The following is a 57,059-nucleotide window of genomic DNA, read 5'->3' on the forward strand; positions in this document are numbered from 1 at the left end:
TCCGGTCCGCGTCGTGTGCGAGAAACGCCCAGTTGGAACATTGGCTTTCTTGGCCATCTCTTGGAGTTGCGAATCGGCGGCATTTTCTCGTTCGGCGCTGATATTTGGCGGCAGGAATATTTGAAAGCTGTGCGGAATTTCGGGAAGAACATGAATCATTCTAACCGCGCCATCGGTCAATGCCGCGAATTGCGCAGCGAGAAAGACGGCGAACTCAGCCACAGTGGTTTCGGCGGTGTCGATTGGAACAAGGATCTTCCTGAACATTTGCCTCCCCTTCTTAACTCAACCTAACCGGTGCCCGACGGCTTGTCGGTTTAAGCAAACGCATCATTTTGCCGATTATTCGTTGATGCGGATCAGTTGGCATGGAAGGCGCCGTCGCAACGCTGTAATTGAATACTGGACTGTTAGGCTGTTTGAAGAGACATTGCGATCTGATCTAGACTGCCATTGCCTTTCCATCGAAGGGACCGCTTATTGGCCGCGATTGGCAATCGTCGCCCAACTTTCGATGCTGTGACAAAGCAGGATCGCCGGTTGCACAACGAGATCAAGTTGATTGTAAAATCTTGAAAGTCAACAGTCATTCCTCAGAGCCATTTGAAAAATGGGGCCATTGTCAAATCGGGTCCGGAGGATGCATGCTGGGGAATGCCGCACGTCCAGCCGCTCATTGTCGCACAGCTTCTTGTACTCCTAGCCTTAGCTAACGGGACCCCGGTCATCGCCAAAAAGATTCTCGGAACCATTCTCGCGCATCCTCTCGATGGCGGGATGACTCTGGCAGATGAACAGCCTTTATTTGGCCACTCCAAAACCATTCGCGGCGGCGTGCTCTCGATCGTCGTGACCACCTTGTGCGCGCCCTGGATTGGACTGGACTGGACCGTTGGCCTCGTCGTCGCGGCAACAGCGATGATGGGCGATCTATTTTCAAGCTTCACCAAGCGCCGGATGAATATGGCCCCCGGTAGCATGGCGCTGGGCCTGGATCAGATCCCGGAGTCCCTTCTGCCAGCTATCGCTTGTCGATGGGTTTTGCCCATCACGGTGCTGGATGTCGTTTTAGTGACCGCCCTTTTCTTCGTCGGCGAACTTGTCGTTTCTCGCGCTCTCTATGCGTTCAAAATCCGCGATCGGCCCTATTGAGGTCGAGCCGTGCCCAGCTGAACGGAGACAATGAAGCGTGATCTCCGGCGGGCAATTAAAACGGACGGGCACCACGGACGCGCCGGCGCCGACCGAAGTGTAGCCGGCCATATCTCCATATTTCCAGGCGCCTGAACCGAGAGACCTCGGCAAGGCGGCATCGAGGGTGATGGGGATACCGCCGGGGAGGCAGATCTGCCCGCCGTGTGTGTGCCCGCTCAACAGCAGATCGAATCCCGCATGCGCAGCCTGCCGGTAAATTTCCGGCGTGTGGGACAAAAGGATCGAGAACTCTTCGTGCGGAATCGCGTCGGCGGCTTTCTCGATATTGTCCACTCTGAAAAAGTGGGCATCGTCGATTCCCGCCAGATGAATCCGTTGGCCGCCGCGTTCGATGACAATACATTCATTGAGCAGCATTCGTATCCCCATTCCTTCCAAGTCGGGGACCATGCGGATCGTATCGTGGTTGCCCAAAACGCCGTACACAGGCCCTTTCAGGGCCTCGCGCAGTCGCGCCATCCCGGCAAGGGATAGATTGAACGGTCCAAAAGTCTTCCCCCGATAGTCGCCGGTAAGGACGCAGAGCTCGTATTCCAGGCTCGGCAAGAGGTCTAGGAGGCGGGTCATCGCCGGCTGGCTCATATCCGTATGCAGATCGCTCAGATGTAAGATCCTAAAGCCATCGAAGGCCTTTGGAAGACGGTGCGAGACAATTTCGTTCCGCCTCAGCCGAACCTTGGCGGCGTTCCGCCGCCCCCGCCAGTAAAGTCCCGACAGCCGAAGGACTCGCTCAATGAGTGCGTGCGAAAAGAGCAGGTTCTCGATATGAAAGAAGTTCAGCCCCTGCCCAAATACTTGCGCCTCATGATCCATTTCGATCCCGAGGCGCTGACGGGTATGCAGACGGCCGAGGCGCTTCTCAAGCTTCTCCTCAATATCGTCCGGATCGAGAAACCTTACCGCGGCGGCAGATGGATGCTTCATACTGGGTTTTTCAAGATAGGATTGGCAACATACTCTTATTAGCCTCTTAGCATCTTCGGACCAATGGATAAGATTGATCTGCCGCAAGGCCTTTTCGCCGGCGGCAGTTCAATATCAGCCTTAGAATCGAGAGGCGGGAGCCAGCGCTGCGGTGAGAAGAGAGGGACCAGACTTGACGAAGAGATCCATACGCGAACTCGATGGCGCGTTGCGCGCGGCCACGGATTGGATTGACGATCTTATGCAACGGCTTGGCTGGCAGGATCGCGACAAAGTCTATTCGGCTCTGATCGCCGCATTGCATGCGCTGCGCGATTGGCTGCCTCGCGACGAGGCCATCTATATCGGGGCATGTTTCCCGCCGTTGCTGCGTGGACTCTACTACGAGGGCTGGCATGCGGCCGGACAGGTGACGGCCAAAAGCCGCCGCGCATTCTTGGAGCGCATTCATGATGGCGTGCATCGCGAACCGGGTATCGACGCCGAGCAGGTCGCCAAGGCCGTGTTGGCTCTTCTCGCGGCGCGTTTGCCGCCAGCCGAGCTCGAGAATGCAAAAGCTGCCACGCCAGAAGAACTGCATGGACTTTGGCCTAGCTAAAGCACTGGAGATCGGTTGAGAATATGAGCGCCTCTGCTCAGTTAAAACCGGATGTGCGCCAGATCATCCGGGTCTTTGTCTGCGGTGACGTGATGACGGGGCGCGGCATTGATCAGATCTTGCCGCATCCGTGCGACCCCCGTCTGCATGAGGGTTGGATGCAATCGGCAAGCGGCTATGTCCGGCTAGCTGAGCAGATAAATGGAAGGATTCCGACGCGTGTGGCGCCTTCCTATATCTGGGGCGCGGCTCTGGAACAATTGACTCGAGCGCCGCCTGATGCCTGCGTGATCAACCTCGAAACCAGCATTACGCGCAGCGACGCCTACATTCCCAAGGGCATCAATTATAGAATGAGCCCCGAAAACGCAGAATGCCTGCGCGCAGCCGGCATCGATTGCTGCGTGCTCGGCAATAATCATGTGCTCGACTGGGAACGCGCCGGTCTGCTTGAGACCTTGGCCACTCTCGAGCAATTGCGGATCAAGAGCACCGGAGCTGGTCGCGACCTGGCCCAAGCGCGGGCGCCCGCCGTCCTGGAGATAGAAGGCAAAGGACGAGTGGTCGTCTTTTCCTTTGCTTCATCGACAAGCGGCGTCCCACGCAGTTGGGCGGCAATGCAAGGGGCTGCCGGCGTGAACCTCTTGCCGGACCTCAGCGATGACACTGCCGCAGAGATCGCCGGCCAAGTCGCGCACGTACGACAACCAGGCGATGTGATCATCGCGTCCATCCATTGGGGAGGGAATTGGGGATACGAGATTCCGGAGGAGCAACAACGCTTCGCGCATGCCCTCATCGATCGGGCCAATGTTTCTCTCATCTACGGCCATTCCTCGCATCACGCGAAAGCCATCGAAATATATAAGAACCGGCTCATCCTTTATGGGTGCGGCGACTTCTTGAACGACTACGAAGGCATCAGGGGCTACGAGGAATTTCGTGGCGATCTCGTCTTGATGTATTTTGCCAGTTTCCATTCCTTAACTGGACACCTGACCGATCTCGAATTGGTGCCCCTTCAGATCCGGCGCTTTCAGCTCGTCCCTGCATCCCCGGCAGATATTCATTGGATACAGCGGACACTTAGCCGCGAGAGCGAGCAGTTTGACGCGCGCATCAGCATCGGGCTGAAGACCGATGGGAGACTGGCCCTGTTCTGGCCTGAGACCATCGAGCGTTCAAGTTCCTACCCTGGCGATCGTCAACACGGCTGATGAGATTGCGCCTCTCAACTCCATCAAGCCATTTCTTGACAAAATGCCAACGAAAGAGACGCGCATCATTCAATGTCCCGGCGAAGTTGGCGTTGGCTTTCAACATCTTGCCATGCTTGCCGGCCATCAGACGCATGCTCGCATTTGGCCTGAAATTTTCGCTTGGCTGAAGGCGCGGTATTGAACTCGCGGCATTCAAGGCGTTGTTCGAGACCTCTGTGAGGTCGCAATGGTCCGCGATAACAGTCCCATGTTGGATCAGGCAGGCGATGGCAAATTGCCCGGACCGATGCCGGCTTTCGGACGCTCATCCGGGAGCGCCCGCCCTTCCGCGATAAAATACACGGTCTCTGCAATATTAGCCGCGTGATCGCCCATGCGCTCAATATTTTTGGCGCAAAACGACATGTGCAGGCAGAAGGCGATATTGCGTGGATTCTCCAACATATAGGTCAGAAGCTCCCGAAACAGCGAGCTGTTCATGGCATTGACTTCGACGTCCCTGCGCCATACGGCGAGCGCTTCGGCGGCATCACGCTGTGCATAGCTGTCGAGCACGCGACTCAGCTGGTCGATAACCAGCTTCATCATCCGGTCCAGCTGGAGCATGACCGCGTTCGGACGAAACTCATCGGCGAGCGTCGCTGCCTCGATCGCGATGTTCTCGGCGAGATCGCCAATCCGCTCGAGATCATTGGAGATGCGTAGGTCCCCGATGATCTCCCGCAAATCGACCGCCATCGGCTGCCGGCGTGCAAGGGTGACCACCGCTTTTTCTTCGATTTCACGCTGGAGCGCATCAATTTGATCGTCGACTGTGACGACACTCTTGGCTAGAGTAATATTGCAGTTGGCCAGAGCGTCGATTGCGTCAGCCATCTGCCTCTTTGCAAGAAGCCCCATGGCAGCGATCTTCTGGGCGAGTTCCTGCAAATCGGCATCGAAAGCCCTGACGGTGTGCTCGTACATGGTCACTCCCCTTGGATCTAGCTCCGCGACTGCAATGTCAATTACGAGCGTCTCACTGGAAGCATGACCTTCGCGCACTCTTTCATGCGCAAAATGATCAAATTGGCATGCCCACACTTGGCCCAAGCCTGGCCGCTACAAATCACCGCGTGGCAGGCCAAAGCAAAATATCGAGTCCATCGGTCCGCTTATTGATACACGTCAATACCTACGTTTGCCCATCGATCATTTTTGAGTGTTAGAAATAGTGCTGAGACAAGCCTAATATGGAATATGAGCAAATCCGAAAATATCCTGAGGATTATGTCGACGCTAATCTTCAGAATTACGACAAATATACCAAGGCGTTCTCATGGACCGAGGCGCGGGCGCTGCTCGATGGATTGCCACGAGGCGGCCTTAATATCGCGCATGAGGCTGTCGACCGGCACGTATTGGCCGGCCGCGGCGGCAAGCTCGCACTGCGCTGGATCGGCCGTGACAATCGCATCCAGGACTTCTCCTACGCGAACCTCCTGGCCGCGACTAATCGATTCGCCAATGTCCTGGCGCAGCGCGGCGTTGGAAAAGGTCAGCGGGTCTTCTCGCTGCTCGGCAGGACACCCGAGCTCTATATCGCTGCCCTTGGTACGCTCAAGAATGGGAGCGTCTTCTCACCGCTGTTCTCGGCATTCGGTCCTGAACCAATCATGGCGCGCATGACGATCGGTGACGCTAAGGCCCTCATTACCTCAGAGGCGCTTTACCGGCGCAAGATCGAGCCCTGGCGCCACGAACTTATGTGCCTTGAGCATGTCTTTTTGACCGATTGCTCAGATAATCCGCCCGCGGGCACAACCAATCTTACGGCTGCCATAGCGGCAGCATCGGACTCTTTTGAAACCGTATGGACGGGCCCAGAGGACATGGCCCTTCTGCATTTCACCAGCGGAACGACCGGAAAGCCGAAGGGGGCGGTCCATGTGCATGAAGCAGTCGTTGCCCATCACGTCACAGGTCGGCTCGCTCTCGACCTTCATCAAGATGACATCTTCTGGTGCACCGCCGACCCTGGTTGGGTGACGGGCACCTCCTACGGCATCATTTCTCCGTTCACGAATGGTGCAACGCTCGTCGTAGACCAAGCCGAATTCGATGCCGAACGGTGGTATCGAATCCTCCAGGACCAGAGGATCAACGTCTGGTACACTGCCCCAACTGCAATCCGCATGCTGATGAAGCTTGGCGCCGACATCGCGAAGGGGTTCGATCTGTCGAGCCTGCGTTTCATGGCCAGTGTCGGCGAGCCCCTCAACCCGGAGGCTGTCGTCTGGGGCGTTAAGGCGTTCGGGATGCCGTTTCACGACAATTGGTGGCAGACCGAGACCGGTGGCATCATGATCGCCAACTACCCATCGATGGACGTGAAGCCAGGGTCGATGGGCAGACCGCTGCCGGGAGTAACGGCTTCCGTCGTCGAGCGGAACGGAAGCGGAGAAATCCATGAGATCACAGAACCGATGGTCATGGGAGAACTCGCGCTACGCCCTGGCTGGCCGTCGATGATGCGCGCCTATCTCAATGAGGAAGAACGCTACCGCAAATGCTTCGCCGGCGGCTGGTATTTAACCGGGGATCTCGCGATGCGGGACACAGAGGGCTATTATTGGTTTGTTGGCCGCGCTGACGATGTCATTAAGAGCGCCGGCCATCTCATCGGCCCCTTCGAGGTGGAGAGCGCCCTCATGGAGCACAACGCAGTCGCCGAGGCCGGGGTGATCGGTCTTCCGGATGACATTGCTGGGGAGGTGGTGAAAGCCTTCATTGCCCTCAAGGATGGGATCGAAGCGACGGAACAATTGCGCAAGGAGTTGCTGGGCCACGCGCGCAAGCGCTTGGGTCCGGCGATCGCCCCAAAGGATATCGCTTTTCGTAAAAACCTGCCAAAGACGCGCAGCGGCAAAATCATGCGCCGGCTTTTGAAAGCACGCGAACTCGGCCTGCCGCTGGGCGATCTCTCAACGCTCGAAAGCGAGGAGCAATGAGCGACAAACCCCATTTGTCGCGGGCGCATGAACTGGATCTCTTGAAGCAGATGATCCGCATCCGTCAATTCGAGGATAAATGCGCCGAACTTTATACGCAGGAGAAGATCAGGGGCTTTCTTCATCTTTACGACGGCGAGGAGGCCGTCGCCGTCGGCGTAATCCCCGTGCTGGAGAAGCGTGATCGAATCGTTGCGACCTATCGCGAGCATGGCCATGCGCTCGTGCGCGGAGTGCCGATGAAAACCGCGCTTGCCGAAATGTATGGCAAGCGGGAGGGCTGCAGCGGCGGCCGTGGCGGCTCCATGCACCTGTTCGACCGGGAGAGTAATTTTTATGGCGGCAACGCCATTGTCGGTGGCGGGCTTCCGCTGGCAGTCGGCCTCGCGCTTGCCGACCACATGCGCGGCGAAAATTGCGTCACCGCTTGCTTCTTTGGCGAAGGTGCCGTCGCCGAGGGTGAGTTCCATGAAAGCCTCAATCTTGCGGCTCTTTGGGCACTGCCGGTCCTATTCATATGCGAGAACAATCTTTATGCTATGGGGACGGCGCTGGCCCTCTCCGAATCGGAGACAGACATTCACCTCAAGGCGGCAAGCTATCGGCTCGCATCAGAGACCGTCGACGGTATGGACGTAATCGCGGTCGAGGCCGCTGCGCGGCGGGCCGTCCAGGCGGTGCGTGAAACCGGCAAGCCCTATTTCCTCGAATGTCGGACCTATCGATTCCGCGCTCACTCGATGTTTGATGCGCAACTCTACCGGGACAAAGCCGAGGTCGAGGCTTGGCGGCGAAAAGGCCCTATCGTGCGATTTCACGGATGGCTCGAGGCAAACAAGATGATTCACCCGGAGGACATGACGCGCATCGAAGCCGAGGTCGCCGCCGAAATCTCCGAAGCCGTTGCTTTCGCCGAGGCAGGAACATGGGAACCGGTCGAGCGCCTCACCCGCTTCACCTATGCGGAAAGGGCAGCCTAACAGGCGGGCAATGGGCATCATGCCGAACAATGCGGGCCAAGCGGAACCCTTGGAACTTAGCTACCGGGAAGCTGTGCGCGCGGCGATCCGGGACGCGCTTATCCGCGATCAGCGTGTCTTCCTCATGGGTGAGGACGTTGGCCGCTACGGCGGTTGCTACGCGGTGAGCAAGGGGCTGCAGGCGGAGTTCGGACCAGAAAGGATCCGAGACACACCGCTGTCGGAATCGGGTTTCACAGGCGCCGGCATTGGCGCCGCCATAGCAGGCATGCGCCCGATCGTCGAATTGATGACGGTGAATTTCAGTCTGCTCGCGCTCGACCAGATTCTCAACACCGCGGCCAGCATTCGTCACATGTCGGGCGGCCAATTCGGTGTGCCGGTGGTGATCAGGATGGCGACCGGCGCCGGCCGTCAGTTGGCCGCTCAGCACTCGCATAGTCTCGAAGGGTGGTACGCTCATGTTCCCGGGATCAAGGTGCTCGCCCCGGCGACGCTCGAGGACGCGCGGGGGATGCTGTGGACGGCTCTTCAAGACCCGGACCCGGTGCTGATCTTCGAAAATATCATGCTCTACAACATGACCGGAAAGCTTGCGGCCGACGCTGGGCCGGTCGAAATCGAAAAGGCCGCGGTGCGCCGCCACGGGCGGGATATTTCTCTCATCACCTATGGCGGTTCGCTGTGGAAAACACTCGAAGCGGCAAGCCAGCTCGCCAAGGAAAATATCGAGGCGGAGGTCATCGATCTACGCAGCCTGCGGCCGCTCGACGATGCGACGATCGTGGCGTCGGTGAGCAAGACCCGGCGCGCCGTCATTGTTGATGAAGGATGGCGCAGCGGCAGCATTTCGGCGGAAATTTGCACGCGTATCGTCGAACAGGCTTTTTGGGAACTCGACGCGCCGCTCGGGCGCGTATGCAGCGAAGAGGTGCCGATCCCCTACCCGCATCACCTTGAGCAAGCCGCGCTTCCCCAGCCATCGAAAATCGTTGCGGCGGTGAAATCAGCGCTCGGGCGCGACAGGTGACCCCCGTGGTAGAGTTTCGCATGCCCTCGCTTGGCGCCGATATGGAAGCTGGAACACTCGTCGAGTGGTTGGTCAAGCCGGGCGATCGGGTCAAGCGCGGCGACGTCGTCGCCGTGGTGGAAACACAGAAAGGGGCGATCGAAATTGAAATCTTCGAGACCGGCGAGATTGAACAAATTCTGGTCGATCTCGGCGCCAAAGTGCCTGTCGGCACGCCGCTAGCGGAAATTCGAACGGACAAAGAAGAGGTGAAAGCCGGGATGGTCGCGAGGCCGGCACGAGAGGCCCTCGAGGTTGCAGCATCGGTCCCTATCACTGCTCCTCCTGGGGCGGTTCCGCCCGCCGCGCCAGTCCCGTTGCCACTTTCCGCCGGCCGCGTACAGGCCTCGCCTGCGGCGCGACAGTTTGCGCAAATACATGACGTCGATCTCGCCTCGATCACAGGTACCGGTCCTGCCGGGGCCATTGTCAGAGAGGATGTGGAGCGCAAGCATGCCGCCGTTGTGCGCCCCATCGAAAAGAAGCGCGCCCTAGGCCTCGACCTCGATGCGATGCGCGGAGCGATCGCAGCCGCCATGGCACGTTCGAAGCGTGAAATTCCCCATTATTATCTCGAGCACCAGGTCGACGTGACGCCTTGCGAGGCCTGGCTTGCGCGGACGAATGCCACGCGTCCGCCGGAAAGCCGGCTGCTCATGGGCGCAGTTGCGATGAAGGCCGTTGCTTTGGCGGCCCATCGCTTCCCCGCCTTTAATGGATTTTATCTTGACGAGAAGTTCGAACCATCTTCCGCCGTCCATGTAGGCATGGCGATCGCCATTCGCGGCGGAGGTTTGGCTGCGCCCGCGATTCACGATGCGAACCGGCTTTCGTGCGATGCCCTCATGGCGTCGATGCGCGATCTGGTGGCACGCATGCGGTCCGGCCGCATCCGCAGCTCCGAGATCGCTGATGCGACCATCACCGTCTCAAGTCTCGGCGAACGCGGAGTCGAGGCGCTCTACGGCATCATTTATCCGCCCCAAGTGGCAATCGTCGGGGTCGGCAAGGTTGTGGCACGGCCTTGGATCGTCGATGATGCAATCGTCCCACGTTCCATCGTGACCATAACGCTTTCGGGCGATCACAGGGTCAGCGATGGCCATGCTGGCGCATTGTTCTTGGCCGAAATCGGCAAGCTTCTGCAGGAGCCGGATCAATTATGAGCGATCTCGACATTGGCGCGGTGCTGCGGGAGGAGCTCGGAAACATTGCGCCGGAAATCGATATGAATTCGGTCGATCCGTCGGCGGACCTGCGCGAAGCACTCGACATCGATTCCATGGACTTCCTAAACTTTATTACCGCCATCCACCAACGTCTGGGGGTAAGCATTCCGGAGATCGATTATCCAAAGCTCATGACCCTCGACGGAGCCGTCAGCTACCTTAAGACGAAACTCCGGTGATATACGCGGGGTGTAACCCCGGTTTTTGGATCTACCTGTGAATTCTCATCTCTCGTAAATTCCAACAATGCCTGCCTCGGCGAGCACATATTTGCGCGCCTCGCGTTCGACCTCGCGGCAGGATGGTTCTTTGCGCAGCGGCAAATGATCCAGCGAGAGCGCAAGCAGCTGAAATTGATAGTGGTGAGGCCCGTGACGGTGTGGCTGGCACGGACCGCCATAACCTAACCGATTGAAATCATTGATTGCCTGCTTGAGCCCCTCCTTTTCGCAGTTTCGATCGAACCCTTGCGCGAGACCCATTCGGTTGGCCGGAATGTCGTAAAGAGCCCAATGATGAAAAGTGCCCGACGGAGCATCGGGATCATCGCAGAGAAGCACGAAGCTGCGGGTCTCTGTTGGCGCCCCGCCCCATTGAAACGGCGGGGATAGATCCTCTCCGTCACAGGTGTAGCGAGAGGGAATTGTCCCGCCATTAAAAAAGGCGCTCGAGCTGAGCTGCAAAGCAGCCTCCATCACATCGCATTGTAAGCATTCTGCACTTCCGTCGTTTGAATAGTTTGACACGGGTCAATCTCCACATGCAGATTGAGGTATATGAAGACCATAATATGCTTTCAGTCCCCTATATGTTTCAGCACGGCAATGGCAGCACGTTTCAATCGGAAATGGTCACGGTGATGAGCGTGAAAGAAGAGGGAGCAGGCGCGTCCGCATGCGACACAAAGAGGATCGCCGCGACCCATGCCCCAAAGCGCTCGTGAGCGTGCCAGGATGGGAACATTTTCCGCATGATGCCGACCTCGGCCTGTGCGGCTGGGGCGCGACCGTAGCGGAAGCGTTCGAACAAGCCGGGCACGCGCTGACGGCGGCAATAACCGATGCAGCTGTCATACCCCGTACCTCGGTCGAAGTGCGTTGCGAAGCACCGGACATCGAACTTCTATTCGTCGAATGGCTCAATGCGATCATTTACGAAATGGCGGTCAGGCACATGCTGTTTGACAGTTTTGCTGTTCATATCGAGGGCGAACGGCTCGAAGGCAAGCTTCAGGGCGAGCCGATCGATGTCCGGCGGCACGCTCCCGCTTGCGAACCCAAAGGGGCAACCTATACGGCGCTGAAGGTCGCCAAATCGCCCAACGGCATATGGTCCGCAGCCTGCATCGTCGACGTCTAGAACAGGATTACCAATTTGAGTGGAGCATTCTTCATAGGCACGTCCACATAGGCACGTCCACGACTTAATGACCGCACATGATCCCGCTCGAAGCGGGACCTGCTTTAGCCGAGATAGCGATGGATCCTGCTCTTTTTACTCGTGTCGATCCGACGACATGGCGGGTTGAGCCAACCGGCCGGATGCGCGTGCCTGCGATCATCTATGCGGATGAGGACCTCATTCGTGGCATGGACGACAAAGTCTTTGCGCAGGCCACAAATGTCGCAATGCTTCCCGGCATTATCGGTGCCTCCTATGCCATGCCCGATGCGCACTGGGGGTATGGCTTTCCGATCGGCGGTGTAGCGGCATTCGATCCGGCGCAGGGCGGCATTGTTTCGGCAGGAGGGGTCGGATTCGATATCTCCTGTGGCGTGCGCACCATGCTGACCGGCCTTTCCGTATCGGACATCATGAATGTGCAGAAGTCGCTTGCCGACTCGCTGTTTCAAAACATTCCAGCAGGCGTTGGGAGCAAGAGCGCCATCCGCCTCGACCTGATCGAGATGGATCTGATGCTGGCTGGTGGCGCGCGCTGGGCGGTCGAACGGGGCTGGGGAGAATGGCGCGACCTCGAGCGGATCGAGGAAAGAGGCACAATGGCCGGCGCCAAGCCCGAAATGGTCTCCGAACGCGCCAAGGAAAGGCAGCGTCGGGAGATGGGCACGCTCGGCTCGGGCAACCATTACCTTGAAGTCCAAGCTGTCGCCGAGATCCTTGACGCCTCCGTCGCTGATGCCTTCGGCCTCCTGAAAGACCAGGTCGTCGTCACGATCCATTGCGGCTCGCGCGGGCTCGGGCACCAGATCGGCACTGAGTTCCTGAAAGAAATGGTGATGACCGCGAAAGAGTCAGGCATTGAGCTTCCAGATCGCGAACTCGCCTGCGCACCGATCCATTCGGAAGTTGGGCAGCGCTATCTCGGTGCCATGCGCGCGGCGATTAATTGCGCGCTTGCCAACCGCGAAATCCTCGGCCACAATGCGAGGCGCGTGTTCGGACATTTCTTCCCGGATTGCGCCTTGCGCCTGCTTTTCGACGTCTCGCACAATACGTGCAAGGTCGAGATGCATGTCGTAGACGGAAAGCGGCGCGAACTCTTTGTTCATCGCAAAGGTGCGACCCGGGCCTTTGGCCCCGGCCATGAAAGCCTTCCAAAGGCTCTGCGATCGATTGGTCAGCCCGTGCTCATTGGCGGCAGCATGGGGACGAGTTCATATATCCTGGTGGGCGAGGCGACGAGCGAAGCGAAGGCATTTTCATCCGCCTGCCATGGCGCTGGGCGTGCCCTCTCCCGGCACGAGGCGCTTAGACGTTGGAGCGGCCGCAAGATCGTCGATGATCTTGCTGCGAACGGCATTCTGATACGGAGTCCGTCGACCCGCGGCGTTGCGGAAGAAGCGCCTGGTGCCTACAAAGATGTCACTGCAGTCGTGGCCGCCGCCGAACAGGCAGGCCTCGCCCGAAGAGTGGCGCGCCTCAAGCCTCTCATTTGCATCAAAGGGTGATAAGTAAATTCGGTTTCAATCTCATATCAGTCGTGTAGGCGGTAGCGGACGTCTCGAGCGCTACTGCGGTGTGCCGGCGTCGGTCGGATGGATGCTCGCCAACGCCATGAGTTTCGTGAGGCCGCTTGCTTCTGACCCCACTTTTTACCGGCTTCAACCAAAGTGATCATCGGAAGCCGTAGCCGGACAGGTGATGAATTTTGGTGCCGGTCTGGTGCTCGCGTCCCTCAAGGCGTAATTTCCAATACGAAATCGAGCTGGAGGATGGCTCATGTCCTGGTCCCTGACGATCGGCCGCTTTGGTGCAACGACCGTGCGGGTTCATCTCACCTTTTTTCTCCTCCTTGCTTGGATCGGCGTCAGCGCCTGGCAGAAGGGAGGCCTTCCGGCGGCGCGCGATAGCGTGCTCTTCATTGCGCTCCTCTTTTCCTGTGTCGTCCTCCACGAATTCGGCCACATCCTCATGGCGCGGCGTTTCGGGATCGAGACGCCGGAGGTGATCTTGCTGCCGATCGGGGGAGTGGCGCTCATGCCACGCATGCCGCAGAAGCCTTCGCAGGAACTCGCGGTTGCGATCGCGGGACCGATGGTGAACATCGTTATCGCCTTTCTTCTCTTCCTCGTCCTCGGAACGATTCAACCCGATGATTTGACGCGGATTGATGATCCACGCGTCTCCTTTCTCGCGCGGCTCGCCGCCGCCAACGTCTTTCTGGTTCTCTTCAACATGATTCCCGCTTTCCCGATGGACGGCGGCCGTGTCCTACGCGCGCTCCTCGCCATGAAACTCGGGGGAGCCAGAGCAACACGTCTCGCCGCCTTCATTGGGCAGGCCTTCGCATTTGTGCTTGGCTTTCTTGGCCTCTTCGGTAATCCGCTCCTCGTCTTCATTGCGATCTTCGTTTATATCGCCGCAGCGGGAGAAGCGCAGATGACCGCCTTCAACGAGGCGGCACGCGGGCTTTCCGTGGGCGACGCAATGGAGACGCGTTTCAACGCGATCCCGGTCGAAGCGAACTTGGCCACGGCGATCGAAATGCTGCTCGCGACCGCGCAGCATGAATTTCCAGTGGTGGACGCTTTCGGAAAGCCGGTCGGCCTCCTCGTGCGCGAAGACATACTCTCGGCGCTGAAGGACCACGACCGTGAGGCGGCAATCACTGCTTTTATGCGCGCGCCAGTCGAGACTGTGGGGAGCGCATCCCCACTTGAAGAGGTGCTCGACCGGCTCCACGGATCGCAAGCCGCTTTGGCCGTCACCGATTCCAAAGGGATCCTCGTCGGTCTCCTCACGCGTCAGAACCTTGCTGAGATGATGATCATCAAGACCAAGCGGCCCAACTGGCGCTTCGATCGTGGCTGAGCAGTGATGGCGCTCCGCGCATTCGGAGTGGCTGCCGCGCTGTGCAAGCCAAGTCGTGATCATCCAAACGACTTCAACACCTCACGAAGGGGTAACTCCAATGGTATTGTCTTCTCCCCATGTCTGCTGGTTTGAAACGCTCCGGCTTGAAGATGTTCCCCTGGTCGGCGGCAAGAATGCCTCTCTGGGTGAGCTTTACCGTGAGTTGGGTGAGGCGGGTGTCAAGGTGCCGAATGGCTTCGCCCTAACGGTCGCAGCCTATGCCGACGCATTGTCATCGGCAAAGGCATGGGCTGGCCTGCATACGCTGCTGGACGATCTCGACATTGCTGACGTCGACTTGCTGGCGGAGCGAGCCGCGCAAGCGCGCAAGATTGTCTACGACGCCACCGGCAACGCCAAACTTCGTGCGAACATGGAGGCGGCCTATCGCCGGCTCGAGACGCAATATGGTACCGGCGTTGCAGTGGCTGTGCGCAGCTCGGCTACCGCCGAGGATCTGCCGACTGCGAGCTTTGCCGGACAGCATGAAAGTTATCTCAACATTCGCGGCGCGGATGATCTTTTCGAGGCCTGTCGCCTCTGCTTCGCCTCGGTGTTCACCGACCGCGCCATCGTCTACCGCGCGAACAATGGGTTTGACCATTTCAAGGTCGGGCTCTCGGTCGGCGTGATGAAAATGGTGCGCTCGGATCGCGCGAGTAGTGGCGTGATCTTCACGCTCGATACGGAGTCCGGCTTCCGCGATGTGGTGTTCATCACGGGCATCTATGGGCTCGGAGAGAACCTCGTACAGGGCAAGGTGGAGCCGGACGAGTTCCACGTGCACAAGCCGACCTTCCAGCAGGGATATCGCGCCGTGCTGCGCCGCTCGCTCGGACAAAAGCAGCTGCGCCTCATATATGCGGAAGGCCATACCGGATCGACCACCCGCAATGTTTCCACTACCGAGGCCGAGCGGGCCTGCTTCTGCATCGAGGATGGTGAGGTGCTGAAGCTCGCCGACTATGCTATCCGCGTCGAGGAGCACTACTCGCACCGCGCGGGCCATGCCGAGCCGATGGATATTGAATGGGCGAAGGACGCCGACGACGGCGGACTCTACATCGTGCAGGCGCGCCCGGAGACCGTGGCCTCCCAGCGCTCGACAAGCGTGTTTGAGACTTACACGCTGACAGGCAGCGGTAGGTTACTTCTGTCCGGCAGCGCCATCGGCGAGAAGATTGGTACCGGTATCGTGCGCGTCGTTAATGGGACCGCGGACCTACACAGCTTCCAGCCTGGAGAGGTTCTGGTTGCGAGCTCGACAAGTCCCGACTGGGAACCCGTGATGAAGACGGCCGGCGCGATCATCACTGATCACGGCGGACGCACCTGCCACGCGGCGATTGTCGCGCGCGAACTCGGCGTGCCCGCCGTGGTGGGAGCGAAGACTGCCACACGCGCGTTACACAATGGCGAACGCGTCACCGTCTCCTGCGCGGGTGGCGAGGTGGGCGCGGTCTATGAAGGCGAGATATCGTTCGAGGTCGCACGTCTGCCTGCTAGCGCCTTGGCGCTGCCGAAAACTGAGATCATGATAAACTTGGGCAATCCAGATCTTGCGTTTCGCAACGCCATGATGCCAAACGCCGGCGTTGGCCTGGCCCGCATGGAATTCATCATTAGTGAGCATATCGGTATCCACCCGATGGCGCTGGTGCATCCCGAGAAAGTCGCGGGGCCGGATATGGAGCGGATCCGCGCCGTCACCCGTAACTTCGACTCGCCACGCGAGTTTTTTGTCCGCACGTTGGCTGAGGGCGTCGGTACGATCGCCGCCGCATTCTACCCCAAGCCGGTGATCATTCGGCTTTCGGACTTCAAGACCAACGAATACGCGCAGTTGATCGGCGGTGCTGCATTCGAACCGCGGGAGGCCAATCCGATGCTCGGCTTCCGCGGCGCGTCACGCTATGCTCATCCCGCCTATGCCGATGGCTTCGCCCTGGAGTGTGCCTCGCTGCGCCGTGTCCGCGAAGAGATGGGGCTGACTAATCTCCGGGTCATGGTGCCCTTCTGCCGCCGCGTGACCGAAGCCGAGCGCGTGCTACAGGTGATGGCGCAGCATGGTCTCGAACGCGGTCGCAACGGTCTGGAGATCTATGTGATGTGCGAGATCCCGAACAATGTCATCCAGGTGGATGCGTTCGCTGCCATATTCGACGGGTTCTCGATTGGCTCTAACGACCTGACGCAGCTCACGCTCGGCGTGGACCGCGATTCCGAAATCGTAGCGTTCGATTTCGACGAGCGCGATCCGGGCATGTTGGAAATGCTGCGGCTGGCCGTTACAGGGGCGAAGCGGAATGGCCGGCACGTCGGCATTTGCGGCGAGGCTCCGGCGAACTACCCGGAGATCGCTCAATTTCTCACCGGCCTCGGCATCGACTCGATCAGTGTCAATCCCTCGAGCCTGGTGCGCACCATCGCCGTGGTGCGCGAGGCAGAACAGTCGGGGGGAGGGAAGTGAGGTTGTGGCTGTCCTGCTTAAAGCAATAGATCAGGTCCGGTTATTTACAAGCAAGTCCGCATCGGACTTTGGGCAAGAAGACTGCTGCGCTGACAAAGGCCAGCGCAGAGGCCAACACTTTCGCCGTCGCTGAGAGCCAAGCGATCAGAATGCGCGTTGAACACGAAGGCGTCCTTCGTACTCGCTAGCGTTGGCTTTGAATTTCGGCAGTCCAGCGGCGGTAAGGCTCCCTGGACCGAAATCCGGAGCAAGGCCAACTGGCCGCGTCTGGTTCAAGTGAATATACGTCAACTCGGTGCCGATATCGAAGCCCTTGAGCGGCGTCCAGACGAGGTTGGTACCGACACGTGATTCCTTCAGGTTGGATACGCCGACCGCGCCGCCGAAGCCGTTGAGCGCGTTTTGCGAATAATCCACCTGCAGATACGAGCCAAAGATCGCCGAACTCAGGGTCGGGATCCAATAGTGCTTGTAGGCGGCCGTGACGTCCCAGCCCGCTTGCTGTTCGCAGGAGCGGCTGCCGGTGAAGATGCAGTCCGAATTGCTTTGCGGATTCCAGCCATAGCCGTAGTCCATTGGCACAAACCCGTCGCCCGCGTAGCGATTTGCATTGACCGCGCCATAGTTAAACCCAAGATTGGTGCCGGCGACATAGCCGAAAGCGCCTTTTTCATAAGCCGCCTGCAGCCAGAACTTGTCGCCGGGCGAGATGAAATCGGCCTTTAACTGAATACCGCCTTGAACCGCGAAGCCATAGGAATTGTTGACCATGGCCGGGAATGCATAGGCCGTCGGCGGCGTGGCAAGAGCGGTAGCCCCGAAGAGGCTGGCCCGGACCTGATGCGCCGCCGCCGACACTTGCACCGCGCCCCAGGGCTGGTCCAGGCGGAGATTGCCGACGATTTCCGGCATGCGCGCGCCCGCAGGCTGGGCCTGGAACGAGGTACCCGTTATGCCGCCGACATTGATCGCCGCCGCGGCGGTGCTCGCAATCGTGCTGCCAATCGCGACGCGCCGCGATGGCTGATCTTCGAAGGAGATCGACGCCGAGAAACCGCCGTCGAACGTCGCCGTGTAGGCGAGCAACGCGACAGTAGCATTGGAACCGCGCAAGGGAGCGTAATTGTAGGCATCGGCGTAGAAATCGAACATCGATTGGGCGCGGCCCGCGGTCAGGCCGGCGAATTGAATGAAGGCCTTGTTGACGATTGTTGTCTCGCGCTGCGCCGTCGATCCAGCCGATGTGTTGAACACATTTGGTGACAGGTATGCAAGGCTCCCCCTCGCGGAATTGCCGCCGGAGCCATAATAGGCATCGACCCGCGCGAAGGCCCGCAAGGCACCCCAAGGTGACTTTGTCCTGGCATCGAGTTCAACGCGGCCCAATGCATTGAAGTGGGTCGCATCACGCGATCGCGCATTGCTGTACTGGCTTGGTGATGGAACGTAGCCCATGATCGGTCGTGGCGTGCCATTAGCGTAGAAGCTCGGCCCCAAGATACTGTAGGACGGATCGAAACCACGCAACTCGGTTAGCACCAAGCCGCCGACCCTGAGACACGTCTCTGTGCCTGGAATGTAGAAAAAGCCGGCCCCATAGGCGTCGCAGATACGGACATATTCGATCGGCGCGGCTTCCCGCACCGGAAGATCGGCGGCACGGGCACCTGATGTCCCAATGACCCACGTCAAGGCCGCGGCTGAACCCAGAAGAAGGCCCTTAACACGGGTCATTTTAAACCTCAGCTATAATGGGATCACTCGGCTCGTCCACGATGCACGCCGTGACGCGGCCTCGCGGTCCAGCATGCGCGCCCCGTGGCAACCATCGCTTCTGGCGCGCTTGCTCCTTCGCCAATGATCCAGTTTCTGCCGACAAAAACTGCCTGAACACAGGGCTGCCCGCCATCAAGCACTCGGTATCGCCCGGTCGATCCACTCATAAACGTCCAGCGGCCCACTACAGGGTTTGCCACAACCCGCTTGACATTGACCCTCGACATCGAGCCGCGAGACCTTGCCCTTTCGGACCCAATGATCGAGCACCGCACGCGCCACCTCCGGCGGAATATTAAAATGCGTAGCAACATCGGGAACAAATACCCGCTTGTGCGTTATCAGGTACTCTTTGATCTCGGTCAGCATCAGGCTTTGGCGACCAATTTGCTTGCCGACACACGCCTGTTTCTCATCCCGAAATAGGCGCTCGCCACGCCGAGGACGACGAAATACGTCAGCACGCTCAATATCCATGCGGTCGATGAGGATGGATGAGAGACAAACGTGCCGATCTGGTAGAATAAAATAGCCGCACCATAGCCAAGGCTAACCGTCCAAAACACCATCAACGCCGTCCACCGTCGGTTAGTCTCGCGCGCGGTCGCCGCCGTGGTCGCGATACATGGGTAACATAGGAGTAATATGAGGTAGGCAAGCGCCCCGACCTTGCCGTCGAACCGGCTCGCCAACGCGGGCGCGAGACCGCTGTGAGCTCCCTGCGCGCTCGCCGCTGGGCTAAGCCCGATGAGGGCTTTCAGATTTTGCGGAATGGTCATCGCCGCCCGCTCGATCTTTTCCACCAGGTTGAAACCTCCCTCCGCAGCAGCCGGCGGCGCCTTCTGGGCGTCCAAATAGATCGACTCCAGGGTGCTCACGATCACGACCTTATGCAGAACGCCGGTCAGGAGCGCGACCGTGGCGGGCCATTGATCTTCCTGGACGCCCATCGGGGCCAAGGCCGGCGTGATCGCCCGCCCGCCCGCGGCCAAAAGAGAGCGATCAATCGGCTGCTGGTTGAATGACCCGTCGGTTCCCCACACGCTTAGCAGCTTCAGGATAAGCACCATCGGGATGATGAACTGGCCCACACGAAATACGAAAGCCTTCACGCGCGTCCAGGTACTGATCAACACATTTCTCAGCTTGGGCAGATGATAGGATGGCAACTCCAGGACGTGCACCGCGCGTTCTTCAGTGAGCAAGCTTTGCTTCATCAAGAGCGCGGTGATCATCGCGAAAACGATTCCGAGGAGATACATGCCGAAGATCACGAGGTGGCCTTCGGCTGGGAAAAAGGCTGCGGCAAATATCGTGTACACCGCCAGACGACCGCCGCAGGACATGAACGGGGCCATCAGCACGGCCACGATTCGATCTCGGGGGCGATCCAACGTGCGCGTCGCCATGATGGCGGGCACATTGCAACCGAAGCCAACCACCATGGGCACGAACACATTTCCCGGAAGACCCAGGGAACGCATGAGACGATCCATGACGAAACTGGCCCGGGCCATGTAGCCCGACTCTTCGAGCATTGAAATGAAAAGGTAAAGAAACCCGATGATAGGAATGAAGTTCACCACCTGAAGAAGACCATTGCCGACACCGCCGGCGAGCAGGACGTTAAGCCATGTGGGAGCGTTGAGCTGCGCGAGGATTTGCCCGAAACCTTCGATAAAGAAGATATTGGAAAGCTGATTGAAAAATGGCTTGAAAGCTCGACCAAGCTGAATCGTAAATAAGAACAGGCAATACATAACCCCGAGGAAGATGGGGATACCGAGGAGCCGATTCAGCACCACGCGGTCGATCCGGGCCGAGATACTAGGACCCGCCGCGGCGCGCTTGGGCTGCGCCTCGCCAGCTAATGCATGGATGAAACGGTAACGGCTGTCCGCGATAAGGATATCGGACTCGTCGCCTGTCTCTTGCGCAATTTGGCTAGCATGCGCCTCTTTCGCTTCTCTCACCGTATTGCCGACCTCATGGGTCGCAAATGCGTCACCTTCTAGCAAGCGGACCGCCAGCCAGCGGCTTTCGAAGCGAGTTGTTCCCGAACCTTCACTAATCAATCGCGACAGGTCTGAGATCGCGTCTTCAATCAACGGCGGGTAGTCAATGGCGAGGCTGGGTAGGGGTTGCTTCTCGGCGAGCCGCTGAAGCTCTGCCTTGAGTCCCTCGACTTCTCTCCGCTTGGAGGCGACCACCGCCATGACCGGGCAAGTCAGTCGATGTTGGATAGCTTCGAGGTCAAACTCCGCGTCCCGGCCCTTGGCCTCTTCCATGATGTTGAGGATGACAACTAACGGCGCCTTCATCTCCAATAATTGCGTTGTTAGATAAAGGTTATGCTCCAAGTGGGAAGCGTCGACGAGATCGATGATAAGGTTGGCTTCGCCCGAGAGAATATAGTCGCGTGCGATCCGCTCATCGATAGAGGAAGCCTCGTCATACGCATCAAGGGAATACATCCCCGGCAAATCGACGACCTTGACGGTTTGATCTCCGAACCGGCAAAATCCCACCTTCTTCTCTACCGTGACGCCGGCCCAGTTTCCTACCCGCTGCCTCGCCCCTGTCAGGCCGTTGAACAATGTACTCTTGCCACAGTTCGGGTTGCCGATGATCGCGATCGTGAGCGCAGCGCTGACGCGCTCGATCAACAAGGCCGACACTTCGTTCTTGCGCATGCTGAGGGAGGTGTCGCGCACGCGAACCTCGACCGGGTCACCAAGCGGAGCAACCCGAACGACAGTGAATTCAGCGCCGGGCGTAACCCCCATCGACAGTAATTTCTGCCGCTGGGCGATACCCCCGGGTTTGAAGCCTATGACGCGGCCTCGTTCACCGACTTTCAGATCACCAAAGTCAATTGCCATCATCGAACCTTAAGTAAGGGAACACATCCCCTTCTAACATTGTAACGGACAAGGAGAGGAAACCCTGACACCGGCCTAGCAACAAAATCGAGAAGAAGCGGCCAACCGCTGCTTTTTCCTGTCCTCGCAAAAATTACGGCGAGGTCGAGGAATGCGAATTGAAAGAGTAAATTGACGTTTGTAGGCGCCAATATGCTCTACCAGCCAAGTCTGGCGGGGCCTCCTACCAAACCTATGTTAGGATCGGATTGGGGGATCATGATTGACCTAAATCAGGGCGCCTGATCGTTGCACGCTGTAGCTTGGCCTCATCGTAGCGCTCCAAAGGCGGCGGGGGCCGATTGACGCGCCGGCGTCATCACGTTTTCATGATTTGCGGACAGTCGGTATCGGCTCAGTCCTATCACGCACGCCTGAGAAAAAGAGAAGCCCACGCGAATGAGGAGCACACTTGAAAGCTCGTATCTATCGTCCCTTGTCGCCGCATTTACCAGATAATCTAGCCATGATCGTCGACGCCGTACTCGCAAGTCTGCCCGACGCCGGGACGAGGAAAGCAGCATGAGTTCCGACACGTCATTGATCCTGCGCAAGCAACCGCGCGAGCCGTCCGCGGTAGTCTGGCTGGCTGGGACGGCCATCGCCGTGTCAGTTTGGTTCACCGTCTACGGCCAACTCGTCCCCCTCTCTGAATGGGTCGTGTTGCTCCTGCCCCTCGAGCGCGGCAGCCACCTTGAGGAGGCGATTAGGTTCTTCGTCTACGACACGCCAAAAGTGTTGATGCTCCTGACGCTCGTGGTGTTCGCCATGGGCGTGGTGCGCAGCTTCTTTTCGCCCGAGCGCACGCGAATCCTGCTAGCCGGACGGCGCGAGGGACTCGGTAATGTCGCGGCCGCCGGCCTCGGCATTTTCACTCCATTCTGCTCTTGCTCGGCAGTGCCGCTCTTCGTCGGCTTCGTCTCAGCCGGCGTGCCGCTCGGCGTGACGTTCTCATTCCTGATCGCAGCACCGATGGTCAACGAGGTGGCGCTGGGCCTGTTGTTTGCGCTCCTCGGCTGGAAAATCGCGCTCACCTATCTGGCCTTCGGCCTCGCGGTGGCGATTGTTTCGGGCTGGGTCATCGGCCGGTTGCATCTCGAAGGCTGGCTGGAGGAATGGGTCCGCAGCGCCCGCTCAGGCGCCGTCGACCTGCAGGCCGACCGGCTGAGCCTGGTCGATCGGATCAAAGCCGGCATCGAGGCGATGCGCGACATCGTCGGCAAAGTCTGGGTTTGGATCATCGCAGGCATTGCCGCCGGGGCGTTCATCCACGGTTATGTGCCATCCGACTTGCTGGCCTCCATCATGGGAAAGGACGCTTGGTGGTCGGTGCCCGCCGCCGTCCTGATCGGCATCCCGATGTACTCGAACGCCGCAGGCATCATCCCTGTGGTCGAGGCGCTTCTGGGCAAAGGCGCTGCGCTCGGCACGGTGCTCGCCTTCATGATGTCGGTCATCGCGCTCTCGCTGCCTGAGATGATCATCCTGCGCAAGGTACTGAGTGTGAAGCTGATCGCCGTCTTTATCGGCGTGGTCGGCCTGGGCATTCTCGCGGTGGGCTTCCTGTTCAACGCGCTCTTTTCCTGAAGAAAGGTAATCGTCATGAAGGACATTAAGGTGCTCGGACCCGGTTGCGCCAACTGCAAGAACACAACGGCGCTTATCGAACGCGTCGCCCAGGAGAAGGGCCTTGCGATCAACCTGCAGAAAATCGAAGATCTTCGCGACATCATGAGTTACGGCGTCATGTCGACGCCTGGCGTTGTAGTCGATGGGAAGGTTGTCCACGCAGGCGGCGTGCCGAGCCGCGAAAAGGTCGAGCTGTGGTTGATCTGATGAAGCTCTGTGGTCGGCCCACCACTCCCAACATCTGGACAGCTCCTATGCTCGATAAAGCAAAGCACACGGTTAATGGCAACTATCGCCGTCATCGCTTTACCGGAGCGAGAGGAGCGGCCACGCCGCGCTCATACCAGTTCTTGCTGCGGTTCACGATTGCAACCACCGACAGCATGACGGGAACTTCAATGAGCACGCCGACAACGGTTGCAAGAGCTGCACCCGACTCGAAGCCGAACAACGAAATCGCGGCGGCGACCGCAAGCTCGAAGAAATTGCTCGCCCCGATCAATGCCGAAGGCCCCGCCACACAATGTCGTTCGCCTGCCAAACGGTTCAAGAGATAGGCGAGGCCAGAGTTGAAATAGACCTGAATGAGGATTGGCACGGCGAGGAGTGCGATCACCAGCGGTTGACGCAGTATTTGCTCGCCCTGAAAGCCGAACAGGAGAACGAGCGTCGCCAGCAGCGACACCAGGGACAGGGGCTGCAGGAAACCGAGAACGCGCCCGAGCGACGCCTCTCCGCCAGCGTCTAGAGCGGGATGAGGAAAAGTGGAATCCGGTTTTCCGCCCGCATCCCGCTCTAAACTTTTGGAATCGATCACGTTCATGATTTTGGATTGAGTCAATCCAAAATCATCGTGATCTAGAAGTCGGCGGCGGATCAATTGCGCGGCGATGACCGGCAGGACAATATAGAGAACGACCGAAAGAACGAGCGTATCCCATGGCACGGTGATCGCTGAAAGGCCCAGCAACAGACCGACAATCGGCGCAAAGGCGAAGACCATGATCGCATCGTTCAGCGCGACCTGCGACAGAGTGAAATGTGGTTCGCCCTTGCTCAAATTGCTCCACACGAAGACCATGGCTGTGCAGGGCGCGGCAGCGAGCAAAATGAGCCCGGCGATATAAGAATTGATCTGATCGGCTGGAAGATAGGGCCGAAAGAGATGGCCGATGAACAGCCAGCCCAGCGCCGCCATCGAGAAGGGTTTGACCGCCCAATTGATAAACAAGGTCACGCCGATGCCGCGCCAGTGCTCTTTGACCTGATGAAGCGCGGCGAAATCGATCTTGACGAGCATCGGGATAATCATCAGCCAGATGAGAATCGCAACCGGTAGGTTCACCTTGGCAATTTCGGCGGCGCCAATCAGATGAAAGACACCAGGGAGAAAATGACCCAGGACGATACCAACGATGATACAGAGACCGACCCAAAGGGTCAGGTAACGCTCGAATCCGGACATACAGATTTCTCCCTAAACTTTCAGTACCCGCTGACCCGCGGCGTCGATGACAAGCTCGCCGTCTTCCTTGCGGAACTCGCCAAACTGAGATGGCAGAAGATCGAGCACCAACTCGGAAGGACGGCACAGCCGCGCGCCCTTGGGCGTCACGACGATAGGCCGATTGATGAGGATCGGATGGGCCATCATTGCATCGAGCAGGAGTTCGTCGCCCAGTGAAGGATCGTCGAGATTCAATTCGTGAAAGGGCGTACCTTTTTCACGAAGAAGCGCCCGCGCCGGGATCCCCATCCTTGCAATGAGATCGATGAGGATTTCACGAGTCGGCGGCGTTTTGAGATATTCAATGATCGTCGGCGCAATCCCGGCATTGCGGATCATGGCAAGCGTGTTACGCGAGGTCCCGCAGGACGGGTTGTGGTAGATCGTGACCGCAATGGGCCTGGCGTCGGCGCCGGTCTCCATCGTTACGCAGCCTTGCTCTGGAGCGTTTTCTCCGTTGCGCCGTCCATGGCGCCGATGTCCAACAGCTTCTGTTTCAGCGTCGCAAGATCGAGCTTTTCAAAATCAAGATTGACGAAGGCGGAGACCCGCGCGGAAAGGCAGCGATAGGCGTCCATGAAGGCGGCGCGCTTCTTGGCTTCCGTGCCTTCGATGGCCGCCGGATCGGGTATGCCCCAATGGGCGACGAGCGGATGCCCAGGCCAACGGGGGCAAGCCTCGCCCGCCGCCGAATCGCAGACCGTAATGATGAAGTCCATGTGCGGCGCATCCGGCCCCGCGAACTCATTCCAGCTCTTGGACCGAAATCCGGCCGTCTCGTAACCGAGGTCCTTCAGCAATGCGAGCGCATGAGGGTTCGGTTCGTCCTTCGGCCGGCTGCCGGCCGAAAAGGCGCGCACGCGACCGGCTCCTTCCTTGTTCAATATCGCTTCCGCAAGTATCGAGCGGGCGGAATTGCCGGTACAAACAATCAGAACGTTATATGTCTTGTCTGACGTGAGCCCCTCTCGTTTGGCTGGAAACAGAGTCGCAGCATCGGTCGTATCCGACGGGCCGCAGATCTTCTCAGTCACGCCGCAGCAATCCTCAAGGAGAAAGGCGCCGAGCCGTAGGGCGCGAGCGCGGTTCGCCGCGTAGATGATAGAGCGGCCCTCGCGCCGAGCCATTACGAGGCCTGCCTGCTCCAGCACCGCAAGATGTGTCGACAAGGTATTGTGCGGCACAAGAAGAAGCCGGGCGATGTCGCCGGCCGCGAGGCCATAGGGCAGATAGCGAATGAGAAGCCGGAACACTTCGAGACGCGACGATTGCGCCAAGGCGCCGAGAATTTGTAGCGCATCGGCCCCTTCGAAGCGCTCGGGCCCCGACCCCGCGACCGGTCTGGAGGTCCGGGCCATCAAGCTTTCTCCTCGACGGAGTTCGTCTTGCCGATCTCATCGAGCTGCCGCTGAAGCGAGAGCTTGTCGAGGCTCTTCATCGGCAGTGAAGTGAAGATCGAAATGCGGTTGTAGAGCATCCTGAACGCATCTGCGAACGCCAGATGTTTCTCGACCTCGGTTCCTTCGGCGGCGGCCGGATCCGGCTGGCCCCAATGGGCCGTCATCGGTTGGCCCGGCCAATAGGGACATTGTTCTTTCGCGGCGTCATCGCAAACAGTGAACACGAAATCGAGCGGCGGGGCGCCGGGCCCAGCGAATTCATCCCAGCTCTTCGAGCGAAACCCGTCCGTCAGGAAGCCCGATTTTTCCAGAATCGCGACCGCACGCGGATGGATCTCACCCTTGGGATGAGAGCCGGCGCTATAGGCTTTGAACCGGTCCGCGCCGAGCCGATTCAGGATCGCCTCGGCCATGATCGAGCGCGCCGAATTGCCGGTGCAGAGGAAAAGGACGTTGTAGATCTTGCCATCGGCCATGACTTCCCCTTGCGAAAATTGAGGATTTTCATTTACATCGATATGTCGAATATTATCGACAAATAGATATTATATCGACTGCGCGTTTCAGGCAAGACCAAAGAACGAGTCAGGCTGAACGCCCTAAGGACCGGCACAGTGGTCACTCATCAGGACCAAGCAACTCTGCAGTAGGGAAAACTGCGTTCGCGCTGGATCCGAACCTTCCCGCCTGCGACGTTTCAGGAGATCAGATCGGTTGGACGGCCAAAGCACAACAGGTTGCGTCCAGCCCCCTCGCGAAGACTTACCCGCGCGAAGCATAGATGTCGCTTTGAGCCCCACAGTTGCATTGTCTTGCAATGGCTTTGACGTTCCAGCGCGGAACGGCGTTTGGCCAGGGCTTTGACGCCGCCTACATCTGCTAATTCCTTCCAAAGAAAAATATTGGTGGCCCGCGGAATAAATGGAGATCGTGCATGTCTACCCAATAGACAGCCATCAATTATCTCTTGAGGCCAGCTGGATATGCGTCACCGCCATGGGATTCGCACGATCACCACCGCTTTCGTGGCCGTGCTGGGCTTTGGGTTCGTTTCCTTCGTTTTGGCAGAGAATGCAACGCCTCCGATCCCCGAGAACGGTCGGGCAGCGCAAGCGGGACATCGGCGCGAAGCGGCTTACCTTGCTGAGAACGAAGCTGCCATGGCGCTCATGATGAAAGGCATGGCTGTGAAGCCGACCGGCGACATCGACCGCGACTTCGTGGCCATGATGGAGCCCCACCATCAGGGCGCTATCGACATGGCCCAGGCTCTTCTTCGCTATGGCACGAATGAGCAGCTCAAGCGCCTCGCACAGGAAATTATCGTCACGCAACAGCAGGAGATTGCGGTGATGCGGCTGGCAATCGGCGAGCCCCTGGTGCCCTCGATGGCCTCCCCTACGCAATCGGTGCCAGCGTCGAAAGCCGATCCGTAATCAACACAAGCCGGCAGGACTCGCGTATCCTGATGTGATGCAACGAAACAGGAGCTGAACCATGAAGGGGATCATCCTTGCGATCGCGCTGCTCGCGACGACAGGTCTATGCGGGACAGGACCTGCGATCAGCGGTCAAGCCCCGAGCGCGGCCAATGATCCCGATATTCCCATAAGCCATCACGACCGTATTTATGCGGCGGAGCAGTTTTCGAACACGGTGTCGGTGACTGATCCCGTCGACAACATGTTGGTCGGCGTCATTCGCCTTGGCGATCCGCAGCCGGCCAATTTCAGCCCGCTCTACAAGGGCCAGGTTCTGGTGCATGGCCTGGGCTTCTCGCCGGATCATAAAACAATCGCCGTGGTTTCGATCGGGTCGAACTCCGTCACTTTCATCGATACCGCCACCAATGCCGTGAAGCATACGACCTATGTTGGACGTTCGCCGCATGAGGCGTTCTTCACGCCGGATGGCAAGGAGGTGTGGGTCACGGTTCGCGGCGAGGATTACGTGTCCGTGCTCGACGCCAACAGTTTCGAGGAGAAGACCCGCATCAAGGTTGCCGCCGGCCCCGGCATGCAGATCTTCTCGCCCGATGGGAAGTACGGCTATGTCTGCTCGTCGTTCAACCCGGAAACCGTGGCGATTTCGGTCGCGGATCATCGAATCGTCGGCCGCGTAAAGCAGGAGAGTCCCTTTTGCCCCAACATCGCCGCGACGCCAGATGGGAAGCAGGTCTGGTTCACATTGAAGGATATCGGTAAGACGATGGTCTTCGAAGCCCGGCCCCCCTTCTCCGTCCTCAAGACCATCGACACAGGCCCAATCACCAATCACGTCAATTTCGCGCACAATGCCAATGGCACTTTCGCTTATGTGACGATCGGCGGCCTTAACGAGGTCAAGGTGTTCCGCGCCGACGATTTCTCGCAGGTCGCAACCATACCGGTCGGCAAACTGCCGCACGGCATTTGGCCCTCCGGCGACGGCAGCCGGATCTATGTCGGTCTCGAAAATGCCGACGCGCTTGCCGCGATCGACACGCTCACAAACCAGGTGATCGCGACCGTGCCTATCGGTCAGGCTCCCCAAGCGATTGCCTACGTCCAGAATGCAGTTCCGGAGGGCGATGGCACAAAGGGCCTGCAAGCTCTCGGCATCGCTGGACAGACGGCTCATCTCGCGCTCGCGCCGCTCGCTGACGGCAAGCCGTCCGACACCATGGAGACGGCGCCGACCAGTGTCTCCCTGTTCGACCAGGGGCTTGTGCAGGTCTTGCAGGCGTCCGTAACGGGACTCGAGCCCAAGCAGCCCTATGTTCTGGCACTGTCGCATGACGAGGCCGGGGCTGGTATGCTGGAGCCGCTGTCGGCCTTCATGAGCAATCCGGCAGGAGCGGCGATTGTCAGCTCAATCGGACCGATTCGGCAAGTCGTGCAGGCCGAGGGCAGGAGTGATCGGCGCTATCTAGTACTTGTCAAAGGTACGCCGACCGAGCTTGGTCCGCCGGTCCAGGTTCAGGTGCGATAACTCCTGCGGCGTGTGGAGACCTCTTGGCTTTCGGCGGTCACCGAAAGGAGATCAGGGCGATGGAAGACATGATGCTTCTGGTCGAGCCGCTGATCCCGGCCCTGCGCCGCTACGCTCGCGCGTTGGTGCGCGATCGCTCCGCGGCCGATGACCTGGTCCAGGATTGTCTTGAGCGGACGATTAGCCATTGGCATCAGCGCCGTGCCGAGGGTGATCCCCGGAGTTGGATCTTCACGATTCTCCACAATCTTGCCATCAACCAATTACGCCAGAAGACGCGCCGTGGTTGGCACATGGCGATCGACGATGTCGAGGAAGCAACGCTGTCGCGTCCGCCTTCTCAAGAAGAGGGGCTGCACCATCAGGACCTTCTGCGGGCTCTCGATACCCTGCCAGAGGATCAGCGCAGTGTCCTGCTTCTCGTGTCGGTTGAGGATTTGTCCTATGCCGAAGCCGCTCGGGTTCTCGATATTCCAGTCGGCACGGTAATGTCTCGGCTATCGCGTGCGCGGGAGAAGCTCCTGCACGCCTTGGTTGGCGACAAAGCCGACGCGTCCACACCAAGTCAATACTTGCGGAGGGTCAAATGATTGCCAGCCGTCCGATCTCCGAGGACAATCTGCACGCCTATGTCGACAAGCTGCTCGACCGGGGGCGCCATGCCGAGGTCGAAGCCTATCTGGAGCAACATCCAGATGTCGCGCGACGGGTCCAAGGATTCATTAGCCAGCGCGAGATGTTGCGGTCCGCTTTCTTACCCATCGGCCAGGAACCCGTGCCGCCGGAACTCAGTCTACGCCGCTTGATCGAGGCAAAGCGCAGACCGCCCGCCAACGCTTGGCGCAGCAGCTGGCGCTCGGCGGTCGCTGCTTCGGTCCTCCTCGCGGCAGGCGGAGCAGCGGGCTGGTTTGGCCATGGAATGTCACCGGACGCGAACAGAGGGATCGCCACTCTGGCTCAAGAAGCGTTAGCCAATTACGAGGTCTACGCTCCTGACCGTTTCCGTCCGGTGGAGATCAAAGCGGCTGACAGCGGTGAACTCGTCCGTTGGGTCTCCCAACGGCTTCAGCATCCCATAGCTGCGCCTGACCTTACAGCTTCAGGTTATCGATTCATGGGGGGGCGGCTTGTTGCGACCGCGCACGGTCCGGCCGGCCTGCTCATGTACGACGATGATCACGGCACTCGTCTTGTGATGCTGGTTCGGCCAATGGAGATCGAGAAGAATACTATGATGTCTCAGTACGCGAACGGGCGAGCCACCGGCTTTGCCTGGGCGCGAGACGGCATCGGCTACAGCCTGGTCGGTGCCGCCGCTCCGGAGGTTTTGCACCCATTGGCAGACGAAATTCGGAGGCAGACGGCGAAGGATGTCTGATGAGGGATCTCATCGCCGGCGCGACGTTCGGAACCTCATTCCGGTCTCGAAACGCGGGAGAGGACAAGCCCTATCGAACGCGGCAAACTCCGGCTTCCAGCCCGAGGCGGCAGCGCTGTACGCGCGCGGCGCGAGCGAAGCGCGGGACGTCGCGCGATCCACGGCGGGACGGAAATACCGACTATGACACTGCTCTTCTCGCCCAAGCCTGCAGGCATAATCTCCTGCCGCTCGAAGCCGGCCCCCTCAGTCCGGATGCCGGCCACCGATCACCGCGAGCTGCGGCAGGTTCTCGACGCTGAGAAGACCCGCGTCAGCCAGACTGTGCGATAGGGAGTTGAAGCGGCGCACGGCCAATGATGTAGACTCCGTACATTCTTCAGCGTGATCTCGAGACCCCGCTTGTTGAGCGGCGGGGTCTCGAAACCAGCAGCAACATCACGCAACGTCGATATGCCCATTGCCTTCCGGCGCTGCATAAGAGGCCGTATCCCCGACGTGCCCGGTGCCTTCCGGAGAAGCGTAAGAGGCGATCTCAATTCGCATGTCGCCTTCGGTCGCATAACTGACGAGATAAGCGCCCACGAGGAAGGTGCAAAGCCCGACAAACACCATCTTAATTGTGCTTTCGAACCGCCTCATTGAACGGATAGAATTTCCTTTGCCTTCGGTATCCATCGACATGCTGACTTCTCCTATAAATGTCGCCCTGCTACAGAAGAAGACAGGCAGTCCAACGCATTTATTCCGGCCTCGCCCGACACATAAATGTGAGAAGTCTGGAGTGCCGCTTCGCTGGGAAGGCCACATGGCGGTGGCCTACAAGTCCGCTCAATGGGACGTCGCATTGGACAAACAATTGGGTCGGCAGAGCTGATTGTGTGCGGTGGCCCATGCGTTGGATCATTGTCCGCGGACCGCGCGCGGGCGCCCATCGACGCCGCGAAATTCTCAGCCGTCGGGTCTCAAGCGGCACGGCAATGCTCTGTCGTGGTCGAGGACGGCGACTTCAAGCGCAATTTTAAGGGACGATTTCGCGGAGGCAAGCATTTGAAGTTTGAGAGACTGCGGCTAAGGCAATTCTCAGCCGCAGCTTTCGTGAAAGCGCTGGCCTCAGGACATTTACACGGGCCAACGACTATTCGAAGGATATTTGAAAGGGTTTCAGTGCCGCGGCGTGGTGACTGCGGAACGTCCTTCCCCGCGGTAAACGGTGACAACGCGGCGCGTGCGCGGGTCGACAATGAGGATATTGTTGCTTGTCATTGCAAAGCGATAGCCCAGGTAGTTTGGCGTAAACTTTGCCATGTCCCTAGGGATCCGGTTTAAGCGGACACCTTTCGGTACGGTCATTCCGGGCGAGACGCTCATCTGGTCCATCGCGTCGAGGCCCATGCCGGCTGCGGCTTGTCCCGTGGCAGAGCTGCGACCGGACATGTCTTTGGCTGAGCCCTTCTTCATATTCATGTCTTGTTTGTCCATGCCGGATCTCATTCGTTCCGTCATGCCTTGATCTCGCTTGAGGTCGGTATTTTGTGCGCCCACCTGCAAGGACAGCGCGGCGAAAGCCGCCGCCGCAACAGTTGTCAAAAGCAAAGGTCGCATGGCGTCCTCCATTTGTTTTTACGGCTTGCTGAAAACCCGGCGAGGCGGCAGGAGTTCCCTGCCGCGGGCTTTGCGCGTCAATGCCAAGTTCGCCGATGGCAATCTATGGCAATCTTAAGCTTTCCATGAGGGCCGTTCGACTCGATCAGGACTCCGAAGTTGTCCCGGCATGATGCGCGGACTCGTCCCTCAATTTTTCACGTGGCGCGGGTTGGTCACGCTTAATCGGCTGACACAAGCAGCGTGCAATTTGCGACAACGCTGTCTGCCTATGCAAAGCCGCCTCGCTTATCCAGCCATGAAAAGAAAGCGCGTAAGCAGAAAATGACAACACCGCCGAACATAAGCGCGGTTAATAGGTCTTCGATATCTCGCATGGTCGCAATCTCCAGCCGGCTCATAAATCATTGCGTAGCGTCGCAAAACTCCTGCCAAGGCCGCGAGCTTGATCCGGGTCATTTTGTCTCGGAGATCCAATGCCGGCGTTGCCAGCAGCCATGCTTCGACCTGAATGACGCAGTTGCACCGGAACGAACGGTCTGCCTGCGGTACTTTGGCTCGAGATCTGGCTCAGTTTGCGTGGGCAACTGAAATCTGGTTCGGTGTTTTACGGCTCATGCTGGCCCTTTTCGACCGCCGCAGCTTCGCCGATGCCATATCAAAAACGACATCTTGAGCGGCAGCAATCTAAAAATCGCCCCAATGTAGCTTCAGCAAGGCTGCGAAGCTTTTTTTGCGGATGTTCAGGAAGCGGCGAGACGCACCTGCACAGCTCTGTGGCTGATCGCGTGAACTCGCGCCGCGGAGGATTGCCGCGAAATGAAATCATTAGGAAAGCGAGACGAATGACACATGGGATCTATACGCCGCATAATTTCATCCCATCGAAGCGCGGTCGTTTATCTCGGAAAATTTTTTCCCTGTCCATTCCGGGTGCCGTCATCCTCGCCTCGATCGGGTTGGTTGGCCTCTGGATGCAATATATTCGTCCGGTTGCAGCCCCCAATGTCGTTGAAGCGCCGGCGGTCGCACGTCCGGCAACCGTTGCCGAAAACCCCTATGGCGCGCTGTTCGACCCTGGATTTTTCTCCGGCTCTGCACCGGTTTCGCTGGCGCAAAGCTTTCCGTTGGACTCCGGTCTTGAGCTAGCTCCCTCGGCGGCGTTCGCAATCGCAGAGGCGGAAAACGTCCCGCCGGTGCCAAGATCAGCAGTTTCCCAACTCGGAGAAGCCGCACCTTTGCCAACACCACGTCCCCCCGAGTTAGGGATGCCGGCCAACCATAACTTCCCGATGTCCGCCCGCCGGTTAGCGCAGCAGAACAGAAGAACGGCCGTCCCAACCGCCACCGCCGATAATCGCTCGTTCTTCGAGAAGTTCTTTGGCATGCCCCAGACCCCCGCGGGCGTCCTCGCCTACGCGGCTCCGGAAGATGGCGTCCTTCGTAGCGCGCCGAATATCCCAACCAGTCCGTCGAGCCGCTACGATCGATGGACTGCCATTTACGATGTCGCAGCACATACAGTCTACTTGCCCAACGGAACAAGATTGGAAGCGCACTCGGGACTCGGCAATAGGTTAGACGATCCCCGCTTCGTAAACGAAAAAATGCGTGGGGCCACACCGCCGAATGTCTATGAGCTTCAGCCGCGGGAGCAGCCCTTCCACGGTGTACAAGCGTTGCGCCTCATCCCCGTTGGCGGCGCCGACATCTATGGACGCACAGGCCTCCTCGCGCACACTTACATGCTCGGCCCGAACGGTGATTCCAACGGATGCGTATCCTTTAGGAACTACAACGCATTTTTGCAGGCGTATCAATCTGGCGAGATTAAACGTCTGGTTGTCGTCGCTCGTCTAAATTAAACGTTTAAACAAATCTTGCCGCAGTAGTGAGCGCTAGGTCTCAGGCACGCGCGACCTTGGCCGGCTGCGCGCTTGGGGAACCAAGCACCACCACTGTCGTGCCGACGGGCGTGCGCTGGTAAAGATCCATCACGTCCTGATTGATCATGCGAATACAGCCAGAGGAGAAGTTCTGACCGACGGTCCAAGGCTCGTTCGTGCCATGGATTCTAAACAGAGTGTCCTGTTTGCCGTGCCAAAGATACATGGCGCGGGCACCGAGCGGGTTGGTCGGGCCGCCGTGCATACCGATCCCGCTTTGCAGTTCGACCATTTTATTCATCAGGTCGGGCCGACGCTCGAGCATCTCCTTGGGCGGATACCAGTCCGGCCATTCCTGCTTGCTGTTGATCGTCGCATCTCCCGCCCAGCCGAAACCCTCTCGGCCGACACCGACGCCATAGCGTGTCGCCCTGCCGCCCTTTTCCACATGGTAAAGAAAGTGATTGCCATGATCGATCACGATCGTGCCCGGCGCTTCCTTGGTGACATAGGCGACATTCTTGCGCAGAAACGCGGAATTGATCTGCGACGAATTGATGGCTGGGACAGTAAAGGACTCGTCCTTTAGCTCCGCATAGATCGCGCTGTAGTTCGGCTCAATCGCATCCGCAACGTCTTGGGGTTGTTGCTGCGGCCAAGGCGGCGTCGCAGCATTTACGGCGGGATTGGAGCTTGTGCCGACGCAACCGGCGAGACAAGTTCCAGCCGAAGACAAAACACCGGCGACCATCATGCGGCGAGTTAGATGCGACATTTTGAGACCAAATCGAGAGGGAACTACATTAACTGTAATGGCGAAATCTGCGCCGCGATATGGCAAATATGTGACGGTCACGAAGTTTTTGGCCCGGGTTCGGGTGTAAGAGGAAATCCGATTAGAGCGTGCGGCAACCGCGCCGTCTAAGGGAAGGATGCGGCTTCGCGCGCACCAATTCGCGAGTCGGATTTGGCGCTCTTGCCACATGGCGCGCTCCTCTGCGTCTATCTCCTGCGCGGCTGCCGCACCGACTTCTGCAATGAGGAAAATCGCCGAGGAATGATTATGCGTTGGATTCTGCCACTTTGTTCCTGTCCGTCCAGCGCCCTGGGCACGCCATGACCGATATTTCCATCATCGCCGAACAGGTGCGATGGGCCGGGTTCAGTTTCGTGCCCGCGGGGCAGTTCCGCGCGCTCCTGAAGCCTACGGCGCTTGCCGAATGGCCATCCTTCGCAGAGAGCTGGGAGAACCTCGGCGTCGACACCTACATGGCCGATGGGGGTCGCTATCGTCGCCGGCGCTTCGCGGCCTTCGCGGTTTCTTCCGAAGGCATTGTTCGCAAGGCGCACCAGCCGCACTATCAAAGCCGAGACTATAATTTGCTCAATGGGGGGATCGAGCGTTGGTTCGAACCGGTGACCGAGGCCATCGCCATTCATCCCGTGACCCTGGGACTTCTTAATGCCGGCCGAAAAATATTTGACGCATTGACGCCTGCGCGGGACAGGCCCGAGGCTTGGCACGTCGAGTTGCACCAGTTCCGAATCGAAGCCGATGCCGGACAAGTCGGCCAGCCGACGCCCGAGGGCCTGCATCGCGACGGCGTCGACTGGGTGCTCGTCGTGCTGGTCAACCGGAACAATGTCGAACGCGGGGTCACTTCGATCTACGGCCTGGACCACACCCATTTGGGCGACTTCACGCTGACCGATCCCATGGATGCCGTCTTCCTGCAGGACAGCCGGGTCTTCCATGGGGTGACTGCCATCCGTCCGTTGGACCCCCAAGGGGTCGCGCGCCGCGATGTCGTGGTCATCACGTTTCGTTCGGCGCCGCTGCATTTGCCGGGCCCGGTTTGAAGCACGGGGGGCGAGCACACCTCACGCTCATTCCTCGGTTCGTTGGTTGGCGAGATCCGCCTCGCGCAGATCGAGCTCCCGCTCGATTTTGCGCCGTTGCTCATCCTTCAGCATGCCGCTGCGAAAGAGCTCGTTAACCTGCTGCCGTTCGGCGTCGATCAGCAAGAGTTCGATTTCATCGTGAAGGTTGGTGAGCTCTTTATGTCCGTCATCGCCGTCGCTCCTGTGCTCGATGTGCTTGAGCCTGTCGCTGTAACGCGCGCGGAGCGGCTGAACGATGTCTTCAGAAAGATTGCGTTCCGACGTGATCTGGTCGAGCCGCTCGATCGTCGCCTCGATCCCGCGCCGCCGTGCCTTGTGCTCTTCGATTGTGTCGGCGAGGCGTTCCAGACACCCGGCATGGGCAAGGCCGAGCCTCCGAATGACGGTCGGGAGCATCAATCCCTGGCCCACCAGCGTCACCAGTATGACGGAAAATGTCAGGATGAGAATAAGGTCGCGGTCAGGGAAGGGTTGGCCGTTCGCGGTTGCAAATGGAATCGCGAGCGCTGCCGCGAGCGAGACAATACCGCGAACTCCGGTGAAGGCCAGCACAAACGGCCACTGCCAGGGCGGCGACGGGTCCTTGCGCCTGATTGGCGGAAAGAGCCAGCGCGGAAGGTAAGTTGCAGGATACATCCAGACGAAGCGCGTCGCGATCACCACGGCGCAGACGATTGCCGCGGAGACGAGCAGCTCCGGGATCGAATGATCGCCGACGCGGGCGATCAAGGTCCGCGCCTGAAGACCTGTGATAAGGAATACCATGCCTTCGATGAGGTAGATGAACAAATCCCAGAAGAATATGCCCTGAAGGCGGGTCGCAGCGCTGATGAGCCGGAGGCCGTTCCAGCTGATGTAGAGCCCGGCAGTCACTGTGGCGAGAACGCCTGAACCGCCCAGATGCTCCGGAGGCCAGTAGGCCAGGAATGGCGTTAAAATCGAGAGCGTGATCTCGATTCGCGGATCACGGACCCAGCGCCGCAAGCGCAATACCAGCCAACCGACGCCAATCCCCCAGACAATTTCGCCGGCAACGATGGCAGCGAATGTTGCCGCGGCTTGGTCGAGCGAAAATGTGCCGGCGCTTACGGCGGCGACCGCGAATCGATAGAGGATGAGTGCGGTGGCATCATTCGCCAGTCCTTCGCCTTCGAGGATGACAAGGATCCGCCTGGGCAGTTGCATTCTGCGAGCAATAGAGAGCGGCGCAATGGCGTCCGGCGGTGAAACGATGGCGCCCAATACGAAGCCAACGGGCCACGCTAAACCCAACAGCCAATGAGTTGCTGCCGCAACCGCGATCGTCGTGAACACGACGCAACCCACGGCCAGCAGCGAAATGGGGCGCAAATTGAAACGGAACTCCCGCCAGCTCATTGCCACCGCAGACGCATAGATAACGGGTGGCAACACCAGAAGGAGCACCAGCTCCGGAGCAAGTTCCAAACTCGGCAGGCCGGGGACAAGCGCGAGGACGACCCCGCTCAGCACCAAAAGAATGGCCGGCGGAATCTCGAGTCGGGCCGAGAGAACGGCAACCGCCGCAACCACGGCGAGCAGCAATACAAGAATCTGGATCGTCGAAACCATGCGCCTCGCCTGTCCGCTATGATGGCAAAACACGAGACTAAGTCAATTTAGCTATCGCGTTGAGCGGGGGTGGAACAGCTTGATCGGCAGTGATTTTGAAGGTGCCTCTACGAGCCAACTTGCGATGCCACCGATCATTAGCAGCGGTTCGGGTAGAGCTTGGTCCCCGCATAGCCTAGGTCAGAACACAAGCCTAGCGGATCAAGCCCACGAGCGCGATCTCGCTGGCGCTTCAGCTATGGTGCCTGGGGATGTCCGGAAAACCTGGCTGATCGCATTCGATCAAAAAAATTTCGCCGGCGGGAATTTCCGGCCCGCTCCGTGGGTCTACCTAGTGTCACAGAAGCTTCAAAGAACGGAGCGTCACAGCTAACGCTAGGCAGGACGACATGACCAAATCAAAAACCCAGATGATTGCGCTCGCTGTTGTAATGCTGTCGGGGTCGACAGACATCGTCTTGGCACAACAGCCGCCCTACCCTCCCCCTGTCTTTTCATATCGGCCGGACGGGCTTTACGAATACCGCAGCGTCGCTCCCTCCCGCTGGGACCGCTATCGCTTCGATCATTCCGGAACCCGCGGGAGACGAGGCCTGGGCGCCGATCCGGAGCGTCCGGAAGGTCCCGGCAACGTATCGCAATGAGGTCCACGGCGGCCATGGGGCGACAGGCGGTTTAGGCGAACTGCCGAGACGTTTGGCGAGCGTCTCCGCCGGGACCGCAATTTCAGGAATCGCATTGATCTCCCCATACTGCCCACGCAGCATCGGTCCCATTGCGAACAGATCTTGCGGAGCCACGCCGTCTCGGTCGAGCGTTGCGAAATCGTCCGAGACGGTGATACCCAATTTTGATCGGAAGCCGGCGCTGGTTCCTGGGCGCCAGCACGGAATGGCCGGGCGTCTTGCCGGTCGATGTCGAATGAGGCGACGCCGAAGCGCTCGCCGCGCAATATCCGCAGGTCGCCGCCGATCTGAAAAGCTACCCGCTGCCGGCCCCGAGCGCGGCGCGCAGCTGTTCGATCTGTCTCTCCACCGGGCTTGGCGGCAAGCTCTCCCGGCCACGCTGGTCTCGCGGCTTGTAGATCAGCAGATCGAGATGGATGATGCGGGCCTGAAGCCGCAATGAAACGCCGACGAAATCCCGCAAGCGCGGCGGCAGTTTTGCAAGCGCTTCCTTGTTCGACACGGTGTCTTGCTCGCTCAAACGAATCCGTCGTTTTTCCGCCGAAGCTTCGGCCCGGCTCAATTCGCCTTCATTGACGGCCCGCTGCAGCAGCAGCCAGGATGCAATCTGCATGAGCCGTGTGGTCAAACGCATGCTTTCGACCGCATAGGCGATCGCCGCGGACCGGGACAGACGCTTGGCCTCCTCCCGGCCATCGCCGTCGAGATAGGCCGCGGCCCGTCCGACCAGATCCATGCCTTCCTGGAAAAGAATGTCGAATTGTTCGGAAGCGGCCAGCTTCTCGCCAAAGGATATCGTTTTATCTTGTTTTAGAAATAAGGATTGAACCATGATGCGCCGTTTCCCCAGGGCGAAAGCTTGACCGCCCTACAGCCGCACAAACCCGGCTGCAAGGAGCGATGATTTTGGGGATCATAGCGCCAATTCAGGGGGTGGGGGCATTCACCTTTAATTAGGATTAACGCGCGGGCTCGGCCCCCCCAACACGCGCCGGCCCCGCACGCGTGGCGTTCTCGCAATTAGCAGTTCAACTATCCATTTTCAGCGCGGCGATAAAGGCTTCCTGCGGAATCTCGACCTTGCCGAACTGCCGCATCTTTTTCTTGCCGGCTTTCTGCTTTTCCAACAGCTTGCGCTTGCGCGTCACGTCGCCGCCATAACATTTGGCGGTCACATCCTTACGCAGCGCCCGCACGGTCTCGCGAGCGATGATCTTTCCTCCGATCGCTGCCTGGATCGGGATCTGAAACATGTGCTGCGGGATGAGTTCCTTCAACTTTTCCACCATGGCTCGGCCGCGAAGATCGGCACGGTCGCGGTGCACCAGCATGGAGAGCGCGTCAACCGGTTCGGCATTGACGAGAATCGACATCTTGACCAGATCGCCGGGGCGATAATCGGTGATCGCGTAATCGAAACTCGCATAGCCTTTCGAGATCGATTTCAGCCGGTCGTAGAAATCGAACACGACTTCATTGAGCGGCAGATCATAGGTCGCCATCGCCCGCTTGCCGACGTAATTCAAATCGATCTGAATCCCGCGCCTCTCCTGGCAAAGTTTCAGCACGGCACCGAGGTAATCATCAGGCGTCAGAATGGTCGCGCGGATCCAGGGTTCCTCAATCGTTTCGATCTTGGTCGGATCGGGCATGTCGGCCGGATTGTGCAGCTCAATGGTCGCATCGCCCCGCTGCACGATCCGATAGACCACCGAAGGCGCGGTCGCGATGAGATCGAGGTTGAATTCGCGCTCGAGCCGCTCCTGGATGATCTCTAGGTGGAGAAGCCCCAAAAACCCGCAGCGGAAACCAAACCCCAGCGCCGCCGAGCTTTCCATTTCATAGGAGAAGCTCGCGTCATTGAGGCGGAGCCTTCCCATCGCCGCGCGGAGATCGCTAAAATCAGCGGCATCGACTGGAAACAAACCGCAGAAAACCACCGGCTGCGCGGGTTTGAATCCGGGCAGGGCTTCGGTACAAGGCCGCCGCTCGTCGGTGATAGTATCGCCGACGCGCGTATCGGCGACTTGCTTGATCTGCGCGGTGATGAAACCCACTTCCCCCGGGCCCAGCTCGGCGACATCCTGCATCTTGGGGCGAAACACGCCGATCTTATCGACCTCATAATGGGCGTCCGTTCCCATCATTTTGATCTTCTGGTGCTTCTTCAGCGTCCCGTCGATCACCCGCACAAGCACGACGACACCGAGATAGGCGTCGTACCAGGAATCGACGAGAAGCGCCTTCAAAGGAGCGGTCTCATCGCCCTTTGGCGGCGGCAGCCGGGTGACGATGGCCTCCAGGACAAGGTCGATGCCGAGCCCGGTCTTGGCCGAAATCAGCACGGCTTGGGACGCGTCGAGACCAATCACATCCTCGATCTGCTGCTTGATCCGCTCGGGCTCGGCGGCGGGAAGATCGATCTTGTTCAAGACCGGCACGATCTCATGGCCGGCATCGAGCGCGTGGTAGACATTGGCGAGGGTCTGCGCCTCGACCCCTTGGCTCGCATCCACCACCAGCAACGAGCCCTCGCAGGCCGCGAGCGAGCGGGACACTTCATAGGCGAAATCGACGTGGCCGGGCGTGTCCATCAAGTTCAAAATATAGGTTTTGCCGTCCTTCGCCTTGTATTCCAGCCGGACCGTCTGGGCCTTGATGGTAATGCCGCGCTCTCGCTCGATGTCCATCGAATCGAGCACCTGTTCCACCATATCCCGCGCGGCCACGGTCCCGGTCGATTGGATCAGCCGGTCGGCGAGGGTGGATTTGCCGTGGTCGATATGGGCAACGATGGAAAAATTGCGGATGTTTTCAAGAGCATGAATCGTCATGCGAGCCGGGATAGCAGGCGCGCGCCGCGAAGGAAAGGCGAACCCGCAGGGGTTCTATCGAACGTGTCGGTCGGCACAGCGGGGATGGTTGCCGAGAGCTACGTTGCGCAGGGTTCGAGGTTGGAAACCCTCTGACCCAAACGGGCCTTGCAGAGTTCTTCACTCGGATGAACACTAAAGGCTCTGGTCAAGTAATAGTATGTTTTTAACAGCCTTTTTTGATCAGACGTTTATTCACATATCATAATATTCAGCTATCAGCTCCTCGTGAGCCGGTTTCTTCCCAAGAGGAGAATGGCGAGATGGACATCCTTGTCCTCGGCAGCTTTTTCTATTTCGGGGCTATTCTGGCGCTGTATTTCAGGTTCTATGTTCTGGTGCCGGCATTTGGGCTCGCCATTGTCCTCATCCTGATCAGCCCCTCGCATTTGGAGCCCAACCTTCTCGGTTGGGGTTTCCAAACTGTCGGGGTCATCACCAGCTTCCAACTTGGCTGCGTCACTGGACTGGGGTTGCAGGCCTTTTCGCCGTTTCTCCAGCGATTTCGGGAAACATCGGCGTCCGCGCCCCTAAATCTCAGATCTGCTGCCCGGGAGACGAAGCCCTTCCGCGACCCATCAGTGCAAACTCCCCCCCAACGTGCGAAGAAGCTTCCTTTGCAGGACCAGATCACCCCCCGTAAGTCTGCGTGAGATAATCCAAGATTATCTTGGCATCCGCCGGATTGATGGGAGCCCCATAAGTCTTGGTCATCTTGGTCACCTCGGCCTCCCAATGCGCAGCATCGAGGAACGGCGAATTCATCTCGATATAAGCGAGACTATGACAGACTGAGCAATTCGCCTCGACCGTTTCGAGCCCCGGCGCGGCTTTAAGTTGAACGGGTTTCTCATCGGCAATCGCTAAAGAGGGGATGAACGCCAGCCCGGCGAGAAGTGCGAACCACCGCATTATTTCCTCCCTCACACGACATCGAGCGTCACGCTTTGCGGGACGTTGTGGTGGTAGCCGCCCGGATTTTGGATTAGCTCCTGGGTTTGGGTCTGGCCTATTTTGTTGGTGGCGCGAGCCATGACCGCAAATTTGCCATGGCGCCGGGGCGTGAACTCATAACTCCAACTGCGAAACGCAAATCGGCCGAGATCCTCCCCGAGCCTTGTCTCAGTCCAGCTTTTGCCCCCGTCGAGGGAGACATCGACCTCGCTGATGCCATAGCCGCCATCCCAGGCGATCCCGCTGACGGAAGTAGCCAGTCCGACCTTCAAATGGGTGCCGTCGAAGGGAGTCGTGATCAGCGAGTTCACGACCATTTCGGTAATCGGCGTGTTAGTTTCCGTCCCCTGCGATTTGAACCGCGCAACCAGCGGAAACTTCCCAAGCGGAATGCGATAGGCCGTCTTCATCCAGTATCCCTCGAAAGGCCTAGTCACCACCGTGAGCTTGGTGAGATGTTTCACCCAATAGGTCGCGGTCCAGCCAGGCACGACAATCCGGGCCGGAAAACCATTCCAATGCGGCAGCGGCTCGCCATTCATCTCATAGGCAATGAGCGTCGTTTCCTCGACCGCTTTCGATAAGGGAAGGCTTTTCGCGAAGTCCGGCGTTTCAACGATCAGAGGACCATCGGCGGCATCGAACACCACTTCCAACGCGTCCTTCTTGAGGCCCGCAAGATCCAGAACATCCTTGAGCCGTGCGCCCTTCCAACGTGCGCAGCCCATCCCGCCATATCCCCATTGGACGCCAGCCACATGCGGCTGGACCAGGCCGCGCCGATTGCCCGAACACTGACAAACGGCAATGATTTCGAACGACGGCAGTTTCTTCAATTCATCGAGGCTGATTTGCACTGCGCCGTTGGCGCCCTCTCCGCCAACATCCAATTTCCAACTGCTCGCCTCGATTTCCGGGATGTCGGCGAGATGGTAGCGCACGAAGAATTCGTCATTGGGTGTGATCGCCGTGCGGAAATATCCGAGCGGCGATTCATAGTTCGGCGGCTTGGAGGTGAGCCGGATCAGCGGCTTCTTGCCAGGGAGGGTTTCGAGAGCGGCATAGGCGCGGGTTCCGGCGGGTAATAAGGGCGACAGCCACAACGCATCGCTTGGTTGGGATTGAGCGCCACGCGCCCAGGTGGGCAAGCCCCCTGCTCCCGCCAAGCTGGCTCCTGCCGCTTCAAGCACACCGCGTCGCGTAATCACTTGCGTTCTCCGCCTCAGCGGCGCCGGAACTTTATTTTCCCTTCACCCGATTAACGGCCGCGTGGATGCGCGGAGCGATAGACTTCGAGAAGGCGCGCACTATCCACGGCGGTGTAAATCTGTGTCGTAGAAAGCGAGGCGTGGCCCAAAAGTTCCTGGATGCTGCGGAGATCGCCGCCGCGCCCCAGAAGATGGGTTGCGAAGGAATGGCGCAGCGCATGCGGTGTCGCACTTTCGGCAAGACCCAGCGCGCCGCGCAAACGCTCAACGACAAGCTGGATGATCCGTGGACTTAGCGGGCCGCCCTTGACGCCCACGAACAAAGGCGCATCCGGTGCCAGCGCATAGGGGCAAAGGCCGAGATAGGTTTCGATCGCCTGCCGCACTGGGGCGATCACCGGCACCGCACGGCTTTTTTGACCCTTGCCGACCACCGTCAAGACATCGAGCGGGCCAATCGGCGCCTGCGACCGCTTAATCGCCAAGGCTTCCGAAATGCGCAGTCCGGCGCCATACAGCAGACCTAAAACGGCGGCGTCGCGGGCGATGACCCATGCCGGTCTTTCCTCCCCGGTCCGCGCCTCCGCCTGAACCACGCGACGCGCCCCATCGACGCTCAATGGGTGTGGCAAGCCGCGCTGAATTTTGGGCGGTCGCAGCGCCGAAAAGGCCAGTGCCTTGCCTTTGCCATTGCGTTCCAAATAGCGCGCGAAGGAACGCAGGCCCGCGAGCTGGCGCAACAAAGAGCGGCTGCCGGCGCCTTCGCCACGCCGAGCGCCGAGAAACGCCCGCAGATCGGCCGCCACCAGGCTTTCAAAGGTCGAAAGCGAGGGCGCCTCGCCAAAATGGGTCGCGGCAAATTTCAAGAATTGGCGGAGATCCCGCCCGTAAGACATGAGCGTATGCGCTGAAACGCGGCGCTCGCCCGCCAAATGCGAGATCCAGGCCTGGGCCTGCGCCGAAAGCCCGGCATCGGCTGGTGAAAAATCGGGCAGGCCAGCTGTGACTTGGGCTTTATTTTGGATCGGCGCATCACTCATGCTTGATCATAGCTCGTCCGAGTCCTAACAATTCCTTGTCGGGGCTCCAAAATCCCCGGCCCTGTTCGGCGAAAAATACGTCATGCGATTACGCGCCGATATCTGGGTTTCGGCCTATCTGAGACGTTGCGCAATCGAAGGCGCCTATTCCGTGCTGCGCCGGCGGGGCGCGGCGGAAGCCGGCGCCATTTTCGTGAAGATCGACCGGCTCGACGGCGCCGCCGCCTTGTTTGGGCCGGCGCCGCAAAGCGAGGTCGTGGACGGCCGGGAGCGTGTTTTCGCGCGGCTCCATAGCGACCCCTGGATCGATCCGGCCAAGACCGAGGAGCGTATCGCCCGCGAAATCCACTTCGACCCGGATGTCTGGATCATCGAAACGGAAGATCGCGAAGGCCGCTGTTTCCTCGATGTCGTGGAGTGATTTGTGCGGCGAAACAATTGGTATGATTGCGTCGGAAAATATAATTCCTCAAGGTGCAGCAATGGGCTCGCTATGCAAGCATTGCTTTCGAGAATTGCTAATGAATGAGGTGTCGATCGGGCGTGGTTTCAGCAGCTAATCGATCGCTTTTTGACCAATTTCTTGTTCCACCCCTCTGAAACCGACTTGTCGAGAAGGCTCATGGGTATGTCCTGGCCCTTTTTGAAGGCAATCTTCTTACCATCGACCCTAATTTCGAACGGCATGATTGCGACGTAACCTACTTCTTTAGCAATGAAATCTATCCCCTTGTCGCTGAGCTCCCAAACTCCCCTTTGTGAATCGGCACGCAAAAGTCCGTCCTTCACCAAGCCGTTCCGCTCCCAACAAACAGCGTTCCACCATCGTGGATCACCACTTGAAACGGGTTCATAATCCGCGGGATTGAGGTGTGGCTTCATCTCGGTTTCCATAAGCGCCCTAATTTCATGCGTTGAGCCACCGCCGCCCAATTCATAAAGCGTTTCAAGCAACGGGAGACGAAAGTCCCTTTGTGGCAGCTTCTTTCCACGACCCGACGCGTTGAGCGCCGGTTTTTGAGCTGCCATTTCAGTTTGGATCCGATGTCTCCCCATTGATACGTCCAAAGCATCTAGCGCCCGATTGACGATGTCATCGGGGCTATCCTCCAATGGGATCGCGTGGGTCTTCAATCGGTCCCAGGTATTTTGGGAAATTCGAATCACCGGCATCATCGCATGCTCCTAGATTGACCATTTACTATTACCTTGTACCTTGTACCTTGTACCTTGTACCTTGTACCTTGTACCTTGTACCTTGTACCTTGTAACAAGGTAATAGTAAATAGCGAAATTCTAACCGCAATTGGCCAAGCTAACTCCTTCCTCCCTAGCCTCCTACCCCGCCCCATGCGAAAAAAGAGCTTCCGGAATCGGAGCGCGCATGACTGACAGTCCTGAAATTTTTCCGCCCGCAACCGAGGCGGAGTGGAAAAGACTGGTCGAGCGTTTCCTCGACGGCCGGTCGTTTGAAAGTCTCGTCTCAACGACCTTCGAAGGCTTGAGGATCGAGCCGCTTTACAACCGCTCCCTTATTGAAAGCGCCCGCACGCTGCGGCAAAAACCCGGCGCGTGGAAAATCTCGCAACGCATCGATCATCCCGATCCCGAGACAGCGAACCAAATGGCCCGCGCCGATCTCGAAGGGGGTGCCGATGCATTGACCCTCACGATTGCATCGACGCCGGCCGCGCGGGGATTTGGTGTGCGGATTGATGACGAACATGTTCTTGATCGCGTGCTTGCCGACATCGACCTCGATCTGGTGCCGCTTCGGTTAGACGCCGGTGCGCGCGCGCTCGACGTCGCATCAAATTTCGCGTTCCTTGCGCAACAACGGCGCCTGACCTCGGCCGCGCTCGATGTCGATTTCGCTTATGATCCGGTGGGGCTCTCGGCACGCTCTGGCATTGCACGACCGGCGCTTTCGCAGGACTTGGCGAAGACCCATGGAATGCTGCGAGATGCCGGATTTGCCGGACATCTCTTGCTTGCCGATGGGCGGCCATATCATGAGGCCGGTGCCGGCGAAGCCCAGGAGTTAGCGTGCGTCATCGCCACCGGCGTCGAATATTTGAGGCTGCTCGAAGCGCAAGGTCTTTCGCTTGAAGATGCGCGTGACGAAATCGCTTTTCTTCTCACAGCCGATGCCGATGAATTTTTGAGTCTCGCCAAATTTCGCGCGCTGCGGCGGCTTTGGGCCCGCGTTGAAAGTGCCTGCGATCTTGTGTCGCAACCCCTTCGTCTTCATGCGGAAACCTCTTTCCGAATGATGACGAGGCATGATCCGTTCGTGAATATTCTGCGCGCGACGATGGGGGTTTTTGCGGCTGGTGTCGGCGGCGCGGATACAATCACAGCTTTGCCGTTCACCCTCGCGCTTGGCCTGCCCGATGAATTTGCGCGCCGCATCGCGCGCAACACGCAACTCGTTTTGATTCATGAGGCTAGCCTCGCCAAGGTCGCCGACCCGGCGGCTGGAGCGGGGAGCTTTGAGGCCCTGACCGCAAAGCTCTGCGAGCAGGCTTGGAGCCTGTTCCAAAGCCTCGAGGCGCAGGGAGGCATGACCAAGAGTCTTCAAGCCGGATTACCGCAAAGAGAGATCGCCGCGACGGCGGCGGCAAGATACGACGCCATCGCGCATCGCAAACTTGCGATTACAGGTACGAGCGAGTTTCCCGCATTTGGCGAAACGACAATTCGCGTGCTAGGAACGTCTTCGGTGATCGACGATCGCGCGCCCGCGGTGACGAATTTCACGCCCCTGCCTTCGCACCGAGACGCCGAGCCATACGAAATTTTCCGCGCTGTTTCCGACGAAGAATTTTCGCGGACCGGCACAAGGCCGAAAATATTTCTCGCCAATCTTGGCGTTGCTTCGGACTTCACGCCGGCCTCAACCTTCGCCACGAACTTCTTCGCCGTGGCAGGGCTCGAAGCTCAACCCCAGGGCGGCTTTGAGACGGCGCAACACGCGAGCGATGCTTTCCGCGAATCGGGTTGCAAGATTGCCTGCATTTGCACGCAGGCAATGACGAATGTGGCTCTGACGAATTTTGCGCAGGCGTTACACACTGCAGGAGCCATGCGCATCTATCTTGCGGGACCAAAGACCGCAGATGCAGCTCTGTTGGAAGCCTGGGCTGTGAAATTGATTTGTGCGGATAGCAATGCTCTGGCTATTCTGTCGGATGCGGTCAGCATAGCCGTTCGTGACCGCTAGGAATACGAAGGAAGAAAATAAATGAGAAGGGAAAGAGGATGAGATTGAAGTCTTTTGCGCGTGTTTCCGCTGCTGCGTTGATGGGCGCTAGTCTGTTGTCATGGGTCGATACTGCCCAGGCGCAGCGCAGGTCTTTCGAAACACCGCATTCGCACGACGGGGTCTATGCTGTCGACATCACCACGCAGCAAGGCGATTGCGATAGAGCCTATCATTGGTCGATCGCAATATCCGGCGGCCACATCACCTCGGCCGGCGATACGCCGATGGAAGCCAGCGGGCAGATCAACCGGCGTGGCATCGTGGCCCTGGCGTTTCGGCGCATGGATAAAGTCGCGCATGTGACCGGACGGCTCGCCGAAGGCTCAGGCTCGGGCACTTGGTCATCGCCATCCCTGCAGTGCGCAGGTTCCTGGCACGCCAGTCGGCATAGCTAAGCTAGGCGGGGCGTGCCGAACACGCGGCACGCCGCAGAAGCAGCCTGGCATCATGATGGCTTGTTAAGGCGCAACTTACTATAATCTGGCGCATCCGCGGCGATTCATGGCTGGGAGGTGCCTGTGAGCCGCATTCCCGATTTTGCGCAACTGCCCTTCGCTTTGGCGGCGGACAAGTCCGATGGGGTCTCCGCACTCGCCTGGGCAACGCCAGAGGGCATGACGCTCAAATCGCACTACGATGCGAGCGATATTGCCGGGCTCGACTGCCTCGACACATTTCCAGGCCTTGCGCCGTATTTGCGCGGCCCCTATCCCACCATGTATGCCGAGCGTCCCTGGACGATCCGGCAATATGCCGGCTATTCGAGCGCCGAAGAGTCGAACGCCTTCTACCGCCGCAATCTTGCCGCCGGGCAAAAGGGACTCTCGGTCGCTTTCGATCTCGCCACCCATCGGGGCTATGATTCGGATCACCCGCGGGTCGCCGCCGATGTCGGCATGGCTGGCGTCGCCATCGATTCCATTTACGACATGCGGACGCTTTTCTCTGGGATTCCGCTGGATCAAATGTCGGTGTCGATGACGATGAGCGGCGCGGTTCTGCCGGTGCTCGCTCTCTACATCGTCGCCGCGGAGGAGCAAGGCGTACCGCACGCCAAACTGACCGGCACGATCCAAAACGATATTCTCAAAGAGTTTATGGTTCGCAATACCTATATCTACCCGCCCGAGCCTTCCTTGCGGATCGTGTCCGACATTTTCGCCTATACGGCGCGACACATGCCGAAGTTCAATTCGATTTCCATCTCCGGCTATCACATGCAGGAAGCAGGGGCGACCGCCGATCTCGAACTCGCCTATACACTGGCCGATGGCATGGAATATGTCCGCGCCGGTCTGCGGGCCGGTCTTGGCGTTGACGAATTCGCACCACGGCTCTCGTTCTTCTTCGCGACATCAATGAATTTTTTCATGGAGGTCGCAAAGCTTCGCGCCGCACGTCTTGTTTGGGCAAAGCTCATGAGGGCTTTCAATCCCCAATCGGAAAAGAGCTCCGTGCTGCGGATGCACACCCAGACGTCCGGCTGGTCGCTCGCGGCGCAGGATGTATTCAACAATATCCTGCGCACCGAGATCGAGGCGATGGCGGCGACCCAAGGGCATACCCAGTCCTTGCACACGAATGCATTCGATGAAGCGCTGGCCTTGCCAAGCGACTTCTCGGCCCGCATCGCCCGCAACACCCAGCTTTTCCTGCAACAGGAAAGCGGCACGAACCGGATCATCGATCCTTGGGGCGGCTCTTACTATGTCGAGCGCCTCACCGCCGACCTGGCTCGCCGCGTTCTGGCGCACATCGACGAAATCGAAGCGGCCGGCGGCATGGTGAAAGCCATCGAGGCAGGCATTCCGAAACTGCATATCGAGGAAGCCGCCACACGAACCCAGGCCCGGATCGATAGCGGAACCCAGTCCGTGATCGGAGTGAATATCTTCAGACAGGCGTTCGAGCCGGAGGTCGAGATTTTGCGGGTCGACACGGCCGCCGTTCGATCGCAGCAGATTGCCAAGCTCGACCGCCTCAAGGCCGAGCGCGATCCGGCGCTCGTGCAACGCACGCTGGATGCTTTGACCGAGGGCGCCGCGGGTACTGCCAATCTCTTGGAGCTTGCCGTCGAAGCTGCGCGGGCCAAGGCGACTGTCGGCGAAATATCCTTCGCGCTCGAAAAAATCTACGGCCGCCATCGCGCCGAAGTGAAGATGGTTTCCGGCGTCTACGCGACGGAAGCCAGATCGCCGGCCGTCTCCCACGTCAAAAGCATCATCGACGCGTTTGCCGAAAATGACGGTCGGCGCCCTCGCATTCTCATCGCCAAGATCGGACAGGATGGGCACGATCGCGGTCAGAAAGTGGTTGCATCCGCGTTCGGTGATTTTGGTTTCGATGTCATCGTGGGGCCGCTGTTTGCAACGCCCGAGGAAGCCGCGCGGCAAGCGGTCGAAAACAACGTGCACGTCATCGGCGTTTCGTCGCTCGCTGCCGGTCATTTGACCTGCGTGCCGCAATTGCGTGCGGCGCTCGATCGGCAAAACCGGCCCGATATCATGATCGTCGTCGGCGGGGTCATCCCGTCCCAGGATTTTGCGGCGCTGCGCGATGCTGGAGCGGCAGAAATTTTTCCGCCCGGAACGGCGATCCCGCAGGCGGCGGCACGTCTGATCGAAGAACTAAACCACCGGCATGGCTACCAGCAGAAGGGCGTGGCGGAATAGCAAGGGCCAAACCCAACTATTTGGCGTCGGCGGTCTGCAACTGCGCATTTATCAAGGCGGGGTCGAAATCGCCGATGTAAATAAGATTTTCGATCGAGATCATGATTTCAAATTTATGCTGGGCAATCGCGCGCTGAAAAGCGAGACTGGAAAATTGGCCGGGAAGCATCCAGTCGTGCAGCTCGACAATAACCACCATGGCCTTTGACAGCCATTCGGTATTGGCGCTGAACACATCCGTCTCGAAGCCTTCTATATCTATCTTGGCAAGGAATAGCTCGCATTCGGGTCCGCACGACGCGATGATGTCGTTGATCGTGCATATTTCCACCTTCTTGCCGGTTCCGCCGCGTCTGGTTTGGATCCCCCAGGTTTCCTGAAACGGATTGGCCAATGTAACCGACCCGGGCGCACCCCCGACGGCAGCTTCGATCACCGTTATGCTTGGGTTCGCCTTTGTATTGATCCGGGCCATCTCGCAATTTTCCGGATCCGGTTCAATCGCAACAACTTTGGACTGCGGAAATTTTTTCGCAAACCACAGAGCCGAGCAGCCATTATTGGCACCGGCATCGATGATCAATGGAATTTTCCCGCTCTCCAGAATTTGCCTGTACCGCTTGCTGATTCGATCGGCCTGCGGAAAATGCCCCAGCTCATATTGCCGGGTGCGAAAGACCTGCCTCGTGACCCAAAGGTCGTTTGACTTTTTACGAATACAGATCGGACCGGCGCCCCGCACGGACACATAATAAGGATCCGATAACAGCATCTTCACATATCTGAAGGGGAACGTGAGCCCCAGCCGCATCATGTCTTTTGCGTTGTCCAAAAAAAACGCGGGGACCGGATGCATTCTCGACTCCATGAAAACTTAAGGGAAGACCGCGCGCACCAGCGCGGCGCGACGATAGGCGATTATCGCCAAAGCGGCAAATATGCGCAGGATGCGCAACGCTCAACGCAAGCGGGGCCCATTGTCAGCTGGCGCGGCCCGATCTTTCAGGCGCGCTCCAAAAGCCGAAAAAGCTCCGTTCGCACCCCCGATGGATCGGGCAAAAGATAGCGCGCATCGGTTGCAAATTCGGCGGTGCCGACCCGCACGGAAATTCCGCCCCGCGCATTGACGAACCGGAAGCCGCTTTCATCGGTCAAATCATCCCCGATGAAAACCGGCCTTCGCCCAAAAAAGGGCGAGTGTTCAAGCAAGGCATCAATGCCCCGCCCTTTGTCGTGGTGGGCCTGCTTGAGTTCGGCAACCATCTTGCCTTCCTGGATTGAGAGACCGGTCCTCTGGGCCAGCGTCGCAAGAAAGGCCAAGACGTCGCTTGCCAGCTCCGGCCGCTGCCTGAAGTGCACCGCGATCGTCGCGCCCTTATCCTCAAGCAACAAGCCCGGATGGGCGTCCACGAAATCGGCGAGCGGGGTCCGCGCCATCTTCGTGGCATCATCTTGCGGCGGCGTCCGCGCGCCGTCGGAAAAGCGGATTTCCGCCCCATGCAAGCCTGCGGCAGGCAAAACCAGCGGCGCGACAATACGATCGATGTCGTCGATTTTGCGCCCGCTCACAAGGCCAAGCGCACCATTCGCAGCTTCTTTGAGGTTTCCCAGCAGCGCCAGCAAAGCATGATCGGCAATAACATCCTCGGGACGGGGGCGGATTTCAAGCAGCGTTCCATCGACATCGAGGAAATAGGCGCATGCGGAGGGTGGCGCCAAATTCAGCAAAGCGCCGGACTGCAAGGGAAGCGGGACATCAGCCAAAACGCTACCAAACCCCAATGTTGGGCATGGAGGCCCAGGGCTCTTGCTTCGGCTGGGGCGGCCCCTTTTGCAAAAGCTCGATGGAGACATTGTCTGGCGAGCGGACGAAGGCCATCGATCCGTCGCGGGGAGGCCGGTTTATGGTCACACCGGCCTTCTTGAGCCCGTCACAGAAAGCGTAAATATCTTCAACGGCAAAGGCCAGATGGCCGAAGTTGCGGCCGCCGTCGTAAGCCTCCTTATCCCAGTTATACGTCAGTTCGATGAGAGGAGACTTGCTTTTCTGGACGTGCTCCATATCGCCAGGGGCAGCGAGAAATATCAATGTGTAACGGCCTGACTCATTCTCGACGCGCCTGGTTTCGACAAGCCCAAGTTTGTTGATATAGAAATCAAGCGATTGCGCGAGATCCGAGACACGGACCATTGTGTGTAGATATTCCATGATCATGTCCTCCGATGCCGCTTGGCATTTTCAAAGGTCGCGGGATTGTGCCGCTAGCGCAGCATGAGCCAAACTTTCGCTTTCTTTTTTTAGATATAGCAGGAATGAGCAATTTTGTGGCCCCCTTGCAAAGCTCCCGATAAACCCTTAACGCCGTGGCCCGGGGCCAAAGTTTCTTACAAAGGCCTGCGATCGTTCAAAACCTTTTGCTGCCGCATGCTTTTACTCAAAAGGGTTTCATTTTCGCGGATCAGGCATAGGCCATGACGAGCGCGTCGAAAAAATCGGAAGAATTGGCGAACGGAGCCAGTCGGCTCAAGGAGAGGGCCGCGCTCGCTTCGATTGCTGTCAGTGTGCTTTTAACGACCAGCAAATTCGTTGCTGGCATCGCCTCGGGCTCGCTGGCGGTCTTGTCCGAGGCCGGCAATAATTTGGCCGATGTCGCCACAAGCATCCTCACCTATTTCGCGATCAGGATCGCCAATAAGCCGGCCGACGAGGATCATCAATATGGTCACGCCAAGGTCGAAGCCTTGGCGGCGCTGATCGAGACGGGATGCTTGTTCGCGCTCGCCGCCTATATTCTGGTCGAGGCCATCAAGCGCCTCGCCGGCCATGAGGCCACCATCGACCCCAATCCGCTTGCCTTTGGAATCTTGGTCATCTCGATCGTTGTGGATTTTTTTCGCTGGCGTTATCTCAGCCGGATCGCGAAATCCACCAAAAGCGAGGCGCTTGCCGCCGACGCTTTGAATTTTTCGAGCGATATCGTCAGCTGCACAATGGCACTCGGGGGTCTTGCCGCTGCCCATTACGGCTATCCTCAAGGCGATGCGGTCGCAGCTCTCGGGGTGGCGGCTTTCATCGCGGTCGCTGGCTTCCAGATCGCGCGGCGGACCGTCAACACTCTGGTCGATACCGCACCGAAAGGCCTCACGGAGCAGATCAAATCGATCGCCCAGTCGGTTCCAGGCGTGATCAAGGTCGAGAGCCTCCGGCTACGCCCGGCAGGTGCGGAGGTCGTCGGTGAACTGGCGATCACCGTATCGCGGACTTTACCGCTCGAAAAAGTTGCGGCGATCAAAACAAATGTCGCAACGGCCATCACCACCCGCCATCCAGAGGTTGCGGTGACCGTCTCCGCGGAACCGATCGCGCTCGACGACGAAACGATTCTCGAACGGGTTCTCCTGATCGCCGCGAAACGCCATCTTCCGGTGCATCACGTGACCATGCAGGAATTGGGCGGCCGCACGTCGATCAGCTTCGACGTCGAACTCGACGGCCGCATGCCGCATGGCAATGCGCATGAAATCGTCACGGGGCTTGAAACCGAGATCGGTCGCGAACTTGGGTCCGATATCGAGGTCGAGACCCACATCGAACCCCTCGAACCTCGCCAGTTGCACGGTCACGACGCGCCCCCGGCAACGCGGGCCGAAATCGCCTCCGCCCTCGCCAAATTCGCGCCTAGCACAGGCGCAATTTACGATGTTCACAGCGTCAGGGTGAGAAAAACCCCGGCGGGCCTGGTCGTCAATTATCATTGCCGGGTCAGCCCCAGCCTCAGCGTCGATGAAGTGCACGATCATGTCGACGAGCTCGAGCGCAAGATGCGCGCCGATTTCGCCGACATCGTCAGGATCGTCGGCCACGCCGAGCCGTTACGCGCATGAGCAAAAATCTCGACCCATCGACCCCGCCCTTTGTGATGCTGGCCAATCTGCTGCGGGTCCGCCGCTTCGCTCCCCTGTTCTGGTGCCAGTTTTTTTCCGTCTTCAACGACAATTTCGTACGCAACATGCTCGCCATGTTGATCTTGTTCAGGCTCGGAGAAAGCGAAGCGGGCCCCCTGATCACGCTGGCGGTCGGCATTTTCATGCTGCCGTCGCTTCTCCTCTCGGGGCTCGGTGGCGAACTGGCCGACGCGCAGGACAAAGCACGCCTTGCACGCCATCTGAAGTTCGCAGAAATATTCGTCCAAATGGTCGCGGCCCTTGGCCTGTGGCTGGGGTCGCTCCCGCTGCTTTACGCGGCGCTCTTCGGACTCGGGGTCGTCGGTGCTTTGTTCGGCCCGCTCAAATACGGAATCCTGCCGGATCTTCTCGTGAAGGACGAACTCCTCGCCGGCAATGCCCTGGTCGAGGCGGCCACCTTCATCGCCATTTTTCTTGGACTGATCGCCGGGGGCCTCTCCGCAACCGGACGTGCGCCGGAAGGAACCGTCTTGCAGCTTATGGCCATTGCCATTGCCTGCTATGCGGCCAGTCTTTTCATTCCGTCGACGGGACGTGCCGCGCCCGATCTGCGTGCAAATCCGAATATATTTGCATCGACCCGCGCGCTTTTGAGCGAGATCGCGGCCGATCCCATTCTTTGGACAAGGAGCATGGCGGTCTCCTGGTTCTGGATGAGCGGGGCCGTCGCACTTTCATTGGTACCTGTGGTTGTGCGCAACAAGACAGGAGGCGGCATAGAAGTTGAAACGGCTGTCAGCGCGCTGTTCGCGCTCGGCATCGGAATCGGCTCGATTGCCGCGGCAGTCATCGCGCATGGCCGCATTTTTTTGAAGCCGGTGCCCTTCGCAGCGCTCGCCATGGCCGCCTTTCTGATCGACCTCGGTGTTGCCACTCTATTGCTGCCGGTGGCAACCGTGGAGGTTGGACTCGGCGAATTCTTCCGCTCGGCAGCCGGCATTCGCATCGCATGCGATGTCGCCGGTCTGGCCTGCGCCGGTGGCCTCTTTGTCGTGCCACTGTTCACCGCGATCCAGGCCGACGCGCCCAAGGAGCGGCGCGCGCGGATTGTCGGCGGCGTAAATATCCTCAACTCGGCCTTCATTGTGTTGGGCGTGCTGGCGACCGCCTTGCTCCAAAGCAAAAGTTTCGGTGTCACCGAGCCGGTTCTCCTCACCGCGCTCGGCGTTCTCAACATCGGCGCGGCTTACTACGTGCGCAAGGCCGTGCTGCGCGGGGAGGCCTGAGGAGGGGGCCGCAAAGCATCCTGGCTTTGCGCTCGCCCGTGATGGAATAGGGATCGCTCGAAGCCTGAAGGACTTTTCCAATAGGAGATAGAATATTGCACAGCCCGATACTCGCGCCACTTGTCGCGCTCGTCCTATGGTCGTTCGTAATGTGGGCTTGGCTCTATGCGACGCGTATTCCGGCGGTAACGATGGGCAAAATAGTCTACGACCCCCACCGTCCCGCCGAAGAGTTTCATGCTCAGCTACCCGCCCGGGTGCGCTGGAAGGCGGATAATTACAACAACCTCATGGAGCAACCAACCCTCTTCTATGCTGTGACGTTGACATTGGCGCTGCTTGGGGCAGGCGAAGGTTTGAACACCGGCCTCGCTTGGCTGTATGTCGGCCTGCGAATTGCGCATAGTCTCGTTCAGGCGATTGTCAACGTTGTCATGCTTCGCTTTGCCATCTTCATGGCCGCGTCGTTCGTTCTGCTGGTGATGTCGGTGCGTGCTGCCTTTATCGTGTACTAGAATGCGAGATCAGTCGACGACACGAAGCCTTACGAAAATTCAAAGCGGGTCGCGCAAAAAAGTCCTAACGGCATAAACACTGTTTCCGGCGGCGCGGGTTTCAAAAATCGGGTTTCTTCGCGAGCCACGACGTCGGACCGCTTGCCACTGGCCCCGCGCGCGCCGTTGTTTTTGGACATCACCGTCCTATCGACAGATGCGATAGTCGAAAGAAAGAGGAAAGGATCTTGATGGCAATGCCGACAAAGCCGGTGCCGCCATAAAACCCGCTTTTGTTAAGCTGGACATATACATAGGCCGGTTGGTCCGAATGATTGGTCAATTCGCACACGAAGAACCCTTCGCGGGCTCTCACCGAGTTAAAAAGGATTCTGGTCGCGGCAGCAAATTCTCGCAGTCTGACTCGAATCATACCGAGCGCCCTTTTAGACTTCCGCGACAGATTTTTTTCGTTGAACTTCCCCTTCTCGGTAATGGCGGCTTTATAATCATCGGGATGGCACAGGCTGGTCGGCCGGAGCTTGGAGTCGACATTGATGGTCGCGGCGATGACATTGCCGAGCGCAAAGTCTCGGCTCTCGCCCGGTTCCAATCGTTCGCACCATACCATCGTCCGGCCGGCAAGACACAAAATGGCAGGCTTGGAAAAATTGCGTATGGGATAAGTCCTATAGGCATAGGGAGCGCGCGACCAACTCATCACCGACGCATTGCAGGGCACCGATCTCATCACCACATTGGGCGATGAGCATAGATAGGCAGTCTGCAAAAACTGAAGCGGCGGCGCGCCCTCCTTGGCAAGATCCGACAAGTCGATTTTCTCGACAACATTGCCATCGCCCGCCGTCAATAATATCTCGCGTTGCTTGGTCAGAGTCTTGATCATATTGAGTTTGACATCCCCGCCGCCACAAAGCATGCGCATGAAGGTGTTGAACTCATTCATGATCCACGAGTGCTGCGGTATCGGATGCGGGCTCTGGCGCGGAACATTCTTTGTTCCCGGCCATCGGCAAACGGAGCGGCCCGGCTGATCAAAAAAATACGTGTTCGGACCAAGGGTCACCACAATGCCCTCGCC

At 58.8% G+C, this 57,059-nt stretch carries 53 protein-coding genes and 2 pseudogenes (2 of these 55 running past the window's edge); 29 read left to right on the plus strand and 26 right to left on the minus strand.

All coding sequences use genetic code 11. The annotated features are described in order from the left end of the window. Window positions 1–267 carry the 5' portion of a universal stress protein UspA gene (locus tag CU048_04050; GenBank protein QBR70580.1) on the minus strand. Its footprint begins 207 nt before the window's first position, so only the first 267 of its 474 coding nucleotides appear in the window; the start codon lies at window positions 265–267; the stop codon falls past the left edge of the window. A gap of 387 nt (window positions 268–654) precedes the next feature. On the opposite strand from CU048_04050, the gene CU048_04055 reads away from it, so the two are divergent. Beyond that, window positions 655–1,152: a CDP-archaeol synthase gene (locus tag CU048_04055; protein ID QBR72648.1), complete on the plus strand. Its 498-nt coding sequence runs from the start codon at window positions 655–657 to the stop codon at window positions 1,150–1,152. On the opposite strand, the gene CU048_04060 is transcribed toward CU048_04055, so the two are convergent. After that, window positions 1,069–2,139, minus strand: coding sequence for a metallophosphoesterase (locus CU048_04060; GenBank protein ID QBR70581.1), 1,071 nt, complete (start codon window positions 2,137–2,139; stop codon window positions 1,069–1,071). The two genes, CU048_04055 and CU048_04060, sit on opposite strands and share 84 nt — an antisense overlap. 241 nt (window positions 2,140–2,380) lie before the next feature. Between CU048_04060 and CU048_04065 the strand changes: the two genes are divergently transcribed. Together CU048_04065 and CU048_04070 are read left to right on the plus strand one after the other, a co-directional pair. After that, window positions 2,381–2,737, plus strand: coding sequence for a DUF2267 domain-containing protein (locus CU048_04065; GenBank protein QBR72649.1), 357 nt, complete (start codon window positions 2,381–2,383; stop codon window positions 2,735–2,737). A 23-nt stretch (window positions 2,738–2,760) separates the two neighbouring features. Continuing rightward, on the plus strand, window positions 2,761–3,954 hold the full coding sequence (locus CU048_04070; GenBank protein ID QBR70582.1) for a poly-gamma-glutamate biosynthesis protein: 1,194 nt from the start codon (window positions 2,761–2,763) through the stop codon (window positions 3,952–3,954). Between the two features lie 258 nt (window positions 3,955–4,212). Here CU048_04070 and phoU read toward each other — a convergent pair whose 3' ends face one another. Beyond that, window positions 4,213–4,923 (minus strand): phosphate transport system regulatory protein PhoU, encoded by a 711-nt coding sequence (gene phoU / locus CU048_04075; GenBank protein QBR70583.1) that lies wholly within the window; start codon window positions 4,921–4,923, stop codon window positions 4,213–4,215. Between the two features lie 266 nt (window positions 4,924–5,189). Between phoU and CU048_04080 the strand changes: the two genes are divergently transcribed. From CU048_04080 to CU048_04100, 5 genes are read left to right on the plus strand one after another with little or no spacing between them, the layout of a single operon-like run. Further along, complete coding sequence (locus CU048_04080; protein QBR70584.1) at window positions 5,190–6,947, plus strand: acetate--CoA ligase; 1,758 nt, start codon at window positions 5,190–5,192, stop codon at window positions 6,945–6,947. Then, on the plus strand, window positions 6,944–7,927 hold the full coding sequence (gene pdhA / locus CU048_04085) for a pyruvate dehydrogenase (acetyl-transferring) E1 component subunit alpha (protein ID QBR70585.1): 984 nt from the start codon (window positions 6,944–6,946) through the stop codon (window positions 7,925–7,927). Before CU048_04080 ends, pdhA begins: the two co-directional genes overlap by 4 nt. A gap of 49 nt (window positions 7,928–7,976) precedes the next feature. Then, entirely contained in the window at window positions 7,977–8,957 is a 981-nt protein-coding gene (locus tag CU048_04090; GenBank protein QBR72650.1) for an alpha-ketoacid dehydrogenase subunit beta, read from the plus strand. Between the two features lie 5 nt (window positions 8,958–8,962). Further along, window positions 8,963–10,162 (plus strand): 2-oxo acid dehydrogenase subunit E2, encoded by a 1,200-nt coding sequence (locus tag CU048_04095; GenBank protein QBR72651.1) that lies wholly within the window; start codon window positions 8,963–8,965, stop codon window positions 10,160–10,162. Then, window positions 10,159–10,404: a phosphopantetheine-binding protein gene (locus tag CU048_04100; protein QBR70586.1), complete on the plus strand. Its 246-nt coding sequence runs from the start codon at window positions 10,159–10,161 to the stop codon at window positions 10,402–10,404. Before CU048_04095 ends, CU048_04100 begins: the two co-directional genes overlap by 4 nt. Window positions 10,405–10,449: 45 nt before the next feature. Here the strand turns inward: CU048_04100 and CU048_04105 are convergent, their stop codons facing one another. Beyond that, a complete protein-coding gene (locus CU048_04105) occupies window positions 10,450–10,908 on the minus strand; it encodes a YbhB/YbcL family Raf kinase inhibitor-like protein (GenBank protein ID QBR72652.1) in 459 nt (152 codons plus the stop codon). 211 nt (window positions 10,909–11,119) lie between these two features. Here CU048_04105 and CU048_04110 point away from each other — a divergent pair, with 211 nt between their 5' ends. From CU048_04110 to CU048_04125, 4 genes are all read left to right on the plus strand, one after another. Next, complete coding sequence (locus CU048_04110) at window positions 11,120–11,584, plus strand: archease (protein QBR70587.1); 465 nt, start codon at window positions 11,120–11,122, stop codon at window positions 11,582–11,584. A 119-nt stretch (window positions 11,585–11,703) separates the two neighbouring features. After that, window positions 11,704–13,134 carry an RNA-splicing ligase RtcB gene (locus CU048_04115; GenBank protein QBR70588.1) on the plus strand — a complete coding sequence of 477 codons (1,431 nt, stop codon included), beginning with the start codon at window positions 11,704–11,706 and terminating at the stop codon, window positions 13,132–13,134. 271 nt (window positions 13,135–13,405) lie between these two features. Then, entirely contained in the window at window positions 13,406–14,497 is a 1,092-nt protein-coding gene (locus tag CU048_04120) for a site-2 protease family protein (GenBank protein QBR70589.1), read from the plus strand. A 100-nt stretch (window positions 14,498–14,597) separates the two neighbouring features. After that, window positions 14,598–17,009, plus strand: coding sequence for a phosphoenolpyruvate synthase (locus tag CU048_04125; GenBank protein ID QBR70590.1), 2,412 nt, complete (start codon window positions 14,598–14,600; stop codon window positions 17,007–17,009). A 144-nt stretch (window positions 17,010–17,153) separates the two neighbouring features. On the opposite strand, the gene CU048_04130 is transcribed toward CU048_04125, so the two are convergent. The 3 genes from CU048_04130 to CU048_04140 form a co-directional block, all read right to left on the minus strand. Beyond that, on the minus strand, window positions 17,154–18,743 hold the full coding sequence (locus tag CU048_04130) for a porin (GenBank protein QBR70591.1): 1,590 nt from the start codon (window positions 18,741–18,743) through the stop codon (window positions 17,154–17,156). Window positions 18,744–18,917: 174 nt separating this feature from the next. Beyond that, window positions 18,918–19,262, minus strand: coding sequence for a hypothetical protein (locus CU048_04135; GenBank protein ID QBR70592.1), 345 nt, complete (start codon window positions 19,260–19,262; stop codon window positions 18,918–18,920). Beyond that, complete coding sequence (locus CU048_04140; GenBank protein ID QBR70593.1) at window positions 19,154–21,670, minus strand: ferrous iron transporter B; 2,517 nt, start codon at window positions 21,668–21,670, stop codon at window positions 19,154–19,156. Before CU048_04140 ends, CU048_04135 begins: the two co-directional genes overlap by 109 nt. A gap of 558 nt (window positions 21,671–22,228) precedes the next feature. On the opposite strand from CU048_04140, the gene CU048_04145 reads away from it, so the two are divergent. Then, window positions 22,229–23,293, plus strand: coding sequence for a hypothetical protein (locus CU048_04145; GenBank protein ID QBR70594.1), 1,065 nt, complete (start codon window positions 22,229–22,231; stop codon window positions 23,291–23,293). Between the two features lie 15 nt (window positions 23,294–23,308). Further along, window positions 23,309–23,542 carry a thioredoxin family protein gene (locus CU048_04150; GenBank protein ID QBR70595.1) on the plus strand — a complete coding sequence of 78 codons (234 nt, stop codon included), beginning with the start codon at window positions 23,309–23,311 and terminating at the stop codon, window positions 23,540–23,542. A gap of 91 nt (window positions 23,543–23,633) precedes the next feature. On the opposite strand, the pseudogene CU048_04155 reads toward CU048_04150, so the two are convergent. From CU048_04155 to CU048_04175, 5 genes and pseudogenes are all read right to left on the minus strand, one after another. Further along, window positions 23,634–24,086, minus strand: a pseudogene (locus CU048_04155) (arsenical-resistance protein). Between the two features lie 117 nt (window positions 24,087–24,203). Then, a pseudogene (locus CU048_04160) lies at window positions 24,204–24,800 on the minus strand (arsenical-resistance protein). 12 nt (window positions 24,801–24,812) lie between these two features. After that, window positions 24,813–25,265: an arsenate reductase (glutaredoxin) gene (gene arsC / locus CU048_04165; protein QBR70596.1), complete on the minus strand. Its 453-nt coding sequence runs from the start codon at window positions 25,263–25,265 to the stop codon at window positions 24,813–24,815. 2 nt (window positions 25,266–25,267) lie between these two features. Beyond that, a complete protein-coding gene (locus tag CU048_04170) occupies window positions 25,268–26,200 on the minus strand; it encodes a protein tyrosine phosphatase (protein ID QBR70597.1) in 933 nt (310 codons plus the stop codon). After that, a complete protein-coding gene (locus CU048_04175) occupies window positions 26,200–26,718 on the minus strand; it encodes an ArsR family transcriptional regulator (GenBank protein QBR70598.1) in 519 nt (172 codons plus the stop codon). Before CU048_04175 ends, CU048_04170 begins: the two co-directional genes overlap by 1 nt. Window positions 26,719–27,225: 507 nt before the next feature. On the opposite strand from CU048_04175, the gene CU048_04180 reads away from it, so the two are divergent. The 4 genes from CU048_04180 to CU048_04195 all read left to right on the plus strand — a co-directional run bounded on the left by CU048_04180 (window position 27,226) and on the right by CU048_04195 (window position 30,590). Continuing rightward, window positions 27,226–27,678, plus strand: coding sequence for a DUF305 domain-containing protein (locus CU048_04180; protein QBR70599.1), 453 nt, complete (start codon window positions 27,226–27,228; stop codon window positions 27,676–27,678). Between the two features lie 61 nt (window positions 27,679–27,739). Further along, entirely contained in the window at window positions 27,740–29,212 is a 1,473-nt protein-coding gene (locus tag CU048_04185) for a hypothetical protein (protein ID QBR70600.1), read from the plus strand. Between the two features lie 59 nt (window positions 29,213–29,271). Then, the gene (locus CU048_04190) at window positions 29,272–29,802 is read left to right on the plus strand and encodes an RNA polymerase subunit sigma (GenBank protein ID QBR70601.1); all 531 of its coding nucleotides are present in this window, start codon (window positions 29,272–29,274) and stop codon (window positions 29,800–29,802) included. Then, window positions 29,799–30,590, plus strand: coding sequence for a hypothetical protein (locus tag CU048_04195; protein QBR70602.1), 792 nt, complete (start codon window positions 29,799–29,801; stop codon window positions 30,588–30,590). Before CU048_04190 ends, CU048_04195 begins: the two co-directional genes overlap by 4 nt. Window positions 30,591–31,028: 438 nt before the next feature. On the opposite strand, the gene CU048_04200 is transcribed toward CU048_04195, so the two are convergent. Both CU048_04200 and CU048_04205 read right to left on the minus strand, forming a co-directional pair. After that, entirely contained in the window at window positions 31,029–31,274 is a 246-nt protein-coding gene (locus tag CU048_04200; protein ID QBR70603.1) for a hypothetical protein, read from the minus strand. A 480-nt stretch (window positions 31,275–31,754) separates the two neighbouring features. Next, complete coding sequence (locus CU048_04205; GenBank protein ID QBR70604.1) at window positions 31,755–32,207, minus strand: hypothetical protein; 453 nt, start codon at window positions 32,205–32,207, stop codon at window positions 31,755–31,757. Between the two features lie 833 nt (window positions 32,208–33,040). On the opposite strand from CU048_04205, the gene CU048_04210 reads away from it, so the two are divergent. Further along, on the plus strand, window positions 33,041–34,060 hold the full coding sequence (locus CU048_04210; GenBank protein ID QBR70605.1) for a hypothetical protein: 1,020 nt from the start codon (window positions 33,041–33,043) through the stop codon (window positions 34,058–34,060). Window positions 34,061–34,100: 40 nt separating this feature from the next. Here the strand turns inward: CU048_04210 and CU048_04215 are convergent, their stop codons facing one another. Next, window positions 34,101–34,856 (minus strand): L,D-transpeptidase, encoded by a 756-nt coding sequence (locus CU048_04215; protein QBR70606.1) that lies wholly within the window; start codon window positions 34,854–34,856, stop codon window positions 34,101–34,103. 341 nt (window positions 34,857–35,197) lie between these two features. On the opposite strand from CU048_04215, the gene CU048_04220 reads away from it, so the two are divergent. Continuing rightward, window positions 35,198–35,941 carry a hypothetical protein gene (locus CU048_04220; protein QBR70607.1) on the plus strand — a complete coding sequence of 248 codons (744 nt, stop codon included), beginning with the start codon at window positions 35,198–35,200 and terminating at the stop codon, window positions 35,939–35,941. Window positions 35,942–35,968: 27 nt separating this feature from the next. Here the strand turns inward: CU048_04220 and CU048_04225 are convergent, their stop codons facing one another. Then, window positions 35,969–37,573, minus strand: a complete 1,605-nt coding sequence (locus CU048_04225; protein ID QBR70608.1) for a Na+/H+ antiporter — start codon at window positions 37,571–37,573, stop codon at window positions 35,969–35,971. Between the two features lie 431 nt (window positions 37,574–38,004). Between CU048_04225 and CU048_04230 the strand changes: the two genes are divergently transcribed. After that, the gene (locus CU048_04230; protein QBR70609.1) at window positions 38,005–38,217 is read left to right on the plus strand and encodes a hypothetical protein; all 213 of its coding nucleotides are present in this window, start codon (window positions 38,005–38,007) and stop codon (window positions 38,215–38,217) included. A gap of 337 nt (window positions 38,218–38,554) precedes the next feature. Here CU048_04230 and CU048_04235 read toward each other — a convergent pair whose 3' ends face one another. Together CU048_04235 and CU048_04240 are read right to left on the minus strand one after the other, a co-directional pair. Further along, window positions 38,555–39,091 (minus strand): DUF1465 domain-containing protein, encoded by a 537-nt coding sequence (locus CU048_04235; protein QBR70610.1) that lies wholly within the window; start codon window positions 39,089–39,091, stop codon window positions 38,555–38,557. Between the two features lie 196 nt (window positions 39,092–39,287). Then, on the minus strand, window positions 39,288–41,093 hold the full coding sequence (locus CU048_04240) for an elongation factor 4 (protein QBR70611.1): 1,806 nt from the start codon (window positions 41,091–41,093) through the stop codon (window positions 39,288–39,290). A gap of 302 nt (window positions 41,094–41,395) precedes the next feature. Here CU048_04240 and CU048_04245 point away from each other — a divergent pair, with 302 nt between their 5' ends. Then, complete coding sequence (locus tag CU048_04245; protein QBR70612.1) at window positions 41,396–41,785, plus strand: hypothetical protein; 390 nt, start codon at window positions 41,396–41,398, stop codon at window positions 41,783–41,785. On the opposite strand, the gene CU048_04250 is transcribed toward CU048_04245, so the two are convergent. From CU048_04250 to CU048_04260, 3 genes are read right to left on the minus strand one after another with little or no spacing between them, the layout of a single operon-like run. Then, complete coding sequence (locus CU048_04250) at window positions 41,763–42,044, minus strand: sulfide dehydrogenase (protein QBR70613.1); 282 nt, start codon at window positions 42,042–42,044, stop codon at window positions 41,763–41,765. The genes CU048_04245 and CU048_04250 overlap by 23 nt on opposite strands. 11 nt (window positions 42,045–42,055) lie before the next feature. Then, entirely contained in the window at window positions 42,056–43,294 is a 1,239-nt protein-coding gene (locus CU048_04255; GenBank protein ID QBR70614.1) for an oxidase, read from the minus strand. Window positions 43,295–43,344: 50 nt separating this feature from the next. Then, on the minus strand, window positions 43,345–44,334 hold the full coding sequence (locus tag CU048_04260) for a recombinase XerC (GenBank protein ID QBR70615.1): 990 nt from the start codon (window positions 44,332–44,334) through the stop codon (window positions 43,345–43,347). 82 nt (window positions 44,335–44,416) lie between these two features. Here CU048_04260 and CU048_04265 point away from each other — a divergent pair, with 82 nt between their 5' ends. After that, window positions 44,417–44,755, plus strand: coding sequence for a DUF1491 domain-containing protein (locus CU048_04265; GenBank protein QBR70616.1), 339 nt, complete (start codon window positions 44,417–44,419; stop codon window positions 44,753–44,755). Between the two features lie 128 nt (window positions 44,756–44,883). Here CU048_04265 and CU048_04270 read toward each other — a convergent pair whose 3' ends face one another. Continuing rightward, the gene (locus tag CU048_04270; GenBank protein QBR70617.1) at window positions 44,884–45,510 is read right to left on the minus strand and encodes a hypothetical protein; all 627 of its coding nucleotides are present in this window, start codon (window positions 45,508–45,510) and stop codon (window positions 44,884–44,886) included. A gap of 208 nt (window positions 45,511–45,718) precedes the next feature. Here CU048_04270 and CU048_04275 point away from each other — a divergent pair, with 208 nt between their 5' ends. The 3 genes from CU048_04275 (at window position 45,719) to CU048_04285 (ending at window position 50,271) form a co-directional block, all read left to right on the plus strand. Next, window positions 45,719–47,557 (plus strand): methylmalonyl-CoA mutase, encoded by a 1,839-nt coding sequence (locus CU048_04275; protein ID QBR70618.1) that lies wholly within the window; start codon window positions 45,719–45,721, stop codon window positions 47,555–47,557. Between the two features lie 80 nt (window positions 47,558–47,637). Continuing rightward, window positions 47,638–47,994, plus strand: coding sequence for a hypothetical protein (locus CU048_04280; GenBank protein ID QBR70619.1), 357 nt, complete (start codon window positions 47,638–47,640; stop codon window positions 47,992–47,994). A gap of 123 nt (window positions 47,995–48,117) precedes the next feature. Further along, window positions 48,118–50,271 carry a methylmalonyl-CoA mutase gene (locus tag CU048_04285; protein ID QBR70620.1) on the plus strand — a complete coding sequence of 718 codons (2,154 nt, stop codon included), beginning with the start codon at window positions 48,118–48,120 and terminating at the stop codon, window positions 50,269–50,271. A gap of 16 nt (window positions 50,272–50,287) precedes the next feature. On the opposite strand, the gene CU048_04290 is transcribed toward CU048_04285, so the two are convergent. The 3 genes from CU048_04290 to CU048_04300 form a co-directional block, all read right to left on the minus strand. Next, window positions 50,288–51,139 (minus strand): hypothetical protein, encoded by an 852-nt coding sequence (locus tag CU048_04290; GenBank protein QBR70621.1) that lies wholly within the window; start codon window positions 51,137–51,139, stop codon window positions 50,288–50,290. Between the two features lie 134 nt (window positions 51,140–51,273). Continuing rightward, complete coding sequence (gene otsB, locus CU048_04295) at window positions 51,274–52,125, minus strand: trehalose-phosphatase (protein QBR70622.1); 852 nt, start codon at window positions 52,123–52,125, stop codon at window positions 51,274–51,276. Beyond that, entirely contained in the window at window positions 52,040–52,480 is a 441-nt protein-coding gene (locus CU048_04300) for a lactoylglutathione lyase (protein QBR72653.1), read from the minus strand. The genes otsB and CU048_04300 overlap by 86 nt, the downstream gene beginning before the upstream one ends. Before the next feature lie 263 nt (window positions 52,481–52,743). On the opposite strand from CU048_04300, the gene CU048_04305 reads away from it, so the two are divergent. From CU048_04305 to CU048_04315, 3 genes are all read left to right on the plus strand, one after another. Then, complete coding sequence (locus CU048_04305) at window positions 52,744–54,156, plus strand: cation transporter (GenBank protein ID QBR70623.1); 1,413 nt, start codon at window positions 52,744–52,746, stop codon at window positions 54,154–54,156. Between the two features lie 35 nt (window positions 54,157–54,191). Further along, window positions 54,192–55,463, plus strand: coding sequence for an MFS transporter (locus tag CU048_04310; protein QBR72654.1), 1,272 nt, complete (start codon window positions 54,192–54,194; stop codon window positions 55,461–55,463). Window positions 55,464–55,558: 95 nt separating this feature from the next. Beyond that, window positions 55,559–55,978, plus strand: a complete 420-nt coding sequence (locus CU048_04315; protein ID QBR70624.1) for a hypothetical protein — start codon at window positions 55,559–55,561, stop codon at window positions 55,976–55,978. 178 nt (window positions 55,979–56,156) lie between these two features. Here CU048_04315 and CU048_04320 read toward each other — a convergent pair whose 3' ends face one another. After that, window positions 56,157–57,059, minus strand: the 3' portion of a protein-coding gene (locus tag CU048_04320) for a hypothetical protein (protein ID QBR70625.1). Its footprint extends 75 nt past the window's final position; the window shows 903 of its 978 coding nt (coding positions 76–978); the start codon falls outside the window, past its right edge — the gene reads right to left on this strand; it ends in the stop codon at window positions 56,157–56,159.

It is taken from the genome of Beijerinckiaceae bacterium (assembly GCA_004564215.1).
GTDB lineage: Bacteria > Pseudomonadota > Alphaproteobacteria > Rhizobiales > Beijerinckiaceae > Methylocapsa.

Excerpts from the sequence above, each read along its gene's own strand:
- CU048_04055 (QBR72648.1), top strand. The coding sequence starts at position 655 with ATGCCGCACGTCCAGCCGCTCATTGTCGCACAGCTTCTTGTACTCCTA.
- CU048_04060 (QBR70581.1), bottom strand. The coding sequence starts at position 2,139 with ATGAAGCATCCATCTGCCGCCGCGGTAAGGTTTCTCGATCCGGACGAT.
- CU048_04065 (QBR72649.1), top strand. The coding sequence starts at position 2,381 with ATGCAACGGCTTGGCTGGCAGGATCGCGACAAAGTCTATTCGGCTCTG.
- CU048_04070 (QBR70582.1), top strand. The coding sequence starts at position 2,761 with ATGAGCGCCTCTGCTCAGTTAAAACCGGATGTGCGCCAGATCATCCGG.
- phoU (QBR70583.1), bottom strand. The coding sequence starts at position 4,923 with ATGTACGAGCACACCGTCAGGGCTTTCGATGCCGATTTGCAGGAACTC.
- CU048_04080 (QBR70584.1), top strand. The coding sequence starts at position 5,190 with ATGGAATATGAGCAAATCCGAAAATATCCTGAGGATTATGTCGACGCT.
- pdhA (QBR70585.1), top strand. The coding sequence starts at position 6,944 with ATGAGCGACAAACCCCATTTGTCGCGGGCGCATGAACTGGATCTCTTG.
- CU048_04100 (QBR70586.1), top strand. The coding sequence starts at position 10,159 with ATGAGCGATCTCGACATTGGCGCGGTGCTGCGGGAGGAGCTCGGAAAC.
- CU048_04110 (QBR70587.1), top strand. The coding sequence starts at position 11,120 with ATGCGACACAAAGAGGATCGCCGCGACCCATGCCCCAAAGCGCTCGTG.
- CU048_04115 (QBR70588.1), top strand. The coding sequence starts at position 11,704 with ATGGATCCTGCTCTTTTTACTCGTGTCGATCCGACGACATGGCGGGTT.
- CU048_04120 (QBR70589.1), top strand. The coding sequence starts at position 13,406 with ATGTCCTGGTCCCTGACGATCGGCCGCTTTGGTGCAACGACCGTGCGG.
- CU048_04125 (QBR70590.1), top strand. The coding sequence starts at position 14,598 with ATGGTATTGTCTTCTCCCCATGTCTGCTGGTTTGAAACGCTCCGGCTT.
- CU048_04130 (QBR70591.1), bottom strand. The coding sequence starts at position 18,743 with ATGACCCGTGTTAAGGGCCTTCTTCTGGGTTCAGCCGCGGCCTTGACG.
- CU048_04135 (QBR70592.1), bottom strand. The coding sequence starts at position 19,262 with ATGGATATTGAGCGTGCTGACGTATTTCGTCGTCCTCGGCGTGGCGAG.
- CU048_04140 (QBR70593.1), bottom strand. The coding sequence starts at position 21,670 with ATGATGGCAATTGACTTTGGTGATCTGAAAGTCGGTGAACGAGGCCGC.
- CU048_04145 (QBR70594.1), top strand. The coding sequence starts at position 22,229 with ATGAGTTCCGACACGTCATTGATCCTGCGCAAGCAACCGCGCGAGCCG.
- CU048_04150 (QBR70595.1), top strand. The coding sequence starts at position 23,309 with ATGAAGGACATTAAGGTGCTCGGACCCGGTTGCGCCAACTGCAAGAAC.
- arsC (QBR70596.1), bottom strand. The coding sequence starts at position 25,265 with ATGGAGACCGGCGCCGACGCCAGGCCCATTGCGGTCACGATCTACCAC.
- CU048_04170 (QBR70597.1), bottom strand. The coding sequence starts at position 26,200 with ATGGCCCGGACCTCCAGACCGGTCGCGGGGTCGGGGCCCGAGCGCTTC.
- CU048_04175 (QBR70598.1), bottom strand. The coding sequence starts at position 26,718 with ATGGCCGATGGCAAGATCTACAACGTCCTTTTCCTCTGCACCGGCAAT.
- CU048_04180 (QBR70599.1), top strand. The coding sequence starts at position 27,226 with ATGCGTCACCGCCATGGGATTCGCACGATCACCACCGCTTTCGTGGCC.
- CU048_04185 (QBR70600.1), top strand. The coding sequence starts at position 27,740 with ATGAAGGGGATCATCCTTGCGATCGCGCTGCTCGCGACGACAGGTCTA.
- CU048_04190 (QBR70601.1), top strand. The coding sequence starts at position 29,272 with ATGGAAGACATGATGCTTCTGGTCGAGCCGCTGATCCCGGCCCTGCGC.
- CU048_04195 (QBR70602.1), top strand. The coding sequence starts at position 29,799 with ATGATTGCCAGCCGTCCGATCTCCGAGGACAATCTGCACGCCTATGTC.
- CU048_04200 (QBR70603.1), bottom strand. The coding sequence starts at position 31,274 with ATGTCGATGGATACCGAAGGCAAAGGAAATTCTATCCGTTCAATGAGG.
- CU048_04205 (QBR70604.1), bottom strand. The coding sequence starts at position 32,207 with ATGGAGGACGCCATGCGACCTTTGCTTTTGACAACTGTTGCGGCGGCG.
- CU048_04210 (QBR70605.1), top strand. The coding sequence starts at position 33,041 with ATGACACATGGGATCTATACGCCGCATAATTTCATCCCATCGAAGCGC.
- CU048_04215 (QBR70606.1), bottom strand. The coding sequence starts at position 34,856 with ATGTCGCATCTAACTCGCCGCATGATGGTCGCCGGTGTTTTGTCTTCG.
- CU048_04220 (QBR70607.1), top strand. The coding sequence starts at position 35,198 with ATGACCGATATTTCCATCATCGCCGAACAGGTGCGATGGGCCGGGTTC.
- CU048_04225 (QBR70608.1), bottom strand. The coding sequence starts at position 37,573 with ATGGTTTCGACGATCCAGATTCTTGTATTGCTGCTCGCCGTGGTTGCG.
- CU048_04230 (QBR70609.1), top strand. The coding sequence starts at position 38,005 with ATGCTGTCGGGGTCGACAGACATCGTCTTGGCACAACAGCCGCCCTAC.
- CU048_04235 (QBR70610.1), bottom strand. The coding sequence starts at position 39,091 with ATGGTTCAATCCTTATTTCTAAAACAAGATAAAACGATATCCTTTGGC.
- CU048_04240 (QBR70611.1), bottom strand. The coding sequence starts at position 41,093 with ATGACGATTCATGCTCTTGAAAACATCCGCAATTTTTCCATCGTTGCC.
- CU048_04245 (QBR70612.1), top strand. The coding sequence starts at position 41,396 with ATGGACATCCTTGTCCTCGGCAGCTTTTTCTATTTCGGGGCTATTCTG.
- CU048_04250 (QBR70613.1), bottom strand. The coding sequence starts at position 42,044 with ATGCGGTGGTTCGCACTTCTCGCCGGGCTGGCGTTCATCCCCTCTTTA.
- CU048_04260 (QBR70615.1), bottom strand. The coding sequence starts at position 44,334 with ATGAGTGATGCGCCGATCCAAAATAAAGCCCAAGTCACAGCTGGCCTG.
- CU048_04265 (QBR70616.1), top strand. The coding sequence starts at position 44,417 with ATGCGATTACGCGCCGATATCTGGGTTTCGGCCTATCTGAGACGTTGC.
- CU048_04270 (QBR70617.1), bottom strand. The coding sequence starts at position 45,510 with ATGATGCCGGTGATTCGAATTTCCCAAAATACCTGGGACCGATTGAAG.
- CU048_04275 (QBR70618.1), top strand. The coding sequence starts at position 45,719 with ATGACTGACAGTCCTGAAATTTTTCCGCCCGCAACCGAGGCGGAGTGG.
- CU048_04280 (QBR70619.1), top strand. The coding sequence starts at position 47,638 with ATGGGCGCTAGTCTGTTGTCATGGGTCGATACTGCCCAGGCGCAGCGC.
- CU048_04290 (QBR70621.1), bottom strand. The coding sequence starts at position 51,139 with ATGGAGTCGAGAATGCATCCGGTCCCCGCGTTTTTTTTGGACAACGCA.
- otsB (QBR70622.1), bottom strand. The coding sequence starts at position 52,125 with ATGTCTCCATCGAGCTTTTGCAAAAGGGGCCGCCCCAGCCGAAGCAAG.
- CU048_04300 (QBR72653.1), bottom strand. The coding sequence starts at position 52,480 with ATGGAATATCTACACACAATGGTCCGTGTCTCGGATCTCGCGCAATCG.
- CU048_04305 (QBR70623.1), top strand. The coding sequence starts at position 52,744 with ATGACGAGCGCGTCGAAAAAATCGGAAGAATTGGCGAACGGAGCCAGT.
- CU048_04310 (QBR72654.1), top strand. The coding sequence starts at position 54,192 with ATGCTGGCCAATCTGCTGCGGGTCCGCCGCTTCGCTCCCCTGTTCTGG.